This window comes from Streptomyces sp. ISL-12 (genome assembly GCF_018614415.1).
Classification (GTDB): domain Bacteria; phylum Actinomycetota; class Actinomycetes; order Streptomycetales; family Streptomycetaceae; genus Streptomyces.
This window is the reverse complement of sequence record NZ_JAGGOO010000010.1, coordinates 1-57,671: the sequence shown is the minus strand read 5'-3', so window position 1 is coordinate 57,671 and position 57,671 is coordinate 1. Positions and strand designations below refer to the sequence as shown.

General features: G+C 72.7%; 43 protein-coding genes (1 of these 43 running past the window's edge). 16 read left to right on the top strand and 27 right to left on the bottom strand.

Annotated features, from left to right (window positions below; translation table 11 throughout):
- The 15 genes from J7I94_RS02745 to J7I94_RS02680 all read right to left on the bottom strand — a co-directional run.
- A protein-coding gene (locus J7I94_RS02745) for an EboA domain-containing protein (RefSeq protein ID WP_215164835.1) crosses the window boundary here: on the bottom strand, positions 1-266 show its 5' portion. 472 nt of this gene lie to the left of the window's left edge; 266 of the gene's 738 nt are visible here — the first part of the coding sequence; it begins with the start codon at positions 264-266; its stop codon lies off the left edge, out of view.
- The gene (locus J7I94_RS02740) at positions 263-1,279 is read right to left on the bottom strand and encodes a sugar phosphate isomerase/epimerase (protein ID WP_215164834.1); all 1,017 of its coding nucleotides are present in this window, start codon (positions 1,277-1,279) and stop codon (positions 263-265) included. The genes J7I94_RS02745 and J7I94_RS02740 overlap by 4 nt, the downstream gene beginning before the upstream one ends.
- The gene (locus J7I94_RS02735; RefSeq protein WP_308114481.1) at positions 1,276-2,571 is read right to left on the bottom strand and encodes an SCO3242 family prenyltransferase; all 1,296 of its coding nucleotides are present in this window, start codon (positions 2,569-2,571) and stop codon (positions 1,276-1,278) included. The genes J7I94_RS02740 and J7I94_RS02735 overlap by 4 nt, the downstream gene beginning before the upstream one ends.
- Positions 2,568-3,749, bottom strand: a complete 1,182-nt coding sequence (locus tag J7I94_RS02730) for an inositol-3-phosphate synthase (protein ID WP_215164833.1) — start codon at positions 3,747-3,749, stop codon at positions 2,568-2,570. Before J7I94_RS02730 ends, J7I94_RS02735 begins: the two co-directional genes overlap by 4 nt.
- A gap of 175 nt (positions 3,750-3,924) precedes the next feature.
- Positions 3,925-7,632, bottom strand: coding sequence for a ThuA domain-containing protein (locus J7I94_RS02725; RefSeq protein ID WP_215164832.1), 3,708 nt, complete (start codon positions 7,630-7,632; stop codon positions 3,925-3,927).
- Positions 7,633-7,800: 168 nt separating this feature from the next.
- Complete coding sequence (locus J7I94_RS02720; protein ID WP_215164831.1) at positions 7,801-8,799, bottom strand: sugar phosphate isomerase/epimerase; 999 nt, start codon at positions 8,797-8,799, stop codon at positions 7,801-7,803.
- A gap of 15 nt (positions 8,800-8,814) precedes the next feature.
- Positions 8,815-9,945 (bottom strand): Gfo/Idh/MocA family protein, encoded by a 1,131-nt coding sequence (locus J7I94_RS02715; RefSeq protein ID WP_215164879.1) that lies wholly within the window; start codon positions 9,943-9,945, stop codon positions 8,815-8,817.
- Between the two features lie 719 nt (positions 9,946-10,664).
- Complete coding sequence (locus J7I94_RS02710; protein ID WP_215164830.1) at positions 10,665-11,717, bottom strand: substrate-binding domain-containing protein; 1,053 nt, start codon at positions 11,715-11,717, stop codon at positions 10,665-10,667.
- Between the two features lie 17 nt (positions 11,718-11,734).
- Positions 11,735-12,754, bottom strand: coding sequence for an ABC transporter permease (locus tag J7I94_RS02705; RefSeq protein WP_215164829.1), 1,020 nt, complete (start codon positions 12,752-12,754; stop codon positions 11,735-11,737).
- Positions 12,751-14,274, bottom strand: a complete 1,524-nt coding sequence (locus J7I94_RS02700) for a sugar ABC transporter ATP-binding protein (protein ID WP_215164828.1) — start codon at positions 14,272-14,274, stop codon at positions 12,751-12,753. Before J7I94_RS02700 ends, J7I94_RS02705 begins: the two co-directional genes overlap by 4 nt.
- A 99-nt stretch (positions 14,275-14,373) precedes the next feature.
- A complete protein-coding gene (locus J7I94_RS02695; RefSeq protein ID WP_215164827.1) occupies positions 14,374-15,555 on the bottom strand; it encodes an ROK family protein in 1,182 nt (393 codons plus the stop codon).
- 237 nt (positions 15,556-15,792) lie between these two features.
- The gene (locus tag J7I94_RS02690) at positions 15,793-16,470 is read right to left on the bottom strand and encodes a GntR family transcriptional regulator (RefSeq protein WP_215164826.1); all 678 of its coding nucleotides are present in this window, start codon (positions 16,468-16,470) and stop codon (positions 15,793-15,795) included.
- 121 nt (positions 16,471-16,591) lie between these two features.
- Positions 16,592-17,539, bottom strand: a complete 948-nt coding sequence (locus J7I94_RS02685; RefSeq protein WP_215164825.1) for a beta-ketoacyl-ACP synthase III — start codon at positions 17,537-17,539, stop codon at positions 16,592-16,594.
- Between the two features lie 133 nt (positions 17,540-17,672).
- Positions 17,673-17,807, bottom strand: a complete 135-nt coding sequence (locus tag J7I94_RS38940; protein WP_285442395.1) for a hypothetical protein — start codon at positions 17,805-17,807, stop codon at positions 17,673-17,675.
- Positions 17,788-19,113 carry an OFA family MFS transporter gene (locus J7I94_RS02680; protein ID WP_215164824.1) on the bottom strand — a complete coding sequence of 442 codons (1,326 nt, stop codon included), beginning with the start codon at positions 19,111-19,113 and terminating at the stop codon, positions 17,788-17,790. The genes J7I94_RS38940 and J7I94_RS02680 overlap by 20 nt, the downstream gene beginning before the upstream one ends.
- Before the next feature lie 252 nt (positions 19,114-19,365).
- Here J7I94_RS02680 and J7I94_RS02675 point away from each other — a divergent pair, with 252 nt between their 5' ends.
- From J7I94_RS02675 to J7I94_RS02655, 5 genes are all read left to right on the top strand, one after another.
- On the top strand, positions 19,366-21,285 hold the full coding sequence (locus J7I94_RS02675; RefSeq protein ID WP_215164823.1) for a molybdopterin oxidoreductase family protein: 1,920 nt from the start codon (positions 19,366-19,368) through the stop codon (positions 21,283-21,285).
- Between the two features lie 6 nt (positions 21,286-21,291).
- Positions 21,292-23,103 carry an NADH-ubiquinone oxidoreductase-F iron-sulfur binding region domain-containing protein gene (locus J7I94_RS02670; RefSeq protein WP_215164822.1) on the top strand — a complete coding sequence of 604 codons (1,812 nt, stop codon included), beginning with the start codon at positions 21,292-21,294 and terminating at the stop codon, positions 23,101-23,103.
- Positions 23,100-23,960 (top strand): 2Fe-2S iron-sulfur cluster-binding protein, encoded by an 861-nt coding sequence (locus tag J7I94_RS02665; protein WP_215164821.1) that lies wholly within the window; start codon positions 23,100-23,102, stop codon positions 23,958-23,960. The genes J7I94_RS02670 and J7I94_RS02665 overlap by 4 nt, the downstream gene beginning before the upstream one ends.
- A gap of 7 nt (positions 23,961-23,967) precedes the next feature.
- Positions 23,968-24,816, top strand: a complete 849-nt coding sequence (fdhD, locus tag J7I94_RS02660; protein WP_215164820.1) for a formate dehydrogenase accessory sulfurtransferase FdhD — start codon at positions 23,968-23,970, stop codon at positions 24,814-24,816.
- Positions 24,817-25,018: 202 nt separating this feature from the next.
- Complete coding sequence (locus J7I94_RS02655) at positions 25,019-26,875, top strand: exo-alpha-sialidase (RefSeq protein ID WP_215164819.1); 1,857 nt, start codon at positions 25,019-25,021, stop codon at positions 26,873-26,875.
- Here J7I94_RS02655 and J7I94_RS02650 read toward each other — a convergent pair.
- The gene (locus J7I94_RS02650; RefSeq protein WP_215164818.1) at positions 26,872-27,894 is read right to left on the bottom strand and encodes a bile acid:sodium symporter family protein; all 1,023 of its coding nucleotides are present in this window, start codon (positions 27,892-27,894) and stop codon (positions 26,872-26,874) included. The two genes, J7I94_RS02655 and J7I94_RS02650, sit on opposite strands and share 4 nt — an antisense overlap.
- Before the next feature lie 142 nt (positions 27,895-28,036).
- Here J7I94_RS02650 and J7I94_RS02645 point away from each other — a divergent pair, with 142 nt between their 5' ends.
- Positions 28,037-28,921 (top strand): LysR substrate-binding domain-containing protein, encoded by an 885-nt coding sequence (locus J7I94_RS02645; RefSeq protein ID WP_215164817.1) that lies wholly within the window; start codon positions 28,037-28,039, stop codon positions 28,919-28,921.
- On the opposite strand, the gene J7I94_RS02640 is transcribed toward J7I94_RS02645, so the two are convergent.
- Positions 28,896-29,879, bottom strand: coding sequence for an Lrp/AsnC family transcriptional regulator (locus tag J7I94_RS02640; RefSeq protein ID WP_374198351.1), 984 nt, complete (start codon positions 29,877-29,879; stop codon positions 28,896-28,898). The two genes, J7I94_RS02645 and J7I94_RS02640, sit on opposite strands and share 26 nt — an antisense overlap.
- Positions 29,880-30,001: 122 nt before the next feature.
- On the opposite strand from J7I94_RS02640, the gene J7I94_RS02635 reads away from it, so the two are divergent.
- The 3 genes from J7I94_RS02635 to J7I94_RS02625 all read left to right on the top strand — a co-directional run bounded on the left by J7I94_RS02635 (position 30,002) and on the right by J7I94_RS02625 (position 34,591).
- On the top strand, positions 30,002-31,525 hold the full coding sequence (locus J7I94_RS02635) for an MFS transporter (protein ID WP_215164816.1): 1,524 nt from the start codon (positions 30,002-30,004) through the stop codon (positions 31,523-31,525).
- A gap of 303 nt (positions 31,526-31,828) precedes the next feature.
- Complete coding sequence (locus J7I94_RS02630) at positions 31,829-33,655, top strand: long-chain fatty acid--CoA ligase (protein ID WP_215164815.1); 1,827 nt, start codon at positions 31,829-31,831, stop codon at positions 33,653-33,655.
- Positions 33,656-33,757: 102 nt separating this feature from the next.
- Positions 33,758-34,591: an aldo/keto reductase gene (locus J7I94_RS02625; protein ID WP_308114480.1), complete on the top strand. Its 834-nt coding sequence runs from the start codon at positions 33,758-33,760 to the stop codon at positions 34,589-34,591.
- A 72-nt stretch (positions 34,592-34,663) separates the two neighbouring features.
- Here the strand turns inward: J7I94_RS02625 and J7I94_RS02620 are convergent, their stop codons facing one another.
- Positions 34,664-35,575 (bottom strand): trans-aconitate 2-methyltransferase, encoded by a 912-nt coding sequence (locus J7I94_RS02620; RefSeq protein ID WP_215164814.1) that lies wholly within the window; start codon positions 35,573-35,575, stop codon positions 34,664-34,666.
- 152 nt (positions 35,576-35,727) lie between these two features.
- Positions 35,728-37,446 carry a glycoside hydrolase family 6 protein gene (locus tag J7I94_RS02615; RefSeq protein WP_215164813.1) on the bottom strand — a complete coding sequence of 573 codons (1,719 nt, stop codon included), beginning with the start codon at positions 37,444-37,446 and terminating at the stop codon, positions 35,728-35,730.
- A gap of 267 nt (positions 37,447-37,713) precedes the next feature.
- On the opposite strand from J7I94_RS02615, the gene J7I94_RS02610 reads away from it, so the two are divergent.
- A complete protein-coding gene (locus tag J7I94_RS02610; RefSeq protein WP_215164812.1) occupies positions 37,714-40,629 on the top strand; it encodes a glycoside hydrolase family 48 protein in 2,916 nt (971 codons plus the stop codon).
- Between the two features lie 105 nt (positions 40,630-40,734).
- Entirely contained in the window at positions 40,735-43,377 is a 2,643-nt protein-coding gene (locus J7I94_RS02605; protein WP_215164811.1) for a cellulose binding domain-containing protein, read from the top strand.
- A gap of 63 nt (positions 43,378-43,440) precedes the next feature.
- Here the strand turns inward: J7I94_RS02605 and J7I94_RS02600 are convergent, their stop codons facing one another.
- Together J7I94_RS02600 and J7I94_RS02595 are read right to left on the bottom strand one after the other, a co-directional pair.
- Positions 43,441-44,277: an LLM class flavin-dependent oxidoreductase gene (locus J7I94_RS02600; protein ID WP_215164876.1), complete on the bottom strand. Its 837-nt coding sequence runs from the start codon at positions 44,275-44,277 to the stop codon at positions 43,441-43,443.
- Between the two features lie 26 nt (positions 44,278-44,303).
- On the bottom strand, positions 44,304-45,230 hold the full coding sequence (locus J7I94_RS02595; RefSeq protein ID WP_215164810.1) for a chlorophyllase: 927 nt from the start codon (positions 45,228-45,230) through the stop codon (positions 44,304-44,306).
- Positions 45,231-45,390: 160 nt separating this feature from the next.
- Here J7I94_RS02595 and J7I94_RS02590 point away from each other — a divergent pair, with 160 nt between their 5' ends.
- Positions 45,391-45,981: a TetR/AcrR family transcriptional regulator gene (locus tag J7I94_RS02590; RefSeq protein ID WP_215164809.1), complete on the top strand. Its 591-nt coding sequence runs from the start codon at positions 45,391-45,393 to the stop codon at positions 45,979-45,981.
- A 146-nt stretch (positions 45,982-46,127) separates the two neighbouring features.
- Complete coding sequence (locus J7I94_RS02585) at positions 46,128-46,379, top strand: hypothetical protein (RefSeq protein ID WP_215164808.1); 252 nt, start codon at positions 46,128-46,130, stop codon at positions 46,377-46,379.
- An 82-nt stretch (positions 46,380-46,461) separates the two neighbouring features.
- On the opposite strand, the gene J7I94_RS02580 is transcribed toward J7I94_RS02585, so the two are convergent.
- The 3 genes from J7I94_RS02580 to J7I94_RS02570 form a co-directional block, all read right to left on the bottom strand.
- On the bottom strand, positions 46,462-48,345 hold the full coding sequence (locus J7I94_RS02580; protein WP_215164807.1) for a rhamnogalacturonan lyase: 1,884 nt from the start codon (positions 48,343-48,345) through the stop codon (positions 46,462-46,464).
- A 372-nt stretch (positions 48,346-48,717) separates the two neighbouring features.
- A complete protein-coding gene (locus tag J7I94_RS02575) occupies positions 48,718-49,458 on the bottom strand; it encodes a class I SAM-dependent methyltransferase (protein ID WP_215164806.1) in 741 nt (246 codons plus the stop codon).
- 5 nt (positions 49,459-49,463) lie between these two features.
- On the bottom strand, positions 49,464-49,769 hold the full coding sequence (locus tag J7I94_RS02570; protein ID WP_215164805.1) for a 4a-hydroxytetrahydrobiopterin dehydratase: 306 nt from the start codon (positions 49,767-49,769) through the stop codon (positions 49,464-49,466).
- 138 nt (positions 49,770-49,907) lie between these two features.
- Here J7I94_RS02570 and J7I94_RS02565 point away from each other — a divergent pair, with 138 nt between their 5' ends.
- The 3 genes from J7I94_RS02565 (at position 49,908) to J7I94_RS02555 (ending at position 52,268) form a co-directional block, all read left to right on the top strand.
- Positions 49,908-50,774, top strand: a complete 867-nt coding sequence (locus tag J7I94_RS02565) for a helix-turn-helix transcriptional regulator (RefSeq protein ID WP_215164804.1) — start codon at positions 49,908-49,910, stop codon at positions 50,772-50,774.
- Between the two features lie 65 nt (positions 50,775-50,839).
- Positions 50,840-51,652, top strand: a complete 813-nt coding sequence (locus tag J7I94_RS02560) for an SAM-dependent methyltransferase (RefSeq protein WP_215164803.1) — start codon at positions 50,840-50,842, stop codon at positions 51,650-51,652.
- Positions 51,653-51,773: 121 nt separating this feature from the next.
- Positions 51,774-52,268, top strand: a complete 495-nt coding sequence (locus J7I94_RS02555; protein ID WP_215164802.1) for a nitrate reductase molybdenum cofactor assembly chaperone — start codon at positions 51,774-51,776, stop codon at positions 52,266-52,268.
- A gap of 94 nt (positions 52,269-52,362) precedes the next feature.
- On the opposite strand, the gene J7I94_RS02550 is transcribed toward J7I94_RS02555, so the two are convergent.
- The 3 genes from J7I94_RS02550 to J7I94_RS38090 form a co-directional block, all read right to left on the bottom strand.
- A complete protein-coding gene (locus tag J7I94_RS02550) occupies positions 52,363-54,198 on the bottom strand; it encodes a gamma-glutamyltransferase family protein (RefSeq protein WP_215164801.1) in 1,836 nt (611 codons plus the stop codon).
- Between the two features lie 499 nt (positions 54,199-54,697).
- Entirely contained in the window at positions 54,698-56,536 is a 1,839-nt protein-coding gene (locus tag J7I94_RS02545; RefSeq protein WP_251074555.1) for a glycoside hydrolase family 3 protein, read from the bottom strand.
- Positions 56,536-57,120 carry a glycoside hydrolase family 3 N-terminal domain-containing protein gene (locus J7I94_RS38090; RefSeq protein WP_251074554.1) on the bottom strand — a complete coding sequence of 195 codons (585 nt, stop codon included), beginning with the start codon at positions 57,118-57,120 and terminating at the stop codon, positions 56,536-56,538. Before J7I94_RS38090 ends, J7I94_RS02545 begins: the two co-directional genes overlap by 1 nt.
- Positions 57,121-57,671 lie beyond the last annotated feature (551 nt).

Here is a 57,671-nt window from a genome sequence, read left to right as displayed (position 1 = left end):
TGGGCCGGGCCGCAGCGGCGGCCGGCCTCGGCGAGGCGCAGTTCCCACGCGGAGATCGGGCCGTGGCCGCCGGGGTGGGCGCCGGCCTCGTCGAGGGCCTGGTCGAGCCAGCGGCGGGCGTCGGGGTCGAGCCGGGCGGTGAGGGCGGCACGCAGGTCGGCCGGCGGGGTCGTGGCGGGGGTGGTGCCCCGGCCCCGGGCGTCGTTCCGCGCGACGCCGGTGTCTTCCGTGCGCCGAGTGGGGTGGGTGGCGTGCGGGTGCGTCATGAGGTGCTCCCTTGTGGGGTGGCGGAGGGCACGCCTGGGGGTGGGGCGGCCGGCGCCGGGAGGTCGGTGGCGGTGGGGGTCCGGGGGACGGGAGTTTCGGCCGAGGCGGGGGCGGGGGCTCGTGTGACGGGGACGTCGGCCGCGGTCGCCGCCTGGTGGAGGAAGGGAAGGGAATGGGCGGCGAAGTGGGGGCCGGCGTGGGAGTGGCGGGGCAGCTCGACGACGGTCAGGCCCTGGTAGCCGGTGGCGGCGAGGGCCGCGAGGACGGGCGGGAAGTCGATCTCGCCCGCACCGAACGGGAGGTGCTCATGGACACCGCGGCGCATGTCCTCGATCTGGACGTGCCGCAGCCAGGGACCGGCGGCGCGTACGCAGTCGGCGGGAGGGAGCGGTTCGAGGCACTGGCAGTGGCCGATGTCGAGGGTGAGGCCGAGCGCCTCGGGATCGCCGAGGGCGCGGCGCAGGTGGTGGAAGTCGGCCAGGGTGGCGAGGAGGTGACCTGGTTCGGGTTCGACGGCGAGTGGGACGCCGGCGGTGGTGGCGGCGTCCAGGACCGGGGTGAGGGCGGCGGTCAGGCGTTGCCATGCTTCCTTGGTGCCGGTGCCCTCGGGGGTGATGCCGCTGAAGCAGTGGACGGCGTGGGCACCGAGGTCGGCGGCGACCCGTACGGCGGTGAGCAGCAGGTCGACGCGGCGGGCACGGTCGTCCGGGTCGGGATCGAGGAGGGAGGGTCCGTGTTTGCGGCGTGGGTCCAGGACATAGCGGGCGCCCGTCTCGACGGTGACGTCCAGGCCGAGGGTGTCCAGCCGGTGCGCGAGCCGGCGGGTGCGGGCGGCCAGGTCCGGGGCGAGCGGATCGAGGTGCATGTGGTCGAGGGTCAGTCCCACGCCGTCGTAGCCGAGGTCGGCGAGGAGGGAGAGGGCGTCGTCCAGGCGCAGGTCGGCGAGGCCGTTGGTGCCGTAGCCGAACCGGAGGGGGGCGGTGGCGGCGTCCTGCGGTGCGGGCGGCGTCATGTGATGCTCACCTTCCTCGCGAACCGTCGGCCCAGTGGAGCGAGCCCCGCGACCAGGAGACCCACGGCGCTCGCGCCGGAACGGGTGGCGAGGGCGGCCTGGAGGGGGATCGTGGCCCGGATACCGCCGCCGACAGCGCGTTGGGTGAGCTGGGGTGAGGGGTTGAGGGCGGCGTGGAAGTAGGGGCGGGCGGCCGTGGCGGCGTAGGCGGCGCCGAGGACGGCGGTGAGCCGCTCCCGCCCCGACGCCCGGTCCGTCGGCACTGCCCGGTCCGCCATCGCTGACCGGACCGCCGGTACTGACCGGACCGTCGGTACTGCCCGGTCCGTCACCGCTGACCGGTCCGTCACCGCTGACCGGACCGTCGGCGCTGTCCGGACCGTCGGTGCTGACCGGTCCGTCAGTGCCGGCCCTCCCGTCCGCGCCGGCCGTTCCTTCCGCGTCGGTCGGATCGCCGGGGTGAGGCCCGGCAGACCGCGGGAGGCTGCTTCCCGTCGGTCTGCCGGGGGTCGGGTGGGTCGCCGGGTCACCAGCCGGGTCAGCAGGGCGGTGGTGGCGAGGGCCGCGAGCGGGGCCGTCGTCGATCCGCCGGTGGTCTCCCGGCGGGACACGGCCGTGACCGCGAGGGTGTGGGTCCCCAGGAGGGCCGCCGAGGGCAGGGCCGAGCGGGTGCGTCCCGCGCTGGCCGCGGCGCCCAGGAGCAGGTCCAGGGCACGCGCCCCGGCCATGGCGACCGGGCCGGCGGGCGTGTGCTTCAGGGCGAGGTCGTAGGCCCAGACGGTCGCCGCGAGGGGTGCGGCCACCGCGAGGGCGGGACGGCCGGCACCCGCCGCGAGGGCCAGGCCGGCGCCGGTCAGGGCACACGCGGCGGTGAGGGCGGCGGTGGGGAGCACACGGCCGGACGGGAGGGGGCGGTGGGGGCGTTCGGCGGCGTCCTCGGTGCGGTCGGCCCAGTCGTTGAGGACCATGCCGGCCTCGTACAGACAGACGGAGGAACCGATGGAGAGCAGGGTGCGGTACCCGGGCCGGGCGCCGGCCGCCGCCGTGCCGGCCAGTACGTCGCCGGGGACGGTGAACAGGGCGGGCAGCCGGAGCAGTTCGACCCAGGCGCGGGCGCGGGAGCCAACGGGGGTGTGCGGCTGGTGGGGCTCCTCGACCGCGCGGGGGGCGTGGTGCCCCTGGGGCGTGGTCCCGGTCAGGCGGGGGCGTGGCTCCGTATCCGGCCGGCCGGTGGGGCCGGAGGCGTCTCGTACCGCGTCCGTGCTCGCCGTCGCGTCGGTCGGCCGGTTCACCGGCGGTCCCCCGGGCCGGAGGGCGCGTCACCGGTCGGCCGCGCTGCCAGGCGGTCCGCGAAGCCGAGGAGTTCCGCGTACTGGTCGCCGAGGGCGGACGGCCCGTCCCCCACCGGGTCCTTGAAGTAGAAGCCCAGTTCGCGCAGGGGGCCGGTCAGGCCCACCTCGTGGGAGCGGGCGACCAGGCGGGCCAGGTCGAGGACGAGGGGGGCGGCGAGGGCGGAGTCGCAGCCCTGCCAGATGGTCTGGAGGATCATGCGGGTGCCCAGGAACCCGTCGAAGGCGATGTGGTCCCAGGCCGTCTTGAAGTCGCCGAGCGCGGGGACGTCGTCGATGTGGACCTCGCCCTCGATGGTGGTGCCGAGGGTGTCGGCGAGGACGCGTTCCTTGCCGGCGTTCTTGGCCGCCGCGGCGGCCGGGTCGGCGAGGGCGGCGCCGTCGCCGCCGCCGAGGAGGTTGGTGCCGGACCAGGCCCGGACGGTGAGCGCTCGCTGGGCGAACATCGGGCCCAGTACCGAGCGCAGCAGCGTCTGCCCGGTCTTGCCGTCGCGGCCGGCGTACGGCAGGCCGCAGGATGCCGCCTCGGCGGCCAGGGAGGGGTGGTGCAGGCCGGTGGAGGGGGTGAAGTTGACGTACGGGCAGCCGGCGCGCAGGGCCGCCGCCGCGTAGAGGGAGCTGGGCGGCAGGTCCCGGCCGGTGGCGAGCGGCTCGGTGGAGGCCACGTTGACGACCACCGCCCGCGCCACTCCGGAGCGGCGGACGAAGTCGCGGATGTCGGCGGCGAAGGCGGTGATCAGCTCCTCGGCGGAGCGGGTGTCGCCGGGCAGGGGGCCGCCTGGGCGGATCTCCCCTTCCGCGGCCGCGAGGTCGGCATGGACGGCGGCGGGCAGACCGGGCGGCAGTACGCCGCCGGCGGCCAGGGCCTCGGCGCGCTTGGGGAGGGGGCAGTCCACGGTGTCGTGGCCGCCGAAGACGAGGGAGGAGAGGGAAGGGAGGCCGGAGCCGGCGAAGCGGGGGGTCTCGGTGACCAGGCCGGTCGGCGGGTGCAGGCCGGCCGTCATGGCCGCGCAGCCCGCCACCACGGTCGTGGCGACGGAACCGCGCGCACCGATCAGCCACACACCGGTACGGGAAGCGGAAGAGGAAACGGAAGAGGAAGGAGAGGGGGACGCGGACATGGGCAGCCTCCTTGTCGAACGCGTCGGGGTGGAGCCCCGGCCGAACCGGGTGATGCCCCGGCGGTGCCGGGTGATGCCCCGGTGGTGCCGGGTGATGCCCCGGTGGTGCCGGGCGGTGACGGCGGGCGGGGGTCCGGCGTCCCCCGCCCGCCGCCGTCTGACAGCCCCAGGAGGGCTAGTCGGGCAGTTCCTTCAGCTGGATGTCGCGGAAGGAGACCTTGTCGGCGGCGCCGTGGTTCTGGAGACCTATGTAGCCGTCCGTCAGGCTCCGCTCGGGGTCCTTGTTGGTGAAGTCGTTGATCTTGACTCCGTTGAGGAACACCTGGAGGCGTTCGCCCTGGACCTTGATCTCGTAGGAGTTCCACTGGCCGGGCGGGCGCAGGACCTGGTCACGGGCCTTGATGTTCGCCGACTTGAACGAGTAGACGGCACCCGTGGTGCGGTCGGCCGCGTCCGTGGCGTCGATCTGGATCTCGTACCCCTTGTCCACCGCGGACCAGGGGTCGTCGGAGGCCGGGAAGCCCACGAAGATCCCGGAGTTGTCGTCGCCGCGCATCTTCCAGTCGAGCTTGAGCGAGTACGACTTCAGCTCCTTGGCCTGGTACCAGAGCAGGCCCATGCCGCCGTTGGACTCCAGCGTGCCGTCCTTGATGTCGAACGTGCCGGGGCCGGCCTGCTTCCAGCCGTCCAGGGTCTGGCCGTTGAAGATCTTGCGGTAGCCCTTGTCCGGCTTGCAGTCGGCCTTGACCTGGCCGGCGGCGTACTGGAGGCCGCCGAGCAGATGGGCCCGGAAGGCCTCGTCGGCGTAGGACTCCTTGGTGTGGCCGAGTCCGGTGTAGAAGGACCGGCCGCCTTCGTAGTTCTGGCACCAGGCGATCGGGTGGTCGCCCTTCATGGTGCCGCCCTGGTAGGTGGTCTCGTCGAGGGTGGCGAGGACCTTGACCCGGTCGCGCGGGTTGGTGCGGTAGTTGTACAGCTCGTCGGTGCGCTCCCAGGTGTCGCCGAGGTGCGCGGTGGCCGGGTGGGCGTGGTCCTCGACGCGTACGGTGGCCTTCTGCTGGGCCGGGTGCGAGTCGAAGTAGGCGCCGACGAGTCCGCCGTAGAACGACCAGTCGTACTCCGTGTCGGCGGCGGCGTGGATGCCCAGGTAGCCGCCACCGCCCCGGATGTAGTTCTCGAACGCCTTCTGCTGGTCGGCGTCGAGGACGTCACCGGTCGTGGACATGAAGGCGACCGCGTCGTACTTGGCGAGGTTGGCCGTGGTGAACTGCCTGGCCTCCTCGGTTGCGGTGACGGTGATGCCGGCCGGGGCGCCGAGCTCCTTCAGCGCGGCGACGCCCTCCGGGATGGAGTCGTGGCGGAAGCCGGCCGTCTTGGAGAAGACGAGGACCTTCTTGCCGTTCTTGAAAGGCTCCTTGGAGAACTCGAAGTCGTCCACGTCGAACAGCGCGCCGCTGCCGCCCTTGAAGACGAGGTAGATGTCCGAGGTCTTCCTGGGCAGGGACCGCAGCGGCACGTCGACGTCCTGGAACGTCTCCCAGCCGCCGGTCGGCGGGATGTACGCCGAGCCGTGCAGCTTGCCGGTGGGCGAGCCGGTGCGCAGCTCGACGAAGCCGCCGTCACCGCCGGAGGAGGCCCGGACGGTCAGCTTCTTCTGCCCGTCGAACTTGTAGGGGGTGAAGGAGATCCAGTCGCCGTCGTGGACGTCGCCGACGGTCTTGCCGCCGTTGGCGCCCGTCTTGTCGATCACCGACACGCCCTGCTGGGCGGTGAAGTGCTCGGCCTGGCGGTGCAGCGGCTGGAGCACGGTGCGGGCGGTGCCGGTCAGCGCCTCCTGGCCATTGGCGCCGCCGTCGGTGTAGCTGGCGCCGACGACGCCGTAGATGTTGGCGTTCGGGTCGTGACCGCCGTCCCCGGCGGGCGGCTTGAGGGTGCCCTCGCAGCCCGTCTCGCTGGTCAGCTCGTGGGCGTGGTTGTCGTGGCCGAGGCTGTAGACGACCTTGACCTTGGAGCAGTCGACCGTCTCCTCGGGGTCGGTCACCGTCACCTTGAAGGGGACGGGCTCACCGAAGGCGGCCAGGGCGCCGTTGCCGGGAACGTCGATCTTCACCTTGGGCTCGGTGTTGCCGACCACGATGCGGACACTGGCGTTGCCGGTGTTGCCCTCAGGGTCCTTGGCGGTGAAGGTCGCGGTGTAGGTGCCGGCCTTCTTGTACGTGTGGGTGGGGGTGAGCCCCTCGCCCGTGGTGCCGTCGCCGAAGTCCCAGCTGTAGGTCAGCTCCGGGGAGTCGGCGTCCTTGGCGGTGGCGGTGAACTTGACCTTGAGGCCGGCCGCGCCGGAGGTCTTGTCGGCGCTCACCTCGGCGATCGGAGAGAAGCCGTCCTCGGCGCTCTCGATCCGGTAGAGGGCGGAGTCGTCGTCGCCCTGGAACCAGGAGAGGCCGTAGTCGAGGACGTAGAGCGCGCCGTCGGGGCCGAACTCCATGTCCATGATCTGGGTGCCGGTCCACGGGAAGTCGTTGATCGCCGCGACCGTGCCGTCCTCGTTCTGCTCGATCCGCTTGATCCACTGGCGGCCGAACTCACCGGCGAAGAAGTCACCGTCGTACGCCTCGGGGAACTTCACCTCGGAGTCGAGGTCGGGGTCGTAGCGGTAGACCGGGCCGGCCATCGGGGACTCGGAGCCGCTGCCGAGCTCGGGCACGGAGTCGTCGTCGTACGGGATCCAGGCGGCCTGCGCGGGCGGCAGGTCGACCAGGCCGGTGTTGTGCGGCGAGGTGTTCTTCGGGGCCGCGCAGTCGAAGGTCTCGCCGGAGGTGCCGGTGGCGAAGTCGTAGTCGACGTACGGGTCGTTGTCGCCGGTGCAGAACGGCCAGCCGAAGTTGGCGGGCTCGGTGACCTTGGCGAACTCGACCTGTCCGGCCGGGCCCCGGTTCGGGTCGGCGGCGCCGGCGTCGGGGCCGTAGTCGCCGACGTAGACGATGCCGGTCTTGTCGTCGACGCTCATCCGGAACGGGTTGCGGAAGCCCATCGCGTAGATCTCGGGACGGGTCTTCTCGGTGCCGGGGGCGAAGAGGTTGCCCTCCGGGATCGTGTACGAGCCGTCCTCGGCGACCTTGATGCGCAGGATCTTGCCGCGCAGGTCGTTGGTGTTGCCGGAGCTGCGGCGGGCGTCGAAGGCCGGGTTGCGGTCGGGCCGCTCGTCGATCGGGGTGAAGCCGTCGGAGGCGAACGGGTTGGAGTCGTCGCCGGTGGAGAGGTAGAGGTTGCCCTCGGCGTCGAAGTCGATGTCACCGCCGACGTGGCAGCAGGTGCCGCGGGAGGCGGCGACGTCCAGGACCTTCTTCTCGCTGGCCAGGTCCAGGGTGCCGTTGGGGTTGAGGACGAACCGGGAGAGCCGGTTGACGCCGTCGAACTTGGCGAAGTCGGCGGCGGTGCCGTTCTCCGGGGCGTCGCCCGCGGGGGTGTCCAGCGGCGGGGCGTAGTAGAGGTAGATCGCCCGGTTGTTCTCGAAGTCCGGGTCGATGCCGACGCCCTGCAGGCCCTCCTCGTCGTGGCTGTAGACGGGGATCCTGCCGGCGATCTTGGTGACGCCGCCCTGGTCGGTGAGGCGCAGGGTGCCGTCGCGCGAGGTGTGCAGGACGCTGCGGTCCGGGAGCACGGCGAGCGACATGGGCTCGCCCATCTCGGGTTCGCCCTTGGCGAGCGGCACCTGCTGGAACTGTCCTTCGGCCGCGGGGGCCGGGTCGGCCTGGGCCGCGGCGCCGGGCTGGGCGCCGGCGATGCCGGCCGGGGCGCCCACGGCCAGCAGCAGGCCGGTGAACAGGGCGAGGGTGGTGCGGAGTCCGGTTCTCCTGGTGCTCGTGGATCTGGTTCTGTGCACGGAAGTCCCTCCGGGAACGGGTGGGCCGTACGGGATGGGGTGTGCGAAGGCGTGCCGGGTGAGGAGGTACGGTGCGGGCGCCGGGGTGCGCCGTCACCCCGGAGGTGTGCCGAGCCGCGGCGTTCAGATGCCGAACACTCAGCTGCCGATGGCGCAGCCGCTGAACGCTCAGCTGTTGAACGCCGCGTCGAAGGACGCGCTGGGCGGCTCGTAGTCGTAGGTCTTCAGGCGGGTCAGGGCCTCGGGGGCGCCCTGGAGGCGGTCCATGCCGGCGTCCTCCCACTCCACGGAGACAGGGCCCTGGTAGTCGATGGCGCGCAGCATGCGGAAGACGTCCTCCCAGGGGACGTCGCCGTGCCCGGCGGAGACGAAGTCCCAGCCGCGCCGGGGGTCGCCCCAGGGCAGGTGGGAGCCGAGCCGGCCGTTGCGGCCGTCGAGGCGCTTGCGGGCCTCCTTGCAGTCGACGTGGTAGATCCGGTCGCGGAAGTCCCACAGGAAGCCGACCGGGTCGAGGTCCTGCCAGACGAAGTGGGAGGGGTCGAAGTTGAGGCCGAAGGCGGGACGGTGGCCGACGGCCTCCAGGGCCCGCTGGGTGGTCCAGTAGTCGTAGGCGATCTCGCTGGGGTGGACCTCGTGGGCGAAGCGGACGCCCTCGGCGTCGAAGACGTCCAGAATCGGGTTCCAGCGGTCGGCGAAGTCCTGGTAACCGCGCTCGATCATGGACTCGGAGGCGGGCGGGAACATGGCGACCAGGTGCCAGATGGCGGAGCCGGTGAAGCCGATGACGGTGTCGACGCCGAGCCGGCGGGCGGCCCGCGCGGTGTCCTTGAGTTCGGCGGCGGCCCGCTGCCGTACGCCCTCCGCGTCGCCGTCGCCCCAGATCCGGGCGGGCAGGATCGCCTGGTGGCGCTCGTCGATGATGGCGTCGCAGACGGCTTGGCCGACGAGGTGGTTGGAGACGGCCCAGCACTTCAGGCCGTACTTGTCGAGGAGCTGGTGGCGGCCGTCGACGTAGGACGGGTCGGCGAGGGCCTTGTCGACCTCGAAGTGGTCGCCCCAGCAGGCGAGTTCGAGGCCGTCGTAGCCGAAGTCGCGGGCGAGCCGGCAGACCTCCTCCAGGGGCAGGTCCGCCCACTGGCCGGTGAAGAGTGTGAACGGGCGCGGCATCGTGGCAGATCCTCCTCAGACGGCGACGGGCGTGTAGACGGCGTTCTTCTCGGCGCTCTCCTCCACGGCGGCGAGCACCCGCTGCACTTGGAGCCCGTCGGCGAAGGACGGCTCCGGGGCGCGGCCCTCGGCGACGGCGTGGACGAGGTCGCGGGCCTGGTGGACGAAGGTGTGCTCGTAGCCGAGGCCGTGGCCGGGCGGCCACCAGGCGTCCAGGTAGGGGTGTCCGGGTTCGGTGACGAGGATGCGGCGGAACCCCGCGTGCTCCCCCCGCTCCGTGCCGTCGTGGTAGGTCAGCTCGTTGAGACGTTCCAGATCGAAGGCCAACGATCCCTGTTCACCGTTGAGTTCGATGCGCAGGGCGTTCTTGCGGCCGGTGGCGTAGCGGGTGGCCTCGAAGGAGGCGAGGGCGCCGGAGGGGAAGCGGCCGGTGAAGACGGCGGCGTCGTCCACGGTGACCCGGCCGGTGCCCGCGCCGCCGGCGGGGCCGGAGGAGAGGGGGCGTTCCCGGACGAAGGTCTCGGTGAGGGCGGAGACGCCGGCCAGCCGTTCGCCGGTCAGGTACTGGGCGAGGTCGACGATGTGGGCGCCGAGGTCGCCGAGCGCGCCGGAGCCGGCGAGTTCCTTGCGCAGCCGCCAGGTCAGCGGGGCGGCGGGGTCCACCAGCCAGTCCTGGAGGTACGCCACCCGCACGTGCCGCAGCCTGCCGATGCGGCCCTCCGCGACCATCCGCCGGGCCAGCGCGGTGGCGGGGACGCGGCGGTAGTTGAAGCCGACCATGGCCACCTGGCCGCGGGCGGCGGCCGCTTCGGCGGCGCGGGTCATGGCCTCGGCCTCGGCGACGGTGTTGGCCAGTGGCTTCTCGCACAGGACGTGTTTGCCGGCGGCCAGCGCGGCCAGCGCGATCTCGGCGTGGCTGTCGCCGGGGGTGCAGATGTCGACGAGGTCGACGTCGTCCCGTTCGACGAGGGCGTGCCAGTCGGTCTCGGTCGCCGCCCAGCCGTGCCGGTCGGCCGCGGTGCGGACGGCGTCGGCGTCCCGCCCGCAGATCGCGGCCAGTACGGGGTTCAGCGGCAGGTCGAAGACGCGGCCCGCGGTGCGCCAGCCCTGGGAGTGGGCGGCGCCCATGAAGGCGTACCCGACCATGCCGACCCGCAGGGGCGGTCTCGACACGGACGGCGCCGCGGCCGGGGTCGGGGCGGTGACGACCGGGGTGCCGGTCGCGGTGGGCGTGGCCGTCGCGGTGGGCGTGGCCGTCGCGGTGGGGGTACCGGTCGCGGTGGGGGCACCGGTCGCGGTGGGGGCACCGGTCGCGGTGGGCGCGCCGGTCGCCTCCGGCGTCCCCGTCACCTGCGTCACCTCCGCCGCCCCCGGCGTCCCCGTCACCTCCGTCGCCCCCGACGTGTCCGTCAAGCCCGACTTCCCCGTGTCCACGGACCCGGCGGCGATGGCCCCGGTGTCCGCGGCCCCGGCGGCCGGTGTCTCCGCCCCGGCCCCCTCGGGCTGCTGCGGCTGTCCCATGCGGATGTCCTCCTCGTCGTGGTGGTGCGATGGCCCTTCGGGTCCCGCCCGGGCTGGTCGGACCCGTGAGCGCGGGTCCCGCCCCGGTGCCGGACCCGCTTCGGGCGCGGCCCCTGCCCCGGTGCCGGTCGAACCAGCGAGCGCGGCCCCGGCCCCAAGCCGGTCCGCCCCGCAGGCACGGCCCCCGGCCCGAAACCGACCCGCCCCGCAAGCACGGCCCCCGGCCCAGAGCCCGTCAGCCCCATGAGCCGGGCCCCCGCCCCCAGTGGCTGGTCAGGCCCCCGGTGGCTGGGCTGGTCAGGCCCCCGGAGGCTGGTCAGGCCCCCGGGGCGGGCGGCCCGGTCTCACTTGAAGCCGGTGGACATGTACTGGTCGACGTTCTCCTTGTCGACGACCGCCGAGTAGAGCGTGATCGACGCAGGGATCTCGTACTCGGCGAGGCCGCCGATCCCCTTGCCCTGGCCCAGCGCGCGGGCGAGGTCGATCGCGGAGGCGGCCATGGTCGGCGGGTAGAGGACGGTCGCCTTCAGGACGCCGTTGTCCTGCTTGATGGCCTGGAACGCGGCGAGCGCGCCCGCGCCGCCGACCATCAGGAAGTCGTCGCGGCCGGCCTGTTCGATGGCGCGCAGGGCGCCCACGCCCTGGTCGTCGTCGTGGTTCCACAGGGCGTCGAACTTCGACTGGGCCTGGAGCAGCTGGGCCATCTTGGCCTGGCCGGACTCGACGGTGAAGTCGGCGGCCTGGCGGGCCACCTTCTTGATGTTGGGGTAGTTCTTCAGGGCGTCGTCGAAGCCCTTGGTGCGCTGCCGGGTCAGTTCGAGGTTGTCGATGCCGGCCAGTTCGACGACCCGGGCGTCGGCCTTGTCCTTGAGCTTCTCGCCGATGTAGTGCCCGGCGTTGAGGCCCATGCCGTAGTTGTCGCCGCCGACCCAGCAGCGGTACGCCTGCGGGGTGTTGAAGACGCGGTCGAGGTTGACCACGGGGATTCCGGCCCGCATGGCCTTCAGCCCGACCTGCGTGAGCGCCTTGCCGTCGGCGGGCAGCACCACCAGGACGTCGACCTTCTTGTTGATGAGGGTCTCGATCTGGCCGATCTGCTGGGCGGTGTCGTTGGAGCCCTCGGTGACCTCCAGGGTCACGTCGGAGTACTTCTCGGCGCGGCCCTTGGCCTGGTCGTTGATGGCGTTGAGCCAGCCGTGGTCGGCGAGCGGACCGGCGTAGCCGATGGTGACCTGCTTGCCGGGCTTGTCGTCGGCGGCGGGCTGGGTGCTGGCGCCCGCCCCCTCGTCGTCGTCCGACTCGTTGCTCGTGCACCCGGTGAGGAAGGCCCCGGCGGACACGGCTGCGGCTCCGAACAGCAGCCCTCTGCGGCTTGCGAACGGCGTGTGCTCTGGCATGACGGTCAACCCTTTCCTCAAGGCGTGCTCGCGGTACGGCGCTGGACCAGCACGGCGGCGACGATGATCGCTCCCTTGGCGATCTGCTGGACGTCGCTCTGCAGGTTGTTCAGGGCGAAGATGTTGGTGATCGTGGTGAAGATCAGGACGCCGAGCACGGAGCCGACGATGGTGCCGCGTCCGCCGCTGAGCAGCGTGCCGCCGATGATCGCGGCGGCGATGGCGTCGAGTTCGTAGAGGTTGCCGTTGGTGTTCTGGCCGGAGCCGGACAGGACGATCAGCAGGAAGGCGGCGATGCCGCAGCACAGGCCGGACAGCAGGTAGAGGTAGAGGCGCTGGCGGCGCACGTCGATGCCGGCGAGGCGGGCGGCCTCCGCGTTGCCGCCGACGGCGACCGTGCGGCGGCCGAAGGTGGTCCGGTTCAGCACCAGCCAGCCGATGACGGTGACGGCGGCGAAGACCAGGACCAGCGGCGGTATGCCGAGCACGTAGGCGTCCCGCTCCCCGAGGTCGAGCACGCCCTCCACGGTGACGATCTGGGTCTGCCCGTCGGTGATCTGCAGGGCCAGGCCCCGCGCGGAGGCCAGCATGGCGAGGGTGGCGATGAACGGGACCATCGCGCCGTACGCGATGAGGACGCCGTTGACGAGTCCGCAGCCCACGCCGACCACGATCGCGGTGAACAGGATGCCGAGGAATCCGTACTCCTGGGTGGCGACCGTCGTCGCCCACACCGAGGCGAGGGCGACGATCGCGCCGACGGAGAGGTCGATGCCGCCGGACATGATCACGAAGGTCATGCCGACGGTGACGACACCGATCACGGACGCCTGGGTGAGGACGAGTTGCAGGTTGCGGGTGTCGAGGAACTCGTCGGGCTTGGTGATCCCGCCGATCAGGACCAGTACGGCGAGCACGCCGAGCAGGGACAGGATGCGGACGTCGGCGCGGGCGATCACGCCCCGCCAGGCGGGCGGCCCGTCCACCGGTGCCGCCTTTCCGGTGCCGTCCCGGGGCGGGGACACGTGCTGCGTCATGATGCCGGGCTCCCTTCCATGACGAGGTCGAGTACGCGGTGTTCGTCGAGTTCGCGGGCGGGTGCCTCGTGCACGACCCGTCCCTCGCGCAGCACCAGGACGCGGTCGGCGAGGCCGAGCACCTCGGGCACCTCGCTGGAGACCAGCAGCACCGCCAGTCCCTCGTCGGCGAGCCGGCGCACGACCGCGTACAGCTCGGCGCGGGCGCCGACGTCGACGCCGCGGGTGGGTTCGTCGAGGAGCAGGACGCGGCAGCCGCGCAGCAGCCAGCGGGCGAGTACGGCCTTCTGCTGGTTGCCGCCGGACAGGGTGCGCACGGGCACGTCCGGGTTGTCGGGGCGCAGCGACAGCTCGCGGACCGCGGCGCGGGCGGCGTCCCGTTCGGCGCCCCGGTCGAGCCAGCCGCCGCGCGAGAAGCGGGACAGGGAGGAGACCGACACGTTGCGGGTGACGGACTCCAGCATCAGCAGGGCCTGCGCCTTGCGCTCCTCGGGGGCGAGGCCGAGCCCGGCGCGCACGGCGGCCCGGACGCTGCCGGGCCTGAGCGGGCGCCCGTCGACCAGGACCTGTCCGGCCGACGGCTTGCGGGCGCCGTAGACGGTCTCCAGGATCTCGGAGCGGCCGGAGCCGACCAGTCCGGCGAGGCCGACGATCTCCCCCGGGCGCACGTCCAGGTCGAGGGGGGCGAACTCCCCCTCCCGCGCCAGTCCCCGCACGCTCAGCACCGGTTCGGCGGTGGCGGCCGGGGCGGAGGCGGGCCGGTCCGGGAAGACGTAGGCGACGTTGCGGCCGGTCATCAGGGCGACGACCTCGCTGGTCGGGGTGGACTCGGCGGGCAGTCCGCGGGCGACGGCGCGGCCGTCCTTGAGGACGGTGACCCGGTCGCCGATGCGGCGGATCTCCTCCAGGCGGTGCGAGATGTAGACGACGGCGACACCGGCGGCGGTGAGGTCGCCGACGATCCGGAAGAGGTTGTCGACCTCGTCGGGGTCGAGGGCGGCGGACGGCTCGTCCATCACGATCAGCCGTACGTCGTGGGAGAGCGCCCGCGCCATGGAGACGATCTGCTGCTGCGCCGCCGACAGGTCCCCGACCAGGCGGCCCGGGTCGACCTCGGGGTGGCCGAGCCGCTTCAGCAGCGCGGCGGTGGACGCGCGGGCGGCCCGGCCGCGGACGACGAAGCCGGCGGTGGTCGGTTCGTGGCCGAGGTGGACGTTCTCCGCCACCGACAGGTGCTCGACCAGGTCGAGTTCCTGGTAGATGGTGGCGATGCCCAGGCGCATCGCGGCGATGGGCGAGCGCAGGGTGACGTCCTCGCCGCGCCAGCGGATGGTGCCGGTGTCGGGCTGGTGGGCGCCGGCCAGCACCTTGATGAGGGTGGACTTCCCGGCGCCGTTCTGGCCGAGCAGGCAGTGCACCTCACCGGCCTGGACGTCGAGGTCGACGCCGTCCAGGGCCCGGACTCCGGGGAAGGACTTGGTGATGCCGGACATGCTGAGCAGCGGTGGTTCTGGTGCCATGTGAGGTCCCCTCGGCGGGCGTGCGGGCCGGTGTCAGGGCAGGGCGGAGCTACGCGCTGTGCAGAAAAGCTGTGCAGAAAAGGGGTGCGGACGGGGGTGCTACGCGGGTGAGAACAAGTGGTCGCTGATGAGCCGGGCGGCGCCGATGACTCCGGCGGTGGGGCCCAGTTCGCCGAGCACGATGGGCAGGTTGCCGGTCGCCAGGGGCAGCGACTGGCGGTAGACCTGGGTGCGTATCGCGGCGAGCAGGGTGTGGCCGAGGCCGGTGACCCCGCCGCCGATCACCACCAGGCCGGGGTTGAAGAAGCTGACCAGGCCGGCGATGACCTGGCCGGTGCGGCTGCCGCCCTCGCGGATCAGGTCGAGGGCGGTGGCGTCACCGGCCGCCGCCGCGGCGGCGACGTCGGCGGCGCTCAGGCTCCCGCCCGTCTCCAGTCGGGCGGCGAGTTCGGCGGACCGGCCCTGCTCGGCGGCCTCCGTGGCGTCGCGGGCCAGGGCCGCGCCGCTGAAGTGGGCCTCCAGGCAGCCCCGGTTGCCGCAGGCGCAGGGGCGGCCCTCGGGTACGGCCTGGATGTGCCCGATGTCGCCGGCGCTGCCCGTCGTCCCGCGGTAGACGTCACCGCCGACGACGATGCCGCAGCCGATGCCGGTGCCTATCTTGACGACGAGGAAGTCGTGCACGGTGCGGGCGACGCCCGCGTGCTGCTCCCCCAGCGCCATCAGGTTCACGTCGTTGTCGACCATGACCGGGCAGCCGAGTTCCTGGCTGAGCGCCTCCCGTACGGGGAAGCCGTCCCAGCCCGGCATGATCGGCGGGGCCACGGGGACGCCCTCGGGGAAGCGGACCGGCCCCGGGACGCCGATGCCGGCGCCGTCGAAGCCCTCCGCGAGCCCCGACGCCCGCAACTTGGCCGCCATGGACAGGACTTGCTCGAAGACCGCGACGGGGCCCTCACGGACGTCCATGGGCTGGTTGATGTGCCCGAGGATCTCCAGTTCGGCGTTGGTGACGGCGACGTCGACCGAGGTCGCGCCGATGTCGACGCCGAGGAAGCGGAGTCCGGGGTTGAGCCGGATGTTGTGCGAGCGGCGCCCGCCGCGGGAGGCGGCGAGTCCGTCGGCGACGGCCAGTCCCGTCTCCAGCAGCCGGTCCACCTCCACGGCCAGCTTCGACCGGGAGAGGTCGACCTGGTCGCCGAGCTGGGCACGGGAGTTGGGGCCGCCGTCACGCAGCAGCTTGAGCAACCGGGCCTGGTGGGCGTTGGCGGGTCGTGCGGTCATGCGTCTCACGTGCCCCTCCCCGCCTCAATCGGCTGCGCGCTGTAATGCCGTGTTGCCGTGCTGCCGTGCTGCCGTGCTGCCGTGCTGCCGTGCTTTCGAAGGGAACGTAGCAGCGGCTGCCGAAGCTGGGAAGAAGCTGTGCACAGATTGCCGTCGACTTTTTCCACTCACAGGACAAAGAGCCGGACAGCGAGCCGGACGAAGAGCCGACCGAAGAGCCGTACGGGAAAGGTGTGTTCAGGACTCGGCGCGCTCGTGGTACGACCGCCGGGTGTGCTCGGTGTGCTCGCGCATCAGCCGGGTGGCGCGCTGCTCGTCCCGGTCGGTGATGGCGGCGATCATCTCCCGGTGCTCGACCCAGGACTGCCGGCCGCGCTGCCGGGCGATCGGCGTGTAGTACCAGCGCACCCGGCGGTCGACCTGGGCGGCGAGTTCGGCGAGGACGGCGTTGCCCGCCAGCTCCATCACCTTGGAGTGGAAGCGCGCGTTCAGGGTGACGGCACCGTCCACGTCGTCGGCGGCGACGGCCCGCTCCCCCTCGGCGCACAGCTCCTCCAGCGCCGCCACGCCCGCGCTGGACGCGTTGGCCGCGGCGAGCCGGGCCGCCTCGGCCTCCAGCAGCGTACGGACGGTCAGCAGCTGGTCGGCCTCCTCCTCGGTCGGCTCGTGCACGAACGCGCCCTGGGCGGGACGCAGATCGACCCAGCCCTCGGTGTTCAGGCGCTGGAGCGCCTCGCGCACGGGCTGCCGGGAGACGCCCAGGTGCCCGGCGAGTTCGCTCTCGACGAGGTGCTGGCCGGGGCGCAGGGCCCGGGTGGTGATGAGTTCGAGCAGCGCCTCGTAGACGCGGTCGCGCAGCGGGCCGGGGCGTTCGAGCCTGGGCACCGCCCCGTGCGGCAGTCCTGTCGACAACATCGCGGCCCCCTGGGCGAAGGACGGAGACAAGGAAGAAGGTAAAGAAAGTATCAAGTGTTTTTCGTCTACAGTCTACGGTTCGTCCCCGCCCGCCTTTTCCTCGAACCTCCTGAGCCGGGTCTCAGGGGCAGCGCACGACCTGTCCGGCGTACGACAGGTTGCCGCCGAAGCCGAAGAGCAGGACCGGGTCGCCGGTGCTGATCTCGCCGCGTTCCACCAGCTTGGCCAGGGCGAGGGGGATGCTGGCCGCCGAGGTGTTGCCGGACTCGGTGACGTCGCGGGCGACGACCGCGTTGACGGCGCCGATGCGCAGGGCCAGGGGTTCGATGATGCGCAGGTTGGCCTGGTGCAGGACGACGGCGGCGAGGTCGGCGGGGTCCACGCCGGCCCGTTCGCACACGCCCCGGGCGACGGCGGGCAGCCGGGTGGTCGCCCAGCGGTAGACGCTCTGGCCCTCCTGGGCGAAGCGCGGCGGCGTGCCCTCGATGCGCACGGCGTGTCCGAGTTCGGGCACCGATCCCCACAGCACGGGTCCGATGCCGGGTTCCTCGCCCTCGGCGCAGGGTTCGACGACGGCGGCCCCCGCGCCGTCGCCGACCAGCACGCAGGTGGTGCGGTCGGTCCAGTCGGTGACCTCGGACATCTTGTCGGCGCCTATGACCAGGGCCCGGCGCGCGGCGCCCGCGCGGACGGCGTGGTCGGCGGTGGCCAGGGCGTGGGTGAACCCGGCGCACACGACGTTGACGTCCATCGTGGCCGGGTTCCCCATGCCGAGCCGGGCGGCGACCCGGGCGGCCATGTTCGGGGAGCGGTCGATGGCGGTCGAGGTGGCGACCAGCACCAGGTCGACGTCGGCGGGGGCGGCCCCGGCCTCGGCGAGCGCCTTGGCGGCGGCGTGCGCGGCGAGTTCGTCGACGGGTTCGTCGGGTCCGGCGATCCGGCGGGTGCGGATGCCGACCCGGCTGGTGATCCACTCGTCGCTGGTGTCGACCATGCCCGCCAGGTCCTCGTTGGTCAGGACTCCGGCGGGCTGGTGGTGGCCGACTCCGGTGATGCGCGAGCCGTGCATGGGCGGATCCCCCTCATTGCCTGCGGTTGCGGGATCCACCAGTCTGATCAGTGACTCACGGGTACGGCGGCAGGTGATGTGACAGGAAACGCGGGCCGGGCTTGTCGGCTTCCATCAGGCCCGGCCCGGCTCCTCAGCCGGTGAACAGCTGCGTCGCCTTGCGCACCAGTTCGTACAGCCCGTAGGCGAGCGGCACGCCCACCCACAGCCAGGCGAAGGCGATCAGCGGGCGCCGGTCGGGCGGGCCCTCACTGCTGTCGGGCGACATCGGCGGCCTCCTCGGGGTCCGGGGCGGGGACGTGGTGGCGGGGGTGGACGGGACGGACCAGTTCGTTGGCGACGAAGCCGACGACGAGCAGCCCGATCATGATGACGAACGACAGCCCGTACAGGGACGAGCCGTGCCGACCGGCCTCCTCCTGCCGGTCCGCGATCCAGTTCACGATCAGCGGGCCGAGGACGCCGGCGGTGGACCAGGCGGTGAGCAGCCGTCCGTGGATCGCGCCGACCTGGTAGGTGCCGAAGAGGTCCTTCAGATAGGCGGGGGCGGTGGCGAAACCGCCGCCGTAGAAGGAGAGGATCACCAGGGCGGCGAGGACGAACAGCGGCTTGGACGAGTCGCCGAACAGGGCGATGAGCGCGTACATCAGGGCGCCGACACCCAGGTACACCCGGTAGATGTTCTTCCGTCCGATCAGGTCGGACGTGGACGACCAGCCGATCCGGCCGGCCATGTTCGCCGCCGACAGCAGTGCCACGAACCCGGCGGCGGCCGTCGCGGACACCGGCGCGGAGGTGTCCGCGAAGAAGTCCGTGATCATCGGGGCGGCCTTCTCCAGGATGCCGATGCCGGCGGTGACGTTCATGCAGAGCACGATCCACAGGCACCAGAACTGCGGGGTGCGCACGGCCGAGCGCGCCGAGACCTGGACGCCGCTGAGCGGGGCGGGCCGCCCGTCGGCCGTCTCGGGGGCGCGCGGCACCCGCACCAGCAGGACACCGAGCAGCATGAAGACGGCGTACGACAGTCCGTGCACGAGGAAGGCGAGCGCGATGCCGGAGTTGTCGGCGCCGAAGGACTCCAGCATCTGCGCGGACCACGGCGAGGCGATCAGCGCGCCGCCGCCGAAGCCCATGATGGCGATGCCGGTGGCCATGCCGGGCCGGTCGGGGAACCACTTGATGAGGGTGGAGACCGGCGAGATGTATCCGATGCCCAGGCCGATGCCGCCGACGAAGCCGTAGCCGAAGACGATCAGCCAGTACTGCTCGGTGGCCGCGCCCAGGGCGGAGAGCAGGAAGCCGGACGAGAAGCAGATCAGCGCCACCGTCATCGCCCAGCGCGGCCCGCGCTTCTCGACCAGGGTGCCGCCGAACGCGGCCGACAGGCCGAGCATGACGATGCCGAGCTGGAAGGGGAGCGCGCTCTGGGTGCCGCTGAGGCCGAGCGCGGATTCGAGGGGCGGCTTGAACACGGACCAGGCGTAGGCCTGGCCGATGGAGAGGTGGACCGAGAGCGCGGCCGGCGGGACGAGCCAGCGGCTCCAGCCGGGCGGTGCGACAGGGGGACTCATGAGTCCCCCACCGTAAAGATCCGAGCGGCGCTTGAGAAGGCAGTTGATCAAACGACCACCCAGCGCCACCGGCCGTGCACAGTCCCTTGCCGCCCGGACGCCCATACTGTAGACAATATTCCGTCGACACAGGGTCGACGCACACCCCGTCGTCCGTGGACCGCGTCCGGCGCGGCACGGCACCCGTCAGGCCGTCGCAGCGGTGATGGCCGACGCCCCCGTCCCGGACCCGTCGGCACCGAGGAGCGCCGCATGAGGAAACCGCGACCGACGCACTACACCAGGCTCACCCACCCCCTGGTACGGGACTCCCGCGACGCGCCTTTCCGGCGGGCCGGCTGGGACGAGGCCCTGGACCGGGCGGCCCGGGGCCTGGCACGCAACCGCGGCGCGTTCGGCATGTTCTCCTGCGCCCGCGCGACCAACGAGATGAACTACGTGGCGCAGAAGTTCGCCCGGGTGGTGATGGGCACCCACAACGTCGACTCCTGCAACCGCACCTGCCACGCCCCGTCCGTCGCCGGCCTCTCCGCCGCCTTCGGCTCGGGCGGCGGCACCTCGTCGTACGAGGAGATCGAGCACACCGACGTCATCGTGATGTGGGGCTCCAACGCCCGGTTCGCGCACCCGATCTTCTTCCAGCACGTCCTGAAGGGGATACGCAACGGCGCCCGGATGTACGCGGTCGACCCGCGCCGCACCTCCACCGCCGAGTGGGCGGAGAGCTGGCTCGGCCTGGATGTCGGCACCGACATCCCGATGGCGCACGCGATCGGCCGCGAGATCATCCACGCGGGCCTGGTCAACGAGGCGTTCGTGCGGCGGGCGACCACCGGCTTCGAGGAGTACCGGGCCCTCGTCGAGCCGTGGACGCTCTCCCTCGCCGAGAAGGTGACCGGCGTCCCGGCCGCCGCGATCCGCGACCTCGCGCACGCCTACGCCCGCGCCGAACGCGCCCAGCTGTGCTGGACCCTCGGCATCACCGAGCACCACAACGGCACCGACAACGTCCGCGCGCTGATCAACCTCTCCCTGCTCACCGGGCACGTGGGGCGGTACGGCGCCGGGCTCCAGCCCCTGCGCGGCCAGAACAACGTGCAGGGCGGCGGCGACATGGGCGCCATTCCCAACCGCCTCCCCGGCTTCCAGGACATCCTCGACCCGGAGACACGCCGGAAGTTCGAGTCCGCCTGGGACACCGTCCTCCAGCCGCACTACGGCCTCGACCTCACCGAGATGTTCGAGGCGATGGAGGACGGCTCGCTGAAGGCCGTGTACTGCGTCGGCGAGAACCCGGCCCAGTCGGAGGCCGACAGCGAACAGGCCGTACGCCGCCTGCAGTCGCTGGACTTCCTCGTCGTGCAGGACATCTTCCTGACGAGGACGGCCTCGCTCGCGGACGTGGTGCTGCCGGCCACCGCCGGCTGGGCGGAGACCGACGGCACCACCACCAACAGCGAACGGCGCGTGCAGCGGGTCCGCCGGGCCCTCACCCCGCCGGGCGAGGCCCGCGAGGACATCGACATCATCTGCGACCTCGCCGCCCGCCTCGGCCACGACTGGAAGTACGCCGACGCCGAGGCCGTCTGGAACGAGCTGCGCGCCCTGTCGCCGGACCACCACGGGATGACGTACGACCGGCTGGCGGAGCACCGGGGCATCCAGTGGCCGTGCCCCAGCACCGACCGGCTCGAACCCACCTACCTGCACGGCCGGCTGTGGGACCCCGACCCGGCCCGCCGGGGCCGCCCGGCGCCCTTCGGGATCGTCCGGCACGATCCGCCGGTCGACCTCACCGACGAGCGGTACCCGATCCGGCTCACCACCGGCCGTCGGCTCGACTCGTACAACACCGGTGTGCAGAGCGGCGGTTACGCCTCTCCGCTCCGCCGCGGCGAGTCCGTCGAGCTGTCCCCGGAGGACGCCGAGCGGTACGGGGTGGTGGTCGGGGAGACGGTACGGGTCACCTCGCGGCGCGGGGCGGTGGAGGCGCCCGTGTGGGTCGACCCGGCGCTGCGGCCCGGTCTCGCGTTCATGACGTTCCACTTCCCCGACGAAGTGGACACCAACCGGCTGACCATCGAGGCCAACTGCCCGATCGCGGGGACGGCGGAGTTCAAGGCGTCGGCGATCCGGATCGAGAAGCTGCCCGTCGCGACCATCGTGAGGTGATGCCCCGTGGACCTGCGCTTCGGTGACGGCAAGCCGACGGACGAGGAACGGGCCGCCGTCGACGCCCTGCTGGGCCCGCCGGAGTCCTCCTGGGAGGGCGCCGACCGCTCCGGCCAGGACCTGCGCTGGGCGCGCGGCGGGCGGGCGGCCCGGGACCGCCGCGACCTGCTGCTGCCGGGGCTGCACGCGGTCAGCGACCGGGTCGGCTGGATCAGCGAGGGCGCCCTGGACTACCTGTGCCGGCGGCTGACGGTGCCGCCGGCCGAGGCGTACGGCGTCGCCACCTTCTACGCGATGTTCTCCGTCCGTCCCCGCCCCGCGACCGTCCTGCACCTCTGCACCGACCTGGCCTGCACCGTGGCGGGCGCGGAGGCCCTGTGCGCCGAGGTCTCCGGGGAGCCGGGCGTCACCGTCCAGCGCAGCCCCTGCCTCGGCCTGTGCGAACGCGCCCCGGCCGCGCTGGCGGTCCGCGCCGGCGACCCGGTCCGTACGGCCGTGGCGGCCCCGGCGACGGCGCGCGCGGCCCTCCTCGCCGCCACCTCCCCCGACTCGGCGCCCGAGGAACCCCCGGCCGCGGCGGCCGTCCCGCAGGCGGGCGGAGACGACCTGGTCCTGCTGCGCCGGGTCGGCGTGGTGGACCCCGCCTCCCTCGACGACTACCGGGCGCACGGCGGCTACAGCGCCCTGCGCCGCGCCTTCGCGCTGGGCCCCGCCGGGGTGATCCGCGAGGTCACCGACTCCGGACTGGCCGGGCGCGGCGGCGCCGCCTTCCCCACCGGCCGCAAATGGCAGGCCACGGCGGCCCAGCCCGACCACCCGCACTACGTCGTCTGCAACGCCGACGAGTCCGAGCCGGGCACCTTCAAGGACCGGGTGCTGATGGAGGGCGACCCGTACGCGCTGATCGAGGCCATGACCATCGCCGGGTACGCCACCGGGGCCCACCGGGGCTACCTCTACCTGCGCGGCGAGTACCCCCGGGCGCTGGCCCGCCTGGAGCACGCGATCACCCAGACCCGCGCGCGCGGACTGCTCGGCGACGACGTGCTCGGGCAGGGCTACGCCTTCGACATCGAGATCCGCCGGGGCGCGGGCGCCTACATCTGCGGCGAGGAGACCGCCCTGTTCAACTCCATCGAGGGCTACCGGGGCGAGCCCCGCGCCAAACCGCCGTTCCCCGTGGAGAAGGGCCTGTTCGGCAAGCCGACGGCCGCCAACAACGTGGAGACCCTGGTCAACGTCCTGCCGGTGCTGACCATGGGCGCCGAGGCGTACGCCGCGATCGGCACCGGCCGGTCCACCGGCCCGAAGCTGTTCTGCGTGTCGGGCAGCGTGGCCCGCCCCGGTGTCTACGAGCTGCCGTTCGGGGCGACGCTGGGCGAGCTGCTGGGCCTGGCCGGGGTCCGGGACGGGCTGCGCGCGGTGCTGCTCGGCGGGGCGGCGGGCGGCTTCGTACGCCCCGACGAACTGGACATCCCGCTCACCTTCGAAGGCACCCGGGAGGCGGGCACCACCCTCGGCTCGGGGGTGGTCATGGCCTTCGACGACACCGTGCCCCTCCCCCGCCTCCTGCTGCGCGTCGCGGAGTTCTTCCGCGACGAGTCGTGCGGCCAGTGCGTGCCGTGCCGGGTGGGGACCGTGCGGCAGGAGGAGGCGCTGCGCCGGATCGCGGAGCGCACGGGGGCCGGCGCCGCCGACGACATCGCCCTGCTGCGGGAGGTCGGCCGGGCGATGCGGGACGCCTCGATCTGCGGTCTGGGCCAGACCGCGTGGAACGCCGTGGAGTCCGCCATCGACCGACTGGGGGCGTACGAATGACCGCGATACCGCTGGGAGTGCCGCGCCGGCTGGTGGAGTTCACCCTCGACGGGCAGGAGGCCCGGGTCCCGGAGGGGTCGACGATCCTCGACGCCTGCCGGGCCGCCGGCGCGGACGTGCCGACCCTCTGCCAGGGCGACACGCTGACCCCGAAGAACGCCTGCCGGGTGTGTGTGGTGGAGGTCGAGGGCTCCCGCACCCTGGTCCCCGCCTGCTCCCGGAAGGCCGAGCCGGGCATGGAGGTGCGCACCGGCACCGAGCGGGCCCGGCACAGCCGCAAGGTCGTCCTGGAACTCCTCGCCTCCTCCGTCGACCTGTCGACGACCCCCCGGGCCGCCGAGTGGATCAAGGAGTACGGGGCGGAACCCGACCGCTTCGGCCCCGGCGCGGCCCGCGTCGACGAGGAACCCCGGATCGACAACGACCTGTACGTCCGCGACTACGGCAAATGCATCCTCTGCTACAAGTGCGTGGACGCCTGCGGGGACCAGTGGCAGAACAGTTTCGCCATCTCCGTCGCCGGGCGCGGCTTCGACGCCCGGATCGCGGTCGAGCAGGACGCCCCGCTGACCGACTCGGCGTGCGTGTACTGCGGCAACTGCGTCGAGGTGTGCCCCACCGGCGCCCTGTCGTTCAAGTCGGAGTTCGACATGCGGGCGGCGGGTACGTGGAACGAGTCGGCGCAGACCGAGACGACCACGGTGTGCGCGTACTGCGGAGTGGGCTGCAACCTCACCCTGCGCGTACAGGACAATGAGATCGTCAAGGTCACCTCGCCGCACGACAGCCCGGTGACCCACGGCAATCTCTGCATCAAGGGCCGTTTCGGCTACCAGCACGTACAGAACCGGGGCTGATCAGGACATGGGACGAGTCACGGAACGACGCAAGGTGATCCGCATCCGCGACGGGGTGGTCAACACCCGTCCGGACACGCTCGTCGCCGAGGAACCCCTGGAGATCCGGCTCAACGGCAAACCGCTCGCCATCACCATGCGCACGCCCGGCGACGACTTCGCGCTCGCCGCCGGGTTCCTGGTCAGCGAGGGGGTGCTGGCCCGTCAGGAGGACCTGCGGAACATCGTGTACTGCGCGGGGGCCACGGCCGACGGCTCGAACACGTACAACGTGGTGGACGTGCAGACGGCGCCGGGCGTCGTCCTCCCCGACATCACCCTCGAACGCAACGTCTACACCACCTCCTCCTGCGGCCTGTGCGGCAAGGCCAGCCTGGACGCGGTCCGTACGACGGCCCGCTGGCCCATCGCCGACACGCCGCCGGTGCGGATCGACGCGGACCTGCTCGCCGAACTGCCCGACCGGCTGCGCGCCGCCCAGCGGGTCTTCGACCGCACCGGCGGGCTGCACGCGGCGGCCCTGTTCACCGAGGACGGCGAACTGGCCGACATCAGGGAGGACGTGGGGCGGCACAACGCGGTCGACAAGCTGGTCGGCCGGGCGCTGCAGAACGGTGAGCTGCCGCTGTCGCGGTCCGTGCTGCTCGTCTCCGGCCGGGCCTCGTTCGAACTGGCCCAGAAGGCCGTCATGGCCGGTATCCCCGTGCTGGCCGCGGTGTCGGCGCCGTCCTCGCTCGCCGTGGACCTGGCCGCCGAGACCGGTCTGACCCTGGTGGGCTTCCTGCGGGGCACCTCGATGAACGTGTACGCGGGCGAGGACCGCATCGCCCTGCGGACCGCCGCGTCCCGGGGCTGAGGCACCGGCCCGCGACACGACGGCGGAACCCCGGCCGGCGGAGAGCGCCCCCTGCGCCGGTACGGGGTGACGGCGTGTCGGCTGATTCCGGGTCCGGGCGACACGCGGGGGATTCGGTACAACATATCCGATATGTGATGACTTGATCTACTGATGCCCTGACGACCGGCTACCGCTCAGCCGCCTGAAGGGCCACCGCTCCATGCCGTTTCGCCCCCGCGCCCGTTCCGGACGCCCGCCGACCGTTCTCGCCTCCCTGCTCGCGCTGTCCTTCGCCCTGCCCTCCACGGCACACGCGAAGGCCCCCGAATTCACCCAACAGGTGCTCTTCCGCGCCGATCAGGAGACCGGGTACGCCTGCTTCCGCATCCCGGCGCTCGTGCGGACCACCGACGGCACGCTGCTCGCCTTCGCGGAGGGCCGGGTCCGCAACTGCGGGGACGCGGCCGACATCGACATCGTGCTCAAGCGCTCCACGGACGGCGGCCGTACCTGGGGCCCGCTGCGGGTCGTCAACGACGGCGGCGGCGACACCCACGGCAACCCGGCGCCGGTCGTGGACCGCGCCACCGGTCGCGTCCTGCTGGTCGAGACGTACAACACCGGCCGGGCGGACGACGCCGGCTGCGCGGTCCCCTGCGACCGCGCGCCCCACCTCCAGTACAGCGACGACGACGGGCTCACCTGGTCCGAGCCGCGCGACCTCAGCGCCGAGATCCGCCCGGCCGGCTGGAACTCCTGGTACGCGACCGGCCCCGTGCACGGCGCGCAGCTGACCGCCGGCGCCCACGCCGGGCGGCTGGTCCTCGGGGTCAACGCCGAGAGCTGGGACGGCGGCCGGGTGACGGCCAACCACGCGGCGCTGGTCGTCAGCGACGACGGCGGCGACCACTGGCGGATCGGCGCCACCGACACCTGGCCCGTGGCCGGCGACGGCACCTTCCGGCAGAAGCCGTCCGAGGTGACCCTGGCCGAACTCGCCGACGGCACGCTGCTGGTCAGCGGACGCGAGGAGGACGGCACCGACCTCGGCCACCGCACCCAGACCGTCAGCCGGGACGGCGGCGACAGCTTCGCCGCCCCCTTCGCGGCCGTCCCGGACCTGTACACCCCGCAGGTGCAGGGCGCGCTGCTGCGTCTGGGCGACCGGGTGCTGCTGTCCGCCCCGGCCGACCCCGACCGCCGCCGGACCATGGCGATCCGCTCCTCCTGGGACTCCGGCGCCACCTGGGACAGCGTGGACCGGGCCACGGTCGTCACCCGCGACTGGTCCGGCTACTCGGACATGGCGGCCCTCGACGGCACGACGGTGGGGCTGCTGTACGAGGGGGGCACGGCCGACGCCCGCGACGAGATCCGCTTCGCCCGGTTCGGCGCGGACTGGCTCCGGGCCCGGCGCGGCGCCGACCCCACCACCCCCGACCTCGCGCCGGGCACCCGGCCCGCCGCCGTACTGGGCGGGGCCGCTACGACGGCGGACGGTGCGGTCGGCGGCGCGGTCGCGTTCGACGGCACCGACGACGAGGTGCGGCTGCCGTACCGGGAGGGGCTGCGGCTCGGGGACGGCGACTTCACCGTGTCGCTCTGGTTCCGGTACACGGCGAAGACCGGGGAACAGCCGCTGCTGTGGATGGGCGGGATCGGTACCAAGCAGCCCCAGGTGTGGCTGCGCGCCGAGCCCGCGCAGGACAGGGTGACGGGGCTGATGACCGCGCGGGAGGGGGCGGCGGCGCCCCGGTCGGCGTACGTACGCGCCACCGGCGCGCACAACGACGGCCGCTGGCACCGGCTGGTGCTGCGCCGGGGCGGCGGGCGGCTCACCCTGTTCCTCGACGGCAAGAAGACCGAGGCGGCCCACGTGCCGGGCTCGGTCAGCCGCGACTCGGCCTTCGGCGTGCACGTGGGCGCCCGGATGGACGGGCGGGCGCGCCTCACCGGGGCGCTGGACGACGTACGGGTGTGGCGGCGGGCGCTGAGCGACGGCGAGGTCGGCGCGGCCCAGCCGCCGGCCGGGGACAGCGTGCTGCGGCTGCCCCTGGACCGGGTGGACGCCCCCTAACGGATGCCGGCGCCGGTGGGTATCGGCGGGTCAGCGGTGTCGTCCTCGGGCACCGGGTCGTGCGAGCGGCGCTTGGCGATGACCGCGCAGACCATGAGCTGCATCTGGTGGAAGAGCATCAGCGGCAGCACGGCCAGCGAGGCGTGCGCGCCGAAGAGCACGCTGGCCATCGGCAGCCCGGAGGCCAGGGACTTCTTCGAACCGGCGAACTGGATCGCGATCCGGTCCTCCCGCCCGAACCGCAGCGCCTTCGCGCCGTACCAGGTCAGCAGCAGCATCACGGCGAGCAGCACCGCCTCCACCGCCAGCAGCCCGGCCAGCCGGACGGGGCTGACCTGGTGCCAGACGCCCTGCACCATGCCCTCGCTGAACGCCGTGTAGACGACGAGCAGGATCGAGCCGCGGTCGACGAGCCCGAGCGCCTTCTTGTGCCGGGTGACGAAACCTCCGATCCAACGGCGCAGCAGCTGCCCTGCGACGAACGGCACCAGCAGCTGGAGCACGATCTTCACCACCGAGTCGGCGGAGAACCCGCCGCCCGTACTGCCGAGCAGACCGGCGGCGAGCAGCGGCGTGACGACGATGCCGACGAGGGAGGAGAAGGAGCCCGCGCAGATCGCGGCGGGCACGTTGCCGCGGGCGAGGGAGGTGAAGGCGATCGACGACTGGATGGTGGAGGGGACCAGGGTGCAGAAGAGCAGGCCCTGGTACAGCGGCTCGGTCAGGAAGACCGGGACGAGTCCGCGGGCCGCCAGCCCGAGCAGCGGGAAGACGGCGAACGTGCAGGCCAGGACGGTGACGTGGAGCCGCCAGTGCTTGAGTCCGTCCAGCGCCTCGCGGGTGGAGAGCCGGGCGCCGTAGAGGAAGAAGAGGAACGCGATCGCGGCCGTGGAGGCGCCGTTCGCCACATCGGCCGACGTCCCGCGGGCCGGCAGCAGCGCCGCGAGGCCCACCGTGCCCAGCAGCAGGAGGATGTACGGGTCGATCGGCATCCAGCGCGGCCAACGCAGGCGTTTCACGGTGCTCCACTTGCTCGTATCGCTTCTTCGGTCCTCGGACACGGGGACACGGGTCCCCGCTCCATCCTGCTCCCTCACTCGGCGATCGGGAATCCGGTACACCGCACTGACTGTCATCGCGTTCTGTAATAAGCTGAAGGGCGTGTACGACCCCTCCCAGCTGCGGACCTTCCTCTCGGTGGCCCAGACGCTGAGCTTCACGCAGGCCGCGCGGCGGCTCGGACTGCGCCAGTCGACGGTGAGCCAGCACGTGCGGCGCCTGGAGGACGCGACCGGGCGGCCGCTGTTCACCCGGGACACGCACTCGGTGGAGCTGACCGAGGACGGCGAGGCGATGCTCGGCTTCGCCCGCCGCATCCTGGAGGTGCACGAGCAGGCGACGGCGTTCTTCACCGGCACCCGGCTGCGCGGTCGGCTGCGGTTCGGCGCGTCGGAGGACTTCGTGCTGACCCGGCTCCCGGAGATCCTGGAGGGCTTCCGGCACGACCACCCCGAGGTCGACCTGGAGCTGACCGTCGAGCTGTCCGGCACCCTGCACGAGCAGCTCGCCGCCGGGAAGCTGGACCTGGTGCTGGCCAAGCGGCGGCCCGAGGACCGGCGGGGCGAGCTGGTGTGGCACGACCGGCTGGTGTGGATCGGCGCGGAGCGGCTGCGCGTGGACCCCGGCCGCCCGGTGCCGCTGATCGTCTACCCGCCGCCGGGCATCACCCGCGCCCTCGCCGTGGAGGCGCTCCAGCGCCAGGGCCGCGAGTGGCGGGTGGCCTGCACCAGCGGCAGCCTCAACGGCCTGATCGCGGCGGCCCGCGCGGGCCTCGGCGTGATGGCGCACTCGCGGGGCCTGATCCCGCCCGGCCTGGTACGGGTGCCGGACCGGGCCGGGCTGCCGGAACTGGGCCGCGTCGACTTCGTCCTGGTCACCGGGGAGCGACGCACCTCGGCGCAGGACGCGGCGGACGCGCTGGCCGCGGCGATCCTGGCGAGCGGCGACCGGCTGCACACCGTCAGGACGCGGGGCGCGGGTAGATGAGCTGCTTGACCCGGCGCAGGAACGGTGACGCCTCCACGTGCCGCACGCCCTCCAGGTGGCCGAGCGGGCCGCTGAGGTAGGCGTAGAGGTCGGCGGTGCCGCGGGTGACGGCGGTGGCGACGAGGTTGGAGGGGCCCGCGGTGGCCGCCGCGTGGGCGATCTCGGGGTGGCCGGCGAGGGTCTCGCCGACCCGGTGCAGGTCGGCCGGTCCCGCGGTGATCCACAGGGCGGCGACGACCGGGAAGCCGAGCAGCGCCGAGTCGTACTCGACGTCGATGTGGACCGCGCCGGAGGCGAGCAGCGCGGCCAGCCGGCGCTTGACGGCCGGCTCGGAGCGGCCGGTGGCGCGCTGGAGTTCCGGGTAGGTGGCGCGGCCGTCCCGTTCCAGGGCGGCGAGCAGCGGCTCGTCCTCCGGGGCGATGCGGGCCGGGCCGGTGGCCGGGTCACCGGCCGTCGGGCGCAGTGCCGCCGTCTCGTCGTCGGTGAGAACGCCGAGCTTGCGCAGCCAGCCGGTGGGGCCGCCGTGGAAGCGGTGCAGCATCTGGTGGGCCCGGATCTCCAGGACGCGCGGGGTGCGGGGCAGTTTGCCCAGGAGCAGGTCGTCGCGGTCGCCCGGGCTGCGGGGGCGGGTGCCGCAGACGACCTCCGTACCGCCCGAGGCGAGCCCGATCCAGCTGGTGTCGGGCCGTTTGGCGAGGGCGTCGGCGATGGCGGCGGCGCCGTCGGGGACGCAGCGCAGCCGCAGCGTCCACTGGTCGTGGCCGAGGACCTGCGCGTCCCGGACCGCGACCACGCGCAGTCCGCCCTCGGCGCACAGCCGCCGGTAGCGGCGCGCGACGGTCTGGTCCGAGACGCCGAGCACGGCGCCGATCCGGCTGAAGGAGGCCCGGCCGTTCAGCTCCAGCGCGCTCAGCAGACGCAGGTCGAGCCGGTCGAAGGTGTCGGATTCCATCTCCACGGCGGCTCTTCTCCTCGGGTTCCGTCGCTCGACTGCCGCCGGCCGGGGCCATCGGCCGTGCGCGGCCCATCGTACGGAGGACCACGAAGAGCCGGACGGAACACGGAAGGAACGAGGACGAGATGCGTACATGGGGACCGTTGACGGCGGTCTGCCTGGGCACGTTCATGCTGCTGCTGGACGTGACGATCGCGGTGGTGGCGCTCCCGGACATGGCACGGGGGCTGGACGCCTCGCTGGGCGATCTGCAATGGGTGATGGACGGGTACGCGCTGGCGCTGGCGGCGCTGCTGCTCGGCGCGGGCGCCGCGGCCGATGTGCTGGGGCGGCGGCGGACCCATGTGGCCGGGGTGGTGCTGTTCGCGGTGGCGTCGCTGCTGTGCGGGGTGGCGACCGGGCCGGCGATGCTGGTCGCGGCGCGCGCCGTGCAGGGCGTGGGCGCGGCGGCGATGTTCGCCACGACGCTGCCGCTGCTGGGCTCGGTCTACCAGGGGCGGCAGCGGTCGGTGGCGCTCGGGGTGTGGGGCGCGGTCAGCGGCGCGGCGGCGGCGGTCGGTCCGGTGCTGGGCGGACTGCTCACCGACGGGCCCGGCTGGCGGTGGATCTTCTACGTCAACCTGCCGGTGAGCGTGGCCGCGGTGTGGCTGACGCTGCGGGTGGTGCCGGAGTCGCGCGGGTCGCGCGGGCCGGGGGTGCCCCCGCGCGAGCGAAGCCGAGCGTGGGGGAAGGTGGACGTGCCGGGCACGGTGACGTTCGCGGCGTTCGCCGGGGCGGTGACGTACGGGGCGGTACGGGCCGGGTCGGACGGCTGGACGGAGACCGGCACACTGGCCGCCTTCGTCTGCGCGGTGCTGCTGCTGGCCGTTTTCGTCGCGGTGGAGCGGCGGTCGGCCGATCCGCTGCTCGATGTGCGGCTGTTCGCCCGGCCGGCGTTCTCGGCGGTGATGGTGGGGGCGCTCGCCTTCAACGCGGCGGCGTTCGGGGTGATGGCGTACACGTCGATCTGGCTGCAGACGCTGCTCGGGATGAGCCCGGTCCGCGGCGGCCTGGTGTTCCTGTGGCTGTCGCTGGCGTCGTTCGCGGTGGCGGCGGCGGGCGGGCGGCTGCTGCACGGGGTGCCGGCCCGGTTCACCATCGGGGGCGGGCTCCTGCTGATCTCGGCGGGCCAGTTCTCGACGGCGTTCCTGGACGCGTCCTCGACCGCCTCCGCACTGGTGCCGGGGCTGCTGCTGGTGGGCGTCGGCACCGGTCTCGTGTCGCCGGGCATCGCCGGGGCGGCGCTGGCGGCGGTACCGCCGGAGCGGGCCGGGATGGCGGGCGGCGCGGTGAACACCTTCCGGCAGCTCGGCTACGCCCTCGGCATCGCGGTCTTCGGCACGGTGCTGGCCGCCCGGATGACGGACACCCTCCCGTCGGACGCGGCCCACGCCCTGGCGGGCGGCGGCGCGGACGCCCTGCGGGCCGCGTTCCCGGACCACGCGCTGCGCGCCGCCTTCGCCTCCGGTCTGAACGCCGCGGCGGTGACGGCCGGGGCGGTGGCGGCGGTCGCCGGGGTCCTGGTCCTGGCCCTCACCGGGAATCGCCGTTCCGCCTCCGGGGGCAGCGCCCCGGCACCCGTGCGGACGCGGGCCGGCGCGGGGCGGTGAGGTCCGGGCGTCCCCTGAGGGACGGACAGCGGGCGCACCTGAGGGGCGCGGGGAACTGCGCGACCAGCCACACCCCACCCGCAGCCGCCCACACACCGCGCCACCCCGTACAGATTCGGTGGAGATTACGGCCGCAATACTTACTCAACCGTCAGGAACGCGCCCGACCCTTCCCCCTCTGAGGGGGATTCTCCCCGCCGTGCCGCCCCGCGCCCTCGCCCGTCGCCCTCGGGGGTGGGGTAGCTTTCACCGCGCTGTGCGGGGCGTCACAAGGAACGGGGAGCAGGGAACAGGGAGCGGGGTTTGCGCGAGTTCACGAGCCCTCCGTCGGCACTGCCGCCACCGGTGGGCGGACTGGCCGACGCGGTCTTCCGCAATGCCCGGGAGGACCCGGCGTACATCGCGCTGGGCCGCAAGGACCGGGCGGGCCGGTGGCGGGACGTGACCTCCGCCGAGTTCCGCGACGAGGTGCTGGCCCTCGCCAAGGGGCTGCTCGCCCGGGGTATCCGGTTCGGCGACCGCGTCGCCGTCATGTCCCGCACCCGCTACGAGTGGACGCTGTTCGACTTCGCCCTGTGGACGATCGGCGCGCAGGTCGTGCCGGTCTACCCCACCTCCTCGGCCGAGCAGTGCTTCTGGATGCTGCACGACGCCGAGGTCAGCGCCGCCGTCGTGGAGCACGAGGACCACGCGATGACCCTCGCCACCGTCATCGACCGGCTGCCGAACCTGCGGCAGCTGTGGCAGCTCGACGCCGGTGTGGTGCGGGAGCTGTACGAGGCGGGCGCCCACCTCGACGACGAGGTCGTGCACCGGCACCGCCAGGCGGTCACCCCGGAGTCGGTGGCCACCGTCATCTACACCTCCGGCACCACCGGCCGCCCCAAGGGCTGCGTGCTCACCCACGGCAACTTCATGTACGAGGCGGACACCGTCATCGGCCGCTGGGAGTCGGTGTTCCACTCCCGCAAGGGCGACGAGGCGGCCACCCTGCTCTTCCTGCCCCTCGCCCACGTCTTCGGCCGGATGGTGGAGGTCGCCGCGATCCGCGGCCGGGTCCGCTTCGGCCACCAGCCGCAGCTCAACGCGGCGGCCCTGCTGCCGGACCTGGCCGCGTTCCAGCCGACGTTCATCCTGGCCGTGCCGTACATCTTCGAGAAGGTGTTCAACGCCGCCCGGCGCAAGGCCGAGCGGGACGGCCGGGCGGGTGCGTTCGAGAAGGCCGTCGACGTGGCGGTGAAGTACGCGGAGGCCCTGGAGGCGAAGGCGTGGGGCCAGGGTCCCGGACCGTCGGCGGCGCTGCGCGTGCAGCACCAGTTCTTCGACAAGCTCGTCTACGCCAAGGTGCGGGCCGCGATGGGCGGGCGCCTGCGCAACGCCATGTCCGGCGGCAGCGCGATGGACCGGCGGCTCGGCCTGTTCTTCGCGGGCGCCGGCGTGCAGATCTACGAGGGGTACGGCCTGACCGAGTCGACGGCGGCGGCCACCGCCAACCCGCCCGAGCGCACCCGCTACGGCACGGTCGGCCACCCGATCCCCGGCGTCACCGTGCACATCGCGGACGACGGCGAGATCTGGCTGCGCGGCGGCAACGTCTTCCAGGGGTACCTCAACGACCCGAAGGCCACCGACGAGTCCCTGCACGACGGCTGGCTGGCCACCGGCGACCTGGGGCTGCTGGACGAGGACGGCTACCTCACCATCACCGGCCGCAAGAAGGAGATCCTGGTGACCTCCGGCGGCAAGAGCGTCTCCCCCGGGGTGCTGGAGGAGCGCGTCCGCGACCACCCGCTGGTCAGCCAGTGCATCGTGGTCGGCAACGACCGCCCCTACATCGCCGCCCTGGTCACCCTCGACCAGGAGGCCGTCGAACACTGGCTGACGATGCGCAACAAGCCCCGGATGCACCCGGCCGACCTGGTCCGCGACGCCGATCTGGAGACCGAGGTGCGGCGCGCGGTGGTCGCCGCCAACACGCTCGTCTCCCAGGCCGAGTCCATCCGCACCTTCCGCATCCTGGCCCAGCCGTTCACCGAGGAGCAGGGACTGCTCACCCCGTCGCTCAAGCTCAAGCGCAAGGCCATCGAGCAGGCGTACCGGGCCGAGGTGGACGCCCTGTACCGGGTGTGAAACAGGGATCCGCCCGCTTTTTCCTCCATCAGGAATGCGCGCGGCCTCGTGATCGTTGACCATGGGAGCACCACGTCACCACAAACGAAGGATCAACAGCCCGTGAGCAGCCAGGTCCCCCCGATCACCCTGAACAACGGCGTCGAGATGCCCCAGCTGGGCTTCGGCGTCTGGCAGGTACCGGACGACGAGGCCGAGACCGCCGTCGCGACGGCCCTGAAGGCCGGGTACCGCAGCATCGACACGGCGGCGATCTACGGCAACGAGAGGGGCACCGGCAAGGCCATCGCCGCCTCCGGCCTCCCCCGTGAGGACCTCTTCGTCACCACCAAGCTCTGGAACAGCGAGCAGGGGTACGACTCCACCCTGCGCGCCTTCGACACCTCCCTGTCCAAGCTCGGCCTGGAGTACGTCGACCTGTACCTGATCCACTGGCCGATGCCGGACCGGGGCACCTACGTCGACACCTACAAGGCGTTCGAAAAGATCCTGGCCGACGGCCGGGCGCGGGCCATCGGCGTCTCCAACTTCCAGCCGGACCACCTGGAGCGGCTGATCGGCGAGACGTCGGTCATCCCGGCGGTCAACCAGATCGAGCTGCACCCGCACCTCCAGCAGCACGCCCTGCGCGAGTACCACGCGGAGCAGGGCATCGCCACGGAGGCGTGGTCGCCGCTCGGCTCCGGCAAGGGCCTCCTGGAGGTCCCGGCCATCGTCGCCATCGGCCGGAAGCACGGCCGCAGCCCGGCCCAGATCGTCCTGCGCTGGCACCTGCAGACCGGCAACGTCGTGATCCCGAAGTCCGTGACGCCGTCCCGGATCAAGGAGAACATCGAGGTCTTCGACTTCAGCCTGGACGACGAGGACCTCGCGGCGATCAGCGCCCTCAACGAGGACCGGCGGGTCGGTCCCGACCCGGCGGCGGTCAACGACTGACACCCCGGCGCGCGGCCGAAAGGCCACGAGGCCCGGCACCCCGGAAGGAAACGGGGTGCCGGGCCTTCGTCGTCAGCCGGTCCGCACCGCCGTGTGCACGGTGTGTGCCGCCAGCACGAACAGGTCGGGCCTGCGGTGGACGCCCGCCTCGTCGTCGGGGTCGAGGAGCCGGTCCAGGACGGCGCGGTCACCGGCGTCCAGACCTGCGTCGGCGCCCAGGTCACGCAGCCGGGTGAGCGTGGCGGCGACGTGGGCGCGGGCCTTGTCGGAGACCGGAGCGGGCAGGTCGAGCAGGAAACTGCGGGTGCCGGTGTGTTTCAGACCGGCGGCGGTGAGCAGCGCGGGCCAGTCCTCGGTCACGGCGACGGAGCCCGGCAGGCTCTCCCGCATCCGGGTGAACGCGTCCTCGTGCGCCGCGTCCAGCCGCGCCTGCAGCCCCGGCCGGCCCAGGCCGAGGTCGCGCGGCAGGAACCGTACGGGCAGTCCGCCCTCCAGGAGCGCCAGGGTGCCGCCGGGGGCCAGGCAGGCGGCGAAGGCGGCGAGACCGGCGCGCTGATCGGCCAGGTGGTGCAGGCTGCGGCTGGCCCACAGCAGGTCGGCGGGGTAGTCGAGGGAGCCGAGCACGTCCGGCAGCTCGCCGGTCAGGGTGTCGAAGCGGTCGGCGATGCCGTGCCGCGCGGCGCGGGCGCGGGCCCGCTCCAGGAGCGGGGCGGCGCCGTCGGCCGCCACCACCCGGGCGCCCGGGAAGGTGTCGGCGAGCAGACAGGTCAGCACACCGGGTCCGCTGCCCGCGTCGACGACCAGGCCCGGGTCGGTCACCTCCCCGGCCAGCCAGGCCAGGGCCCGCTGGTACAGCGGCGTGTACAGCTCCGCCTCGCCCTCCAGCAGCGGGGCCAGCTCGGCCCAGTCGATGTCGGCGTGGTCGTGAGGGTGGTGCTGATGGTCGTGCTCGTGCTGGTGCTGGTGCCCGTGGTCGTGCGCCATGATCGCCGGCCTCCCGTCTCGCGATACCGCCAGCGTGCTCCGGGCCGGCGGGCCCCGGCAACTCTTCTTGCCGTTCCCGCAAAATGGCCGCGGGGGCCGGTCCGGCAGGCTCACCGGACCGGCCCCCGCGGGGAGGGGGGAAGGGAAGGGGGTCAGGACAGCGGCGGGTACGCGTTCTGCATCAGCTGCTGGAACTGCGCGGAGAACCAGTGCCCGGAGAGCGGGGCGTCCGGCAGGGCGCCGGACATGTTGTTGTTGTTCCGCGGGTTGCCGGTGTACGTCGGGTCGCACATCCGGTCGAAGCCCTTGCCCTCGTCGTTGTCGATCGGCTCGCTGGCGCCGTCGGACTCACCCGGGGGCTTCATCCAGACGTACGCGTCGATCCCGGCGGCGGGGTTGGCCTGCGGACGCTCACCGAGGCCGGCCCCGGTCTGGTTGCACCAGTTGCCGAGGTGGATGCGACGGTCGTAGCGGCCGCCGTCGACGTACGTGTTGACGTCGGTCATGGCACCCGGGCCGGTGGGCCGGGCCGAGCCGCCCCAGCCGTTGCGGGAGGTGTCGATCAGCATGCCGAGGTTGGAGTCGAAGCCGATGGAGACCAGCTTGTCGCGCATCGCCTGGGCGTAGGACAGCTCGTCGGTGTACCGGTTCCAGTCGACCCAGTCGGACTGGCGCACGGAGGTGCCGTTCACGGTGTCATTGATCGTGAAGTTCTCCTCCTTCAGCGCGCTGTAGTTGGCGGTGTTGACGATGAAGCCGTGCACGTCGTTGACGGTCGCGCCCTCGGTGGTCGCGGCGACCTTGAACAGGTCGGCGGAGGCACCGAAGTTGTCGTCCCAGCCGAGCCAGCCGTGGTGGCCGGCGTCGATGTAGTTGTAGACGTTGGGGGCGTCGCCCAGCTTGTTCAGGGCGTAGCCGACACCCTTCTGGTAGTTGCCGTTGGCCTTCATCACGTCGCAGTTGGGCGTGGCGGTGGCCCGCGGCGTGGTGTTGGTGACCAGGTTGGGCAGCGAGTCGATCTCGACGGTGGTCACGATCCGCAGCGACGCGTACTTGGAGTCGGCGAGGATCGCGGCGATCGGGTCGATGTACTCGGTCTTGTACCGGTCGATCTCGGTCGCGCCCAGCTCGCCGTTGGAGGCGAGGGCGGCGCAGTCGCGGCCGGGCAGGTTGTAGATGACGAGCTGGACGACCATCTCGTCCGAGCCCTTCTGCTCCAGCGCCGCGTCGAGGTGGTCGCGCAGTCCCATGCCGCCGTTGACACCCTCGATGGCGGCGATGCGGTCCAGCCACACACCGGTCGGCTGGTTCGCGATGCGGCTGCCGCCCGGTTCGGCCGCGGCCTTGGCGGACCACTCCGGGTTCACGTACACCTTGGCGCCGTCGTACGGGTTGTTCACCCGGGCGGAGGGGCCCTCCGGGTCCGGGGGATCGGTGGGGGTCGTGCCGCCGTCGTCGACGTTGCAGGTCACCCCGTCGAGGGTGAAGGTGGCCGGGACGGCGTTGCTGCCGCTGTAGGAGGCCTGGAAGCCGAAGCTCACCGAGCCGCCGGTGGACAGCGGGGCGTTGTAGGACTCGTTGGCCGCGGTGACGGCCGTACCGCTCTGGCTGATCTTCGCGTTCCAGCCGCTGGTCACCTTCTGGTTGCCGGCGTAGGACCACTTCAGGGACCAGCCGGACTTGGCGGCGCTGTTGTTGGTGACGGTGACGGCGGCGGTGAAGCCGGTGTCCCACTGGTTCTGCACCTTGTAGTCCACGGTGCAGGGGACGGCCGCCGCGCCGACGTCCGGGGGTACGACGGCGTACGCCGCGCCGGAGGCCCCGGCGACAAGCGCGAGAGCGGCCAGTAACGCAGTTCTGCTACGGCTCATGGGTGCGGGTTTCCTCTTCATCGAGTACCGACTGATGGAGTACCGACTGACGGAACCGCTCCCACTGGTGCCGAAGAAGTTAGCGCCAAGTGTCGGTAAAGAACAGAGGAGTTGCCAACATTCTCTCAACTCGGCCCATCGAACATTTTCGACTCTTCACACACCTTGACCGCACTCACCCCTCTCCTCAACATGGGAGCGCTCCCACTGGTTCACAGCTTGTTGCTCCTCCCCCCTCGCTCCGAGCCGCAAGGAGGAACCAGCACCATGCACCGAGGTCGAAGACGCCGCGCCGCGCGGCGTCTGTGGACGGCCGCGCTGGCGGCCCTCGCGCTCCCGCTCACCCTGGTGGGCACCGGCACGACCACCGCGCACGCCGCGGCGGTCCAGTGCAGCGTGGACTACAAGACGAACGACTGGGGTTCCGGTTTCACCGCCGAGCTGACCCTGACCAACCGGGGATCCGAGGCCCTGGACGGCTGGACCCTGACGTACGGCTACACGGGCGACCAGAAGCTGACCAACGGCTGGAACGGCACCTGGTCGCAGTCCGGGTCGGCGGTGACCGTGACGAACGCCGCGTACAACGCTCGAATAGGCGCCGGCGCCGCCGTCACCACCGGCGCCCAGTTCACCTACAGCGGCACCAACACCGCGCCCACCTCGTTCTCGGTCAACGGCACCCCGTGCACCGGCGCCCACCAGCCGCCGATCACCGTGCTGACCAGCCCGGCGCCGGGTGCCGTGTACAGCCAGGGCACGGCGGTGCCGCTGGCGGCCACCGCGGCCGCGGCCGACGACGCCACCGTCACCAAGGTGGAGTTCTACGACGACACCACCCTGCTGGGCACCGACAGCAGCGCGCCCTACACGCACTCCGCCTCTGGTTTGACCGTGGGCAGTCATTCCCTGGTGGCGAAGGCGTACGACAGCCTGGGCGCGTCGGCGAGTTCCACCCCGGTCGGCATCACGGTCGCCGCGGGCCCCACCGTGGTGGCCACCCCCGCCCAACTGGGCCTCCAGCAGGGCGAGTCGGGAACGTACGACGTCAAGCTGTCCACGCAGCCGACGGCGAACGTCACCGTCACCACCGCCCGCACCAGCGGCAACACCGGCCTCACGGTCACCGGTGGCGGGACGCTCACCTTCACCCCGTCGAACTGGGACACCGCGCAGCAGGTGACGATCGGCGCCGACTCCTCCGGCACCGGCTCGGCGGTCTTCGAGTCCACGGCCCCCGGCCACGGCAAGGCGACGGTCACCGTCACCCAGCTCGCGGCCGCGACGGAGTACGACGCGCGCTTCCTGGAGCTGTACGGGAAGATCACCGACCCGGCGAACGGCTACTTCTCCCCCGAGGGCATCCCGTACCACTCGGTGGAGACGCTGATCGTCGAGGCGCCCGACCACGGCCATGAGACCACCTCGGAGGCGTACAGCTATCTGCTGTGGCTCCAGGCCATGTACGGCAAGGTGACGGGCGACTGGACCCGGTTCAACGGTGCCTGGGACATCATGGAGCAGTACATGATCCCCACCCACGCCGACCAGCCGACCAACTCCTCGTACAACGCGTCCAAGCCCGCCACCTACGCGCCCGAACTGGACACGCCGCAGGAGTACCCGGCGAAGCTGGACTCCGGTGTCTCCGTCGGCCCGGACCCGATCGCCGGTGAGCTGAAGTCGGCGTACGGCACGGACGACGTGTACGGGATGCACTGGCTCCAGGACGTCGACAACACCTACGGCTACGGCAACTCGCCCGGCAACTGCGAGGCGGGACCGTCGGACACCGGGCCGTCGTACATCAACACCTTCCAGCGCGGCGCGCAGGAGTCGGTGTGGGAGACGGTGCCGCAGCCGACCTGCGACGCCTTCGAGTACGGCGGGACCAACGGCTACCTGGACCTGTTCACCGGTGACGCCTCCTACGCCAAGCAGTGGAAGTTCACCAACGCCCCGGACGCCGACGCGCGCGCCGTGCAGGCCGCGTACTGGGCGGACGTCTGGGCCGGGCAGCAGGGCAAGGAGTCGGAGATCTCCGGGACCGTCGCGAAGGCCGCCAAGATGGGCGACTACCTGCGGTACGCGATGTTCGACAAGTACTTCAAGAAGGTCGGCGGCTGTGCGGGGCCGACGAGCTGCCCGGCGGGCACCGGCAAGGACTCCTCGCACTACCTGCTGTCCTGGTACTACGCCTGGGGCGGCGCGGTGGACACCTCGGCGGGCTGGGCCTGGCGCATCGGTTCCAGCCACACCCACGGCGGCTACCAGAACCCGCTGGCCGCGTACGCCCTCAGCTCCTACGCCGACCTGAAGCCGAAGTCGGCGACGGGTGCGGCGGACTGGGCCAAGTCCCTCGACCGGCAGCTGGAGTTCTACCGCTGGCTCCAGTCCGACGAGGGTGCCATCGCGGGCGGCGCGACCAACAGCTGGCAGGGCCGGTACGCGACCCCGCCGGCCGGGACGCCGACGTTCTACGGCATGTACTACGACGAGAAGCCGGTGTACCACGACCCGCCGTCCAACCAGTGGTTCGGCTTCCAGGCGTGGTCCATGGAGCGGGTCGCCGAGTACTACCAGCAGAGCGGCGACGCCGACGCCAAGACGGTCCTTGACAAGTGGGTCGACTGGGCGCTGTCGGAGACGACGGTCAACCCGGACGGCAGCTTCCGTATCCCCTCCACGCTCCAGTGGTCGGGCGCGCCCGACACCTGGAACGCCTCCTCCCCCGGTGCCAACAGCGGCCTGCACGTCACGGTCGCCGACTACACCAACGACGTCGGGGTGGCGGCGGCGTACGCCAAGACCCTGACGTACTACGCCGACCGCTCCGGTGACGCGGAGGCGGCCTCGACGGCCAAGGCGCTGCTGGACGGCATGTGGGAGAACAACCAGGACGCGCTCGGCATCGCCGTCCCGGAGACCCGCGCCGACTACAACCGCTTCGACGACGCCGTGTACGTCCCGAGCGGCTGGACCGGCACCATGCCGAACGGCGACACGATCGACTCGTCGTCGACCTTCGAGTCGATCCGCTCGTTCTACGAGGACGACCCGAACTGGTCGAAGGTCGAGAGCTACCTCGCGGGCGGTGCCGCGCCCACGTTCACGTACCACCGGTTCTGGGCCCAGGCGGACATCGCCCTCGCCATGGGCTCGTACGCGGAGCTCCTCGAATAAGTCCCCGCTGAAAGCTCCGCGTACCGCGCCGGGCGGCTCCCCTCCGCACTGGGGGCCGCCCGGTCGTCGTCTCCCCCACCCTGACGAAAGGGACGGTCCCCCACCGTGCGAAGAACCCGCATCCTCACCGCCGCGCTGGCGCTCGCGGCCGGACTGCTGACCGGCGGGCCGCCCGCCGCGCTGGCCGCCCAGACGCCGAAGGCGGCCGTCGCCGCCGACACCTACACCTGGAAGAACGCCCGGATCGACGGGGGCGGCTTCGTCCCCGGCATCGTCTTCAACCGCAGCGAGCAGGACCTCGCCTACGCCCGCACCGACATCGGCGGCGCCTACCGCTGGCAGGAGGCGAGCAAGACCTGGACGCCGCTGCTCGACCACGTCGGCTGGGACGACTGGGGACACACCGGTGTCGTCAGCATCGCCTCCGACTCCGTCGACCCCGACCGGGTGTACGCGGCGGTCGGCACGTACACCAACAGCTGGGACCCGGGCAACGGCGCGGTCCTGCGCTCCGCCGACCGGGGCGCGAGCTGGCGGAAGACGGACCTGCCGTTCAAGCTGGGCGGCAACATGCCGGGCCGGGGCATGGGCGAGCGCCTGGCCGTCGACCCGCACGACAACGACGTGCTGTACCTGGGCGCGCCCAGCGGCAAGGGCCTGTGGCGGTCGACCGACGCCGGCGTCACCTGGTCCCAGGTGACCGCCTTCCCCAACCCCGGCGACTACGCCCAGGACCCGAGCGACACCAGCGGCTACGCCTCCGACAACCAGGGCATCACCTGGGTCACCTTCGACGAGTCGACGGGCAGCGGGAGTTCCGCGACGAAGACGATCTACGTCGGCGTCGCCGACAAGGAGAACGCCGTCTACCGGTCGACGGACGCGGGCGCCACCTGGGAGCGGATCGCCGGGCAGCCGACCGGGTACCTCGCCCACAAGGGTGTCCTGGACGCCGAGAACGGCTACCTGTACCTGGCCTACAGCGACACGGGCGGCCCGTACGACGGCGGCAAGGGCCGGCTGTACCGGTACGCGACGGCGACCGGCACCTGGACCGACATCAGCCCGGTCGCGGAGGCCGACACCTACTACGGGTTCAGCGGGCTGACCGTCGACCGTCAGCACCCCGGCACGGTGATGGCGACGGCGTACAGCTCCTGGTGGCCGGACACCCAGATCTTCCGCTCGACGGACAGCGGAGGCACCTGGACGCAGGCGTGGAGCTACACCTCGTACCCGAACCGCGAGAACCGCTACACGATGGATGTGTCGTCGTCGCCGTGGCTCACCTGGGGCGCGAATCCGACGCCGCCCGAGCAGACACCCAAGCTGGGGTGGATGACGGAGTCGCTGGAGATCGACCCGTTCGACAGCGACCGGATGATGTACGGGACCGGCGCCACGGTCTACGGCACGGAGAACCTCACCGACTGGGACGCCGGGAGCAAGTTCACCATCACGCCGATGGTGCGGGGGCTGGAGGAGACGGCCGTCAACGACCTCGCCGCTCCCCCGTCGGGCGCCCCGCTGCTCAGCGCCCTCGGTGACATCGGCGGCTTCCGGCACACCAGCCTGACCGAGGTGCCGTCGATGATGTTCACCTCGCCCGACTTCACCTCCTCCACCAGCCTGGACTACGCCGAGTCGAACCCGGACACCGTCGTCCGCGTCGGCAACCTGGACTCGGGTCCGCACATCGCCTTCTCCACGGACAACGGCGCCAACTGGTTCGGCGGCACCGACCCGTCGGGGGTGAGCGGCGGCGGCACGGTCGCGGCGGCGGCCGACGGGAGCCGGTTCGTGTGGAGCCCGGCCGGTACCGGTGTGCAGTACACGACGGGCTTCGGCACGTCCTGGCAGGCGTCGAGCGGCATCCCGGCCGGCGCGGTCGTCGAGTCCGACCGGGTCGACCCGGACACCTTCTACGGTTTCAAGTCCGGGACGTTCTACGTCAGTACGGACGGCGGCGCGACCTTCTCGGCGTCGGCGGCGAGCGGGCTGCCGAGCGGGGACAGCGTGCGGTTCAAGGCGCTGCCCGGTGTGCGGGGGGACGTGTGGCTGGCGGGCGGTGCCTCGGACGGGGCGTACGGCCTGTGGCACTCCACGGACGGCGGCGCGAGCTTCACCGAACTGCCGAACGTCGAGCAGGCCGACACCATCGGCTTCGGCAAGGCGGCGCCGGGCGCCTCGTACCAGACGCTGTACACCAGCGCGAAGATCGGCGGGGTGCGGGGCGTCTTCCGCTCCACCGACCAGGGCGTCTCCTGGACCCGGATCAACGACGACGCCCACCAGTGGGGCTGGACGGGGGCGGCCATCACCGGCGACCCCCGGGTGTACGGGCGGGTGTACGTGGCGACCAACGGGCGGGGGATCGTCTACGGCGACACGTCCGCCACGGACCCCGGAACGGAGCCGGAGCCGGCGGGTGCCTGCGCGGTGACGTACACGGTCACCAACCAGTGGCCGGGCGGCTTCCAGGCGGACGTGAAGCTCACCAACACCGGGACGGCGGCCTGGAACGGCTGGGCGCTGAACTGGTCCTTCCCGGACGGGCAGAAGGTGAGCCGGATGTGGAACGCCGAGCACTCCGTGTCGGGGACCACGGTCACGGCGGGGAACGTCGGCTGGAACGGTGCCGTGGCGGCCGGTTCGTCGGTGGGGTTCGGCTTCACGGGTGAGTGGTCGGGCACCAACGCGGAACCGGCGTCCTTCTCCCTGGGCGGCGAGAGCTGCGCGGTCGGCTGAACGACCGCGTGGGTGACGGGCGGGGCGTGCTCTCCGGCGGGAGCACGCCCCGCTCCCGGTCGCTCACCGCACGACGACCTCCTCGGCGAGCCACCGGGCGACGCCCTCGGGGTAGGGCGCCGGCAACGTCAGGACGAGGTGCCGGAAACCGGCCTCGGTCGCCCGGCCGATCGCCTCCCGGGTGGGCGCGGGGTCGTCGTAGGAGACCGGCAGGACGAGGGAGCGCGTGATCGTCGCCGGGTCGCGGCCCAGGCCGGCGCAGTGGCGGTCCAGGATCGCGCCGCGCGCCACGGCGTCCTCGACGTCGTCGCCTGGGTAGTTCCAGATGTCGGCGTGTTCGGCGGCCACCCGCAGGGTCGCCGAGGCGCGTCCGCCGACGAGCACCGGCGGGTGCGGGCGCTGCACGGGCTTGGGGTTGCCGTACGCGCCGCTGAGCTTGACGTGGGCGCCGTCGAAGTCGAACGGTTCCGGCTCGGTCCACAGCCGCCGGATCACCGTGCACGCCTCGGCGAGGGCGCGCACGGCGTGCGCCCCGTCGTGGTAGGGCAGGCCGTGCGCCTCGTACTCGCGCCGGGCCATCGGGACGTCGGGCCGGGAGCCGGCGCCGATGCCGAAGTCCAGGCGGCCGTCCGAGACGACGTCGACGGTCGCGGCGATCTTGGCGAGGACAGCGGGCGGACGGAACCGGTTGCTGGTGACCATCACACCGAGGCGCAGTCTGCTGGTCTGCGCGGCGAGCGCGGAGAGCAGGGTCCAGCCCTCGTAGGTGACGCCCTTCGGGTCGCCGTAGATCGGCAACAGGTGGTCGAAGAGCCAGGCGTGCTCGATCCCGGGCACGGTGTCGGCCTCGCGCCAGACCCGCAGAACGTCGGCGTAGTCGACCTGCGAGGGGGCGGTCATGATGCCGAAGCTGGGGGCGGCCACGGCTACTTGCTCTCCAGGCGGCCCAGGTGCTGCCCGCCGGCCGCCAGTTCGGCGCTCGCCTCGCGCCACGCCGGGTCGTCGGGGTCGAGGGCGCTGCGCAGGTAGGCAGTGGTGAGGCGCTGGAGCAGGGCGACCCGCTCGGGGCTCTCGTCGGTGGTCTCGGTGTGCTCGTGCGCGGCTATGCCGCCCAGCGAGTGCTCGGCGCCGAACAGGGTCAGCAGGGTCTTGTCCTTCGGGCTCAGCGCGTAGGCGTCGGTGAACCAGTCCGGGCCCCGCACGGAGAGCGCGGAGTCGTCGTGGTCGCCGGCGACCAGGAGGGCCGGGGCGGTCATGTCGTCGAAGGAGGGGTTCATGAAGGAGAAGTTCTCGGCCGCGAACGGGGACAGGTCGGCGCCGCCGCGCCCGGGCAGGGCGAACAGGAGGCCCGCCGTGACCCGTGGGTCGGACAGGTCCTCGCCGGGGACGCCGTCGGCGTCGAGGACCCGGGCCCCCAGCAGCATGCTCGCCGACTGGGCGCCCCAGGAGTGTCCGGCCACGGCGACCCGGCCGCGGTCGACCCGCCCGGCGAGGCCCGGGACGGCGGCCTCCAGGTCGGGGAGGTGGTCGACGACCCGCGTGAGGTCCTCGACGCGGGTGCGCCAGATCAGCGGGGTGCGGGGGTCGTCGGCGGGCAGGGCGAGGCGGCGGGAGTCGAGGTGGGTGGGGCGCAGGACGACGAAGCCGTGCGCGGCCCAGTGGTCGGCCAGCGGGGCGTAGCTGTCCATCGAGCCGCCGTAGCCGTGCGAGAGGACCACGACCGGCAGGTCACGGCCGGTGACGGGGGCGGAGACCTGGACCTGGAGGTCGTCGCCGCGGCCGGGGGCGGGGAGCACGACGGGCTTCACGGAGACGACCGGGGAGGGGGCGGTGGTCGGCTGGTACGCGGACATGGAGGTGCCTTTCGTGCACGCGAGGGGAGCGGATGCGGAGGCGCGGCTTGGTGGCCGAGGCGTCCGTCCGGCATGATGGAACAAGCGGAACCTTGTTCCGTTACGACGACGATACGGAACACTGTTCCGCTTTGCAAGAGGCGGTGGAGGGAGCGACGCGGTGAACGACGGCGAGCAGGGCGCGGAGCGCGCGGCCCGGCCCAGGCGGGCGGACGCCCGGCGCAATCAGCGGACGCTGCTGGACGCGGCCGCCGCGGTCTTCGTCAGGTCGGGCGTGGACGCGCCGGTCCGGGACATCGCGGCCGAGGCCGGCGTCGGCACGGGCACGGTCTACCGGCACTTCCCGACCCGCGCCGACCTGGTCGTCGCCGTGTACCGGCACCAGATCGAGGCGTGTGCCGAGGCCGGCCCTGCCCTGCTGGAGAGCTGCCCGACGCCGTACGAGGCCCTGGGGCGGTGGGTGGACCTGTTCGCCGACTTCCTGGTCACCAAGCACGGCCTCGCCGCCGTGCTGAACTCCGACGACCCCGCGTTCCAGGCGCTGCACGCCTCCTTCCTCGACCGCCTCGCCCCCGTGTGCGCCCGGCTGCTGGCGGCGGCCGAGGAGGCGGGCGAGATCGCGCCCGGCCTTGAGGCGTACACGCTGATGCGCGGCGTGGGGAACCTCTGCGTCGGCGCGGAGAGCGACGACCGCTACGACGCGCGCCGGATGGTCCGGCTGCTCGTCGCGGGGCTGCGGCAGCCCCACTGACCGCGCCGGCCCCACCGGTTCCGCCCTCGCGCACACCCGGAACGCGCGGGCTCTCGCACGCCTCCCCCGCGCTCTTGTGGGCCGCCTCCGCGGCACTCGACCGTGGTGGGTACACGCGGCGGGTTCGGGTCGGCGAAGGGAGCCGTATGCGGCAGCGGTGGGACAGCGCGCTGGGCGAGGTACTGGTGACGCTGGCCGTGCTGACGGAGAGAGCGACGGCGGGGCGGCGGGCGGTCGTGCGGTGGAGACGGCTCCGGGACGACGCGCTGCGCGCCGCCCACGGCCGGGGAGTGAGCGTGGACGTGCTCGCCGCCCGCCTGGGACTGTCCCGGAAATGGATCCACACGGTGGTCACGCGACCGGCGAACGGTCAGGACAGCGCGGAGGTCACCTCGTAGCGGCGCCTGGGACGACTGTCCATGGGTGGTGCACCGGCCACCGGTCCCCGGGGCGGGAGGACCGGCGGCCGGGGAGCGGCGGCTACGGCGTGTACACCGTCGGCCGCGGCGCGGTCGCCATCCCGTTGCCGAGGAAGAAGCTCGGGTGCGGGGGCTGGTTGTAACCGCTATTTTGCCAGGCCAGACCCGTGCGGTACATCGTGTCGTGCAGCAGGGTCGTGATCTTCGTGCTGGTCTCCACGGGCGTCGAGTAGATCCTCAGCGCCGTGTTGGAGCTGGTGCGCCAGACGACCTCCTCGCGCCAGTCGCCGAGGATGTCGCCGGAGAGCACCGGGGTCGCCTTGGTGCCGTTGTTGGAGGCGACGCCGGAGCCGGTGAGCAGGCGGGTGTCGGAGGAGGTGCCGTACTTGTCGATGTGGGTGCCGTCCAGGAGTTCGCGGACGGTGTCGCCGTCCCACCAGGACAGGAAGTTGGCCGAGGACGGCTCGCGGCCCTTGGTCGCGCCCGCCTCGTCGCGGATGTAGGTGTCGGAGGCGGACCAGACCTCGGCCCCGTCGTTGCCCGCGTAGACGTCACCGGCCACGCCCCGGCCGTTGTCGCAGCAGGCGTCGAGCTTCCAGCGGACCGCGCCGCTCGCCGGGTCGAGGTAGACCTCGGCGGGCTGGGAGGTGGACTCGGAGACCTTGAAGTACTCCAGGCCCGACGTGGACGGGTCGAGGTCGGCCAGGTGCTGGGCGTCGCCGTGCCCGGTCTTCGCGGTCCACAGGCCGTTGCCGTTGTCGTCCACCGCCATCGAGCCGTAGACGACCTCGTCCTTGCCGTCGTTGTCGACGTCCCCGACGGAGAGGCTGTGCGAGCCCTGGCCGTCGTAGCCCTTGCCGCTGTTGGTGGAGGAGCTGGTGTCGAAGGTCCAGCGGCGGGTGAAGGCGCCGTTCCGCCAGTCCCAGGCGGCGATCACGCTGCGGGTGTAGTAGCCGCGGGCCATGATGAGGGAGGGGCGGGCGCCGTCCAGGTAGGCCGTGCCGGCCAGGAAGCGGTCGACGCGGTTGCCGTAGGAGTCGCCCCAGGAGGAGACGGTGCCGCGGGCCGGGACGTAGTCGACGGTGCCCATCGCCTTGCCGGTCTGGCCGTTGAACATGGTCAGGTACTCGGGGCCGGACAGGATGTAGCCGGAGGAGTTGCGGTAGTCGGCCGAGGAGCTGCCGATCACCGCGCCGGTGCCGTCGGTCGTGCCGTCGGCGGTCTTCATCGCGACCTCGGCCTTGCCGTCGCCGTCGTAGTCGTACACCTGGAACTGGGTGTAGTGGGCGCCGGAACGGATGTTCTTGCCGAGGTCGATCCGCCACAGGCGGGTGCCGTCGAGCTTGATGCCGTCGACGACCGTGTTGCCGGTGTAGCCGGACTGGGAGTTGTCCTTGGCGTTGGTGGGCTGCCACTTCAGGACGATGTCCAGGGCGCCGTCGCCGTCGAGGTCGCCGACGGAGGCGTCGTTGGCCTCGTAGGTGTAGGCGACGCCGTCGGGGGTGGTGCCGCCGGCGGGCGGGCTGATGGGGACGTCCTTGTAACCGGCGCGGAATTGGACGGCGTTGACCGAGTCGGCCTGTTCGACGCCGTTCACGATCGCGCGGACGGTGTAGTCGGCCTGTTCCGGGGCGCCGGAGTGGAAGTAGTTCGTCGAGCCGGTGACCGGGCTGGAGTTGACCTTCGTACCGGCCCGGTAGACGTTGAAGGACACGTCGTTCGGGTCGGTGCCCAGCCAGCGCCAGCTGACCAGGTTGCCGGCCGAGGTGTGGACGCTGACGACGCCCCGGTCCAGCGCCTCGACCTGCCGGGCGGTCGCGGCGTCGGCGGTGTCGGCGGTGAGCGCGGTCAGCCCGGCGCCGGCCAGGGCCAGGGCCGCGGCGAGGGCGGGGACGAGGACGCGGGCGCGGACGCGGTGTCTGCCGCGCCGGTGCGGGTGCTTCATGGGGACTGCCTCCTGAGGGGGCCGGGAGGGGGTGCTCCCGGTGTTTTCCCCTCAGTCGCCGCCGGTGGCACGGAAGTTGCCGGGTCGTTTCCGGGGGCGGGGCGGGCTCCGCGCGGGAAGTGACCGGCCGCGGTCTCCACCGGCCCGCCGAGCGGCCCGGCGGCGACGGTGCCGCCGTCGACGACCGGGGTGCGCCGGCTGACGGGCGAGGCGGCCGGGTTCCTCGCGCGGAGCGACGAGGACGGAGCGCTGCCGGCCAGAGGCGCGGCGCGCCCGGGCCGCTCGGCGGGGGCGCGGGGCGCGAAGATGGCGTGCCCACCGCGGAAGGTGGCCGTAGAGCCGGCAGGCGTCCGCTTCGCCGTGTCCTGCCGGTCAGGGCTTCTCGAACGCCAGGAGTGTGAACACCGGGTCGGGCCGGGGCCGGTCCTGGTCGGGCAGGGCGGCGAGGCGGTCGGCGAAACGGTCGGCGAGCGGGCCCTCCGGCGGGAGCGTCATGAACCAGCCGCGCCGCAGGTCCGCGATGGTGCGGCGAGGGCTGCGGCCCTGGCCCAGGCCGGTGAACCGGGCCCGCCCCGCCGGGAACAGCCCGTGCTCGCGGGCGTACGCCTCGACGGTCCCGGCGGCGTCCCGGACGGGGCTGGGCGGACGGGCGGCGAGGACGGCGTCGATGTCGCTGCCCACGTTGTGCGAGGGGCCCTTGTCGACCGTGGTCACGTACACCCCGCCGGGCCGCAGCACCCGGGCGCACTCCCCGACGACGGTCCGCGCGTCGTCGTCCGTGCCGGCCAGGTGGAGCAGCCATACGCTGCTCACCGCGTCGAACGCCCGGCCGGTGAACGGCAGTCGGCGGCCGTCGGCGCGCACCACCGCGCCGGGCAGCCGGGCCGCGGCCCGCCGGACCATGGCGGGGGCGAGGTCGACGCCGGTCACCCGCAGCCCCGCGCGGGCCGCCGCGAGGCGCCGGGTGACGATCCCGGTGCCGCAGGCCGCGTCGAGCAGACGGCGCGCACCGGCCGGGACGAGACTCAGTACGGCCTCGGCAGCGGCGGCGGCCCGGGGCTCACCGCCGCGCGCGGCGTCGTACCGCTCCGCTTCCTTGTCGTAGTCCAGCACACAGGTCAGTGTGCCCCGTGGCCCCCGGCCAGATCCTCGACCCGGCGGGCCAGCTCGAAGTCCTTCTCCGTCACCGCGCCGCCCGCGCTGTGCGTGTGCACGCTGAGCGACACCGTGTTGTAGCCCAGGGTCAGGTCGGAGTGGTGGTCGAGTTCCTCCTGGACCTGGGCGATGTGCACGACCATCGCGGTGGCCGCGGTGTGCGAGGCGAGCCGGTAGGAGCGGGTGAGGCGGTCGCCGTCGAGCGACCACCCCGGCAGTGAGGCCAGCCGGTCCTCGATGTCCTGGTGCGACAGCGGCTCGACGGGCATGGGCCGCGCTCCTTCCTGGGTGCCGGACGGGTCTCCCGCCCAGCCTGCCACAGCCCCCGCCGCCGGACCTCCCTTGTGGAGCGGGCAGGGTGACGTGAAAGACTGGTGAAGTACTTCGGCGCGTTGGAGGGGCGTGGCGTGAGTGACCGTAGGCCCGCACCCACCGTGGGTCAGGTGGTGCTGGGGAAGCGGCTCCAGGAGCTGCGCGAGAGATCCGGACTGAGCCGCGAGGCCGCCGCGAAGGTGCTGCGGGTGGCCCCGGCCACCGTACGGCGGATGGAGACGGCCGAGGTCGCGCTGAAGATCCCGTACGTCCAGATCCTGCTGACCGCCTACGGAGTGCCCGACGGCGAGGTGTCGTCCTTCGTCGACCTCGCCGAGGAGGCGAACCGGCCCGGCTGGTGGCAGCGGTACCACGACGTGCTGCCCGAGTGGTTCAGCCTGTACGTGAGCCTGGAGGGCGCCGCCCGCATCATCCGGTCCTACGAGCCGCACTTCGTGCCGGGGCTGCTCCAGACCGAGGAGTACGCGCGGGCCGTGCTGGAGACCGGGACCATCGGCAACAGCTCCGACGAGGGCGCCGTCGAGCGGCACGTGGCGCTGCGCATGGAGCGGCAGGCGCTGCTGGAGCGCGAGCAGCCGCCGCACCTGTGGGTGGTCATGGACGAGACGGTGCTGCGCCGCCCGGTGAGCGCCGACGGCCGGGTCATGCGCGAACAGCTCGACAAGCTGCTGGACTTCGCCGGCCGGGAGCGGGTGACCCTCCAGGTCGCCGAGTTCTCCACCGGCCCGCACCCGGGGACGTACGCGCCGTTCACGCTGTTCCGGTTCGCGGAACCGGAGCTGCCCGACATGGTGTTCACCGAGTACCTGACCGGCGCCCTGTACCTGGACTCCCGGGACGAGGTCTCCACGCACCTGGAGGTGCTGGACCACATGACGGCGCTGGCCGCCTCCGCCCAGCGCACCCAGAAGATCCTGCGCGAGTACCGCGAGCGCTGCTGACCGGTCCGCCGCCCCGCACGCGGAAGCCCCGCACCCACCGTCGCATTACGAGGAGACCGCCGCGCATGACCCGACCCGACGCCGTGCCCGCCATCGACACCAGCCGGCCGCACCCCGCCCGTGTCTACGACTGGTGGCTGGGCGGCAAGGACAACTACCCGGTGGACGAGGAACTGGCCCGCAAGATCCTCGCCGCCGACGAGACGGCGGTGCGCGGCGCCCGCGCCAACCGCCGGTTCATGCACCGCGCGGTCCGTACCGCCGCCCAGGCCGGCATCCGGCAGTTCCTCGACATCGGCACCGGCATCCCGACCCAGCCCAACCTGCACCAGGTGGCGCAGGACGTCGCACCCGAGTGCCGGGTGGTGTACGCGGACAACGACCCGATCGTGCTGCGGCACGCCGAGGCGCTGCTGCACGGCTCCGCCGAGGGTTCCACCGACTACGTGCACGCCGACGTCCGCGACCCGGAGACGGTCCTGGGGGCGGCGGGCGAGTCCCTGGACCTCGGCCGGCCGGTCGCCCTGTCACTGGTGGCCCTGACCCACTACCTCGGTGACGCGGCCGACGGCGACGACGCGCACGGCCTGCTGAAGCGGTACGTCGACGCCCTCGCCCCGGGCAGCTTCCTGATCCTGTCGCAGGTCACCGCGGACCTGAACCCGGAGGCCGTCGGCAAGGCCGCCGCCCTGTTCGCCCGCGGCGGCACACCGTTCTACCCGCGTCCGCTGGCCGAGTTCGCGCGGTTCTTCGAGGGGCTGGAGCTGCTGGGTCCCGGCGTGATCCCGGTGACCGGGTGGCGCCCGGAGCCGGAGGACGTGGCGGTGCAGGCGGAGGGCATCGTGCCGGTGTACGCGGGGGTGGCCCGCAAGCCCTGACGCCGTCGAGGGCGTCTCCCGGGGACGCCCTCGCGGGGGGGGACCCGTACGGGCGCCGTGAACGGGTGCGCTCCCCCGCCCGGCCCTAGGTTCGTGAACCGGGGCCGGCGAGGGAGGTTCGATGCCCGGTTTCGCAGTGCTGTACCAGGCGGCGGCGCTCTGTCTGACATACCCGGACGACGGCCTCCGGGACCGGCTGCCGCTGCTGCGCGAAGCCGCGCCGCAACTGCGGGGGTTCGCCGACCACGCGGCGGTGACGACCCCGCCGGACCTCCAGGCCCACTACGCCGAGGTCTTCGGCTCCGGCACCCCGCGCCTCCTCCATCTCGGCTGGTGGGGCGAGGGCGACACCCGGCGGCGCGCGGTGTCCCCGGCCCGCTTCGAGGAGCGGTACCGCGCCCACGGGCTGGAGTGCGCCGACGGGCAACGGCCCGACTTCCTGCCCGCCGTGCTGGAGCTGGCCTCCCGCACCGGCGACACCGGGCTGCTCGTCGAGCACCACGACGCCCTGGAGCGGCTCCGCTCCCGGCTCACCGCCCTCGGCACGCCGTACGCGTGCGTCCTGGACGCGGTGTGCGCGACCCTGCCGCCCGGGACCGCCGGCGCGCGGCGGTGACCTCCGCGCTCGGGGCCGCGCCGCACACTCCGGACGGCGACGACAGCGACAGCGACAGCGACGACGGCAACGGGACGCGGGCGTCGTCGCCCCGCTACCTCCCGACGGCGTACCCCTGCATCATGCGCGGGTTCGCCGCCGCCGACAGCACCCCCGTCTCCGGGTCGCGGGCGACCGCGCACAGCCGCCCCTCCGACCAGGGGCCGGAGACCGTGACGCGGTGCCCGCGGCGGCGCAGGCCGGCGATCACGTCGTCGCCGAAGCGGGATTCCAGGACGACCGAGCCCGGGTCCATGAGACGCGGGTAGAACGACGACGGGAAGCTCTCGGTGTGCCAGTTCGGGGCGTCTATCGCGCCCTGCAGGTCGTAGCCGCCGCGGAACTTCTCGCGCAGGGCCACGGCGAGCAGGAAGTGCAGGCTCCACTGGTCCTGCTGGTCGCCGCCGGGTGTGCCGAAGGCGAGCACCGGCACCCCGTCGCGCAGGGCGAGGGAGGGGGTGAGGGTGGTGCGGGGGCGGCGGCCGGGGGTCAGGGAGTTCGGCAGGCCGGGCTCCAGCCAGGTCATCTGGAGCCGGGTGCCCAGCGGGAAGCCGAGGGCGGGCACGACGGGGTTGGACTGGAGCCAGCCCCCGCTGGGCGTGGCCGAGACCATGTTGCCCCAGCGGTCGACGACGTCGACGTGGCAGGTGTCGCCGCGGGTGGCGCCGTCCCGGGCGACGGTCGGCTCCCCCGCGCCGGGCGTCACGGCCACGCTCGGGTCCGCGTCCGGGGAGGCGGCCGCCGGCAGCCGGGGCGTACGCCCGTCGGGACTGCCGGGCCGCAGCTCGTACGAGGCCTGCCGGGCGTCGATCAGCGCCCGCCGCCCCGCGTTGTACTCCGGCGACAGCAGCGTGCGCAGGGGTACGTCGGCGCCCTCGGCGTCGCCGTACCAGGCCTCGCGGTCGGCCATCGCCAGCTTGGTGCCCTCGACGAGGGTGTGCACGTACGCGGCGCTCCCGTACGCCGCGCCGCTGCCCGGTGTGCCGAAGTCGTCGTCCAGCAGGGCGAGTTGCTGGAGCAGGGCCGGGCCCTGGCTCCAGGGGCCGGCCTTGGCGACGGTCCAGCCGTTCCAAGTGTGGGTGACCGGCTCCTCGTAGTGCGCGGTGTACGCGGCGAGGTCGTCGCCGGTGAGGGTGCCCGCGTGCCGTTCGCCGGAGGTGTCCATGACGGGCCGGGCGGCGAAGTCGGCGAGCGCGTCGGCGATGAAGCCCTCCCGCCAGGTGCGGCGGGCCGCCTCGATCTCGGCCTCCCGGCGCGCGGAGCCGACGGCGCCCGGGGCGACGGCGGCCCGCGCCTCGGTCAGCAGCCGCCGCCACGTCGCCGCCAGCGCCGGGTTCTTCAGCAGGGCGCCCGGTGCCGGGGGCCGGCCACCGGGGAGGTAGACCTCGGCGGAGGTGGTCCACTCCGTCTCGAACAGCTCCCGGACCGTCTCGACCGTCGCCCCGACCCGTTCGACCGCCGGGTGCCCGTGCTCGGCGTACCCGATGGCGTACTTCAGTACGTCCGCGAGGGACTTGGTGCCGTGGTCGCGCAGGAGCAGCAGCCAGGCGTCGAACGCGCCGGGCACGGCGGCGGCCAGCGGGCCGGTGCCGGGGACCAGGTCGAGGCCGAGGGAGGTGTAGTGGGCGATGCTCGCTCCGGCCGGCGCGGGCCCCTGGCCGCACAGCACCCGGGGCGCGGACCCGGCGGGGGCCAGGACGACCGGCACCTCACCCGCCGGGCCGTTCAGGTGCGGTTCCACGACGTGCAGCGTGAACGCCGCGGCGACCGCCGCGTCGAAGGCGTTGCCGTCGTCCTCCAGTACGGCCATGGCGGCGCCGGAGGCCAGCCAGTGGGTGGAGGACACCATGCCGAAGGTTCCGCTCAGGGTGGGGCGAGTCGTGAAGTGCATACCTGACCTCGGGGTGTGTGTACGTCGAAGGGCTGTGGGACAGCGGAGCGGGCCGCTGGGGAGGATCTCGGGGAAACGAGCGCGAAACCATCTCCTCCACGTTGCCCGCCTCGAGCCACCGGGTCAGGCTGCCGGTGTCGGCCACTGCCGCACGCAGGGTAAATGCCCGCCCCCGACCGGCGCCACCCTCCTCACCAGGCCGAACGCGTCCCCCCTTCCGGGATCCGGCCGGCGATCGGATGGCCGGCCCTTGGCTTGCGGAGTGTCCGGGGCCGGTCCCGGCGGTGCCGCCGTTGCGTGTCAAGCGATGAGCCGAGGCCGGATGCCGTTCGGCGACCTCCCTGATCGCGGGGTCGACGGTGAAGGAGGCGTTCGGAGGGAGGGTGGCTGGAGCGATGTGCGAGGTGTCGGGGCGGGATCCCCGGGCGGCGGCTCGTGCGGCGTTCACTCGACGTGGAGAGGTCGCACGAGCCGCCGACGCCGGGGGTGCCGACCGAGGTCAACCGAGTGTGACGGTCCGCTGTGCGGTGACGTCACGGGACGAACGCGCCGTCGCGAAGGTGTAGAGCCCCGGGACGAGCGTCATCGCTCCCGGCTTCCAGACGGTGAGGTCCTGGACCGGGATCGCCAGGCTGAGCCGTTTCGCGCCGGCTGCGGGGAGCGTGACCTTCTGGAACGCGACCAGGCGGCGCGGTTCCGCCGCAGCCGCGGCGGGAAGTGTGGCGTAGACCTGGAGGACCTCGGTGCCTGGACGCTGTCCGGTGTTGGCCACGGTGACCTCGACGGTGACCTGCTCGGTGGTTGCGTCGTACGTCGCTTCCAGGGAGCCGTGGGCGAACGTGGTGTAGGACAGGCCGTGGCCGAAGGGGAAGCGGGGGTCCTGGTTCTCGGCGTCGTAGAAGCGGTAGCCGACGGCGATGCCCTCGTCGTAGGCGACAGTTCCGCTCGTGCCGGGGTAGGTGGCGGGGGTGGTGCCGGGCCCCTGGGTGGCGTCGGTGGGGAAGGTCACCGGGAGGCGGCCGGCCGGGTCGCTGTCGCCGAACAGGACGGCGGCCAGGGCGGTACCCGCGCCGCGGCCCCCGTACCACGTCTGGACCACCGCCTCCACGTCGTCGAGCCAAGGGGTCTCGACGGGCCCGTCGGTGTTGAGTACGACGATCGTGCGCGGGTTGGCGGCGGCCACGGCCTCGATGAGCTGGTCCTGGTCGCCGGGCAGGGCGTACCCCTCGTGGTCCATGCCCTCGCCGGCGACCCGGTTGACGAAGACGACGGCCGCGTCGGCCGCGCGGGCCGCCGTCACCGCGGCGGGGACGAGGGACTCCGGCTGCCAGCCGAAGGTCAGGCCGCAGGTGCCGGTCTCCGCGGCGGCGTTGTTGTAGGTGATCTCCACGGTGACGGCACGTCCGGCGGTCAGTTCGGCGGTCCCCTGGAGCGGATAGTCGTAGGGGCCGAGGAAGAAGCGGGCCATCTGCCGGGTGCCGGAGACGACCGTCTCACCGTCGATCTTCAGCCTGGTCGTCCCCGACGGCAGCAGCGAGAAACGGTGCAGACCGGTGGTGGTCGGGGTCAGCGTGCCGGTCCACTTGGCCGACCAAACCGACGGAAGGCCCTCGACGGGGACGGTGGTGAAGTCGACGGTGGCGTCGGTGCGGGTCGTGACCGGTGTACCGGTGCCGTCGGCGCTGGCGTAGTAGCTCGCCGTCAGCCCGGCCGCGCCGGCAGCTGTGCGCAGCACGGTGGAGGGAACCACGGCGAGGGGGAGGTCGCCCTTGGTTCCCTGGGCGTGCGTGACCTTGACCGAGTCTCCGGCGCGGGCCCGGATCGCGTCGAGCGGGGTGGTCCACGTCCCGGGATCGACGTAGGTGGAGCCGGACACGCCGGTGAAGGTGTCGGAGCCCGCCGGGCCGATGACGGCCAGCGACTTCACGGCGCTGGTGAGGGGCAGTGCCGCCGAGCGGTTGGCCAGGAGCACCGTGGAGGCGACGGCCGCCTCGTGGGCGAGGTCCTTGTGCGCCTGCGTGCTGACATTGGCCGCGGGCGCCGGGACAGGATGGTCGAAGAGGCCGTTCGCGAACATGGTGACGAGGATGCGACGGGCCGCGTCGTCGAGCCGGGCGGCCGGTATCGCGCCGCCAGTGAGGGCACCCGCCGGGATCTGGACGGCGCCGGGGCCGAGTCCGGCGAGGTCCATGCCTGCCCGCGCGGCGGCCACCTGGTCGTCCCCGGCCCAGAAGTCGGGCACGGTGTGGCCCTGGAGGCCCATCGACTGCTTCAAGTCGTCGAACAGGCCCGGGTGCCGCGTCGCGAAGGTGTCGTTGATCTTCGGGTAGGCCATCATCACCGAGGTGGCGGGGGCCGTGCGATCACGCGCCGGAAGGGCGCCTGGTAGTACTCGTGCAGGGCTCGGTCCGAGACCGCGATGTCGATGAAGAAGCGGTCGACTTCCTGGGTGTACGCGGCGAAGTGCTTGACGGTGGCCGCCATGTACTGGGACTGGATGGCCACGGTGAGAGCGGCGCCCAGGCGTCCGGCGAGCACCGGGTCCTCGCCCATGGCCTCGGCCTGACGGCCGAAGTGCCAGGTGCGGGTCAGGTCGATGGTGGGACCGAGGGCGTTGTCGTAGCCCTTGGCCCGGCCCTCGGCGCCGATGGCCTCGCCGATCCGGCCCGCGAGTGCCTCGTCGAAGGTGGCCGCCTGGGCGACGGGGACGGGGAAGGCGGTGACGCCCGTCTCGCCGCGCAGCCCAGCCGAGGCGTCGACCATGGTGAGGGCGGGGATGCCCAGGTGGGCGACGGCGGCGAAGTCGCAGCGTACGAGGGCCTCCTTCTCGGCGGCCGTCATACGGGCGAGCAGTTCGGCGGCCCGGTCCTGCGCGGCGGAATCCGGCGCGGCTACCGCGCGGTCGGTGACCGCGGGGGCCATGCTCGCGGCCAGGGCCGTGAAGGCTGCGGCGGATAGGAACGTTCGTCGGTTCACTGCGGCTCTCCGGACTGACATGGCGGCTGTACGACGCGCCGCCGCGGGTGGGGGGGGAGGTGAGGCCGGCCGAGGGGTCAGGTCACGGCCGGCCCCGGATCGGTGGGCTCTCGGAGCTGCCGGGTGGTCGCGGAACCCAAAAGGGACGCTTTCCGGTTTCTCGCTTCTGGACGAAAGATTCCTCACCGCATCCCACGATGAGATCCCGACGCCACAGCCGTATTCGGCCACGAAGTTCTTCCCAGCAGGCTGGAAACTATGACCTGTTCCGACGTGGGGTCAAGCCTCCTGCACCCCCTGTTCAAAATGCTTCCTGACCAGCGGGTTTCCTCCGCTTGAATTGAATGGCGCACTAAAATTTCAATTGAAACGGACCGCCGGAACGCCCCATATCGACGCCCTGGATGGTCTGCATTCACAAGACAGACAGAAGCCCGACGCATCGGGTGATGCGTCGGGCTGTCGCTCTTTGCGTATTTAGAGGTCATCTCACGTGG

Excerpts from the sequence above, each read along its gene's own strand:
- J7I94_RS02635 (WP_215164816.1), top strand. The coding sequence starts at position 30,002 with ATGCGTACATGGGGACCGTTGACGGCGGTCTGCCTGGGCACGTTCATG.
- J7I94_RS02655 (WP_215164819.1), top strand. The coding sequence starts at position 25,019 with ATGCCGTTTCGCCCCCGCGCCCGTTCCGGACGCCCGCCGACCGTTCTC.
- J7I94_RS02675 (WP_215164823.1), top strand. The coding sequence starts at position 19,366 with ATGAGGAAACCGCGACCGACGCACTACACCAGGCTCACCCACCCCCTG.
- J7I94_RS02585 (WP_215164808.1), top strand. The coding sequence starts at position 46,128 with ATGCGGCAGCGGTGGGACAGCGCGCTGGGCGAGGTACTGGTGACGCTG.
- J7I94_RS02730 (WP_215164833.1), bottom strand. The coding sequence starts at position 3,749 with ATGTCCGCGTCCCCCTCTCCTTCCTCTTCCGTTTCCTCTTCCGCTTCC.
- J7I94_RS02695 (WP_215164827.1), bottom strand. The coding sequence starts at position 15,555 with ATGACCGCACGACCCGCCAACGCCCACCAGGCCCGGTTGCTCAAGCTG.
- J7I94_RS02700 (WP_215164828.1), bottom strand. The coding sequence starts at position 14,274 with ATGGCACCAGAACCACCGCTGCTCAGCATGTCCGGCATCACCAAGTCC.
- J7I94_RS02555 (WP_215164802.1), top strand. The coding sequence starts at position 51,774 with ATGCCCGGTTTCGCAGTGCTGTACCAGGCGGCGGCGCTCTGTCTGACA.
- J7I94_RS02580 (WP_215164807.1), bottom strand. The coding sequence starts at position 48,345 with ATGAAGCACCCGCACCGGCGCGGCAGACACCGCGTCCGCGCCCGCGTC.
- J7I94_RS02685 (WP_215164825.1), bottom strand. The coding sequence starts at position 17,539 with ATGCACGGCTCGCGCATCACCGGAGTCGGCCACCACCAGCCCGCCGGA.
- J7I94_RS02690 (WP_215164826.1), bottom strand. The coding sequence starts at position 16,470 with ATGTTGTCGACAGGACTGCCGCACGGGGCGGTGCCCAGGCTCGAACGC.
- J7I94_RS02715 (WP_215164879.1), bottom strand. The coding sequence starts at position 9,945 with ATGGTCGGGTACGCCTTCATGGGCGCCGCCCACTCCCAGGGCTGGCGC.
- J7I94_RS02740 (WP_215164834.1), bottom strand. The coding sequence starts at position 1,279 with ATGACGCCGCCCGCACCGCAGGACGCCGCCACCGCCCCCCTCCGGTTC.
- J7I94_RS02665 (WP_215164821.1), top strand. The coding sequence starts at position 23,100 with ATGACCGCGATACCGCTGGGAGTGCCGCGCCGGCTGGTGGAGTTCACC.
- J7I94_RS02595 (WP_215164810.1), bottom strand. The coding sequence starts at position 45,230 with ATGTCCGCGTACCAGCCGACCACCGCCCCCTCCCCGGTCGTCTCCGTG.
- J7I94_RS02570 (WP_215164805.1), bottom strand. The coding sequence starts at position 49,769 with ATGCCCGTCGAGCCGCTGTCGCACCAGGACATCGAGGACCGGCTGGCC.
- fdhD (WP_215164820.1), top strand. The coding sequence starts at position 23,968 with ATGGGACGAGTCACGGAACGACGCAAGGTGATCCGCATCCGCGACGGG.
- J7I94_RS02720 (WP_215164831.1), bottom strand. The coding sequence starts at position 8,799 with ATGCCGCGCCCGTTCACACTCTTCACCGGCCAGTGGGCGGACCTGCCC.
- J7I94_RS02550 (WP_215164801.1), bottom strand. The coding sequence starts at position 54,198 with ATGCACTTCACGACTCGCCCCACCCTGAGCGGAACCTTCGGCATGGTG.
- J7I94_RS38090 (WP_251074554.1), bottom strand. The coding sequence starts at position 57,120 with ATGGCCCCCGCGGTCACCGACCGCGCGGTAGCCGCGCCGGATTCCGCC.
- J7I94_RS02615 (WP_215164813.1), bottom strand. The coding sequence starts at position 37,446 with ATGAGCCGTAGCAGAACTGCGTTACTGGCCGCTCTCGCGCTTGTCGCC.
- J7I94_RS02620 (WP_215164814.1), bottom strand. The coding sequence starts at position 35,575 with ATGGCGCACGACCACGGGCACCAGCACCAGCACGAGCACGACCATCAG.
- J7I94_RS02705 (WP_215164829.1), bottom strand. The coding sequence starts at position 12,754 with ATGACGCAGCACGTGTCCCCGCCCCGGGACGGCACCGGAAAGGCGGCA.
- J7I94_RS38940 (WP_285442395.1), bottom strand. The coding sequence starts at position 17,807 with ATGTCGCCCGACAGCAGTGAGGGCCCGCCCGACCGGCGCCCGCTGATC.
- J7I94_RS02710 (WP_215164830.1), bottom strand. The coding sequence starts at position 11,717 with ATGCCAGAGCACACGCCGTTCGCAAGCCGCAGAGGGCTGCTGTTCGGA.
- J7I94_RS02545 (WP_251074555.1), bottom strand. The coding sequence starts at position 56,536 with ATGATGGCCTACCCGAAGATCAACGACACCTTCGCGACGCGGCACCCG.
- J7I94_RS02610 (WP_215164812.1), top strand. The coding sequence starts at position 37,714 with ATGCACCGAGGTCGAAGACGCCGCGCCGCGCGGCGTCTGTGGACGGCC.
- J7I94_RS02560 (WP_215164803.1), top strand. The coding sequence starts at position 50,840 with ATGACCCGACCCGACGCCGTGCCCGCCATCGACACCAGCCGGCCGCAC.
- J7I94_RS02600 (WP_215164876.1), bottom strand. The coding sequence starts at position 44,277 with ATGACCGCCCCCTCGCAGGTCGACTACGCCGACGTTCTGCGGGTCTGG.
- J7I94_RS02680 (WP_215164824.1), bottom strand. The coding sequence starts at position 19,113 with ATGAGTCCCCCTGTCGCACCGCCCGGCTGGAGCCGCTGGCTCGTCCCG.